Here is a 57,671-nt window from a genome sequence, read left to right as displayed (position 1 = left end):
CTTCGCGCTGCGCGGGGACCGGTACAAGCTGATCCAGTATCACGGCGTCTGGGACACCGAGGAGCTTTACGACATTCAGGCCGATCCGCAGGAAACCCGGAACCTGATCGCGTCAAAGGATCTGCAGCCAGTCGTAACGGCGATGCGCCGCGACTTGTTCGGGCAACTGAATGCACGCGGCGGCGGTCATCACGTGAACTTTACCGAACGCCTTGGCGAAGGATCTACCTTCCGCCGTCGCGATGGATCCACCGCAGCCCAGTTTCCCCAGCGCTGGCTGCGCAACGGTAAAGAAGCCGATCTAACCGACGCAACCAAGACAGAAGGCGGCCGGCGAACGCAATGACAATATTGTCATAGCGGTTCGACCACGGTATGGGCCTCCCCAGCATACGGCGAACAGCCGGTGGATAAGGGGGATGTCATCATGAGTGGTTCGACACTGAAACGCCGTTTGCGGGCTGCAATGGGGACAGGCGCGGCGGTATCGGCGCTGATCGCCGGTCCGGCGTTCGCACAGGAGGCAACAGTCGCCGCGCAGCAGCAGCCGGCCGCCGAAGCCGAAATCGTCGTCACCGGTATCCGGGCCAGCCTGGCCAGCGCCATCAACGAAAAGCGCGCGTCGGACACGATCGTCGACGTCATCAATGCGCAGGACGTCGGCAAGCTTCCCGACCAGAACCTGGCCGAAGTGCTGGAGAATGTCAGCGGCGTGCAGATCGACCGTTCGCAGGGTGTCGGCAGCAACGTGTCGATCCGCGGGTCGAACCAGAACCTCGTTTTGATCAACGGGCGCGCGACAACCCCGTCGGGCGATGCGCGCGGCGGCATCAGCTTCGACGACCTGCCCGCCGAACTGATCGCCTCGGTCAGCGTGACCAAGGTCGCGACCGCCGATCAGATCGAAGGGTCGGTCGGCGGCATCGTCGACCTGCGCACCTATCGCGGGCTTGGCTTGCGCAAGCCGATCGCCTCGATCCGCGCGGACATGGAATATGCGGAGAATGCCGACGCGTTCAATCCGCGCGTGTCCGCTGTGTTTGGGCGTACGTTCGAAACCGGCATCGGTGACATCGGGGTCGTCGTCTCAGGGGCATATGGCGAACAGTCGGTTCGCGAGGATGTGCTCAACGTACGCTATGCCGCGCGCACCGGCGTCGACCTCGACGGGGATGGCACCGCCGACCCCTATCTGCGGCCCAATTATGCACAGCAATTCTTCTCGACCCGGGATCGCCGCAACGCATCGGCCAGCGGCTCAGTCGAATGGCAGGCGGCCAGCAACTTGAAGCTGTTCCTCGACGGTACCTATGTCGACCAGCGAATCGTCGGCAACGAGGCCGGCGTGTTCATCCAGCAGACCGCCGATGTCGCCGAGCTGGCATTCCCCGGCGACCGCGTGATCGAAAGCCGCGACGCGAGCGGCTTCAGCTATGACCAGCTGGTCAGCGGCAAGATCGGCGGCACCCAGTTTCGGCCACAGAACAACAGCCCGTTGCGCGACACCCGGTCCTATCTTGCCGCCGGCGGCGCCGAATGGGAATTCGGCGCCCTGACGATCAGGGCCGAGGCAAGCGGCGCCGGATCCGACACGACCGACGCCAATTTCCAGCTGGTCAGCCAGTACAACAATCCGGCGAGCGCCAATTTCGGCAACGCCAACGGCCGGATCAGCCCGCCCTTCCTGTTCGATATCACCGGCAAAGCCCTGTTCTTCGCTCCGGATACGTCGAGCCCGTTGTTCGCGAACATCGGCAACCCCGCCTATTACCAGACGTTCATCGGTCGCGACAACGCCAGCTATTTTCGCAACGTCGAGAATGCCCAGCGTCTGGACCTGGAATGGAAGGCCGATCTCGGCCCGATCCGATCGATCCAGGCCGGCGCGCGGTTCAACCAGACCGATTCCCGCCGCCGTCGCACGACCCAGGCGTCGCGCCAGTTCCCCGGCATCACCGCCGCCAGCCGGCCGGACTTGTATGCGACAGCCCCGACCGACTTCTTCGACTTTACCGGCGACCAGTATCTGGGTGGCTTCGTCGTGCCGTCGGGCCTGCTGACCCGGAACCCCGGCGACGTCCGCCAGGCGCTGGGGCTGGCGGCCGTGCCGCCCGAGGATCTGAGCGCGCGTTTCCGCGTGAAGGAAGAGAGCTACGCGGGCTATCTGCGCGTGAATCTCGACACGCAGATCGGCTCCATCGGCCTGCGCGGCAACGCCGGCGTGCGCGTCGTACGCACCAGCCAGACGGCATCGGGCGTCACGCTGGCGAACGGCGTCGCAGGCGACCTCGATGTTCGGCAGAATTATACCTACTGGCTCCCCAACGCGATCCTGACCGCCGAGCCGGTTCAGTCGGTGCTGGTGCGGGCGTCCTATGGCCGCTCGCTGCGGCGGCCGGACTTCGGCCAGTTGTCGCCGACCGTGCAGTTCCCGCTGCTCGACGTCTATGTCAGCGCCGGCAACCCCAATCTGCGACCGCAGACGGTCGATCAATATGACGCCGCGGTCGAGTGGTACTTCGATCGGAACAGCCTGTTGTCGGTCGGCGGCTTCTACAAGAAGTACCAGAACCTGGTGACGACGGTCGCGGTCGCACCCACGCTGATCAATCCGGCGCGCGGGCCGTTCGATCCGAACAACTGCGCAACGGGGATTTTCAACCCGGTGTCGATCGACCAATCCGGTGCGGTCGGCGAATGCGTCGGCATCAACCAGCCGGTAAATGCGGGCGGCGCGACGCTCAAGGGGCTGGAGGTCAATTTCCAGCACAGCTTCACCTATCTGCCCGAAGGACTCGACGGCCTGGGAATCATCGCCAACTACACCTATCAGGACGGCAAGCGCGAGACGACGTTCACCGTGCCGGGGTTCGCGACAGGCGGGGTCGCCCAGCAGTTCGAACTGCCGCTGCGCGACCTTTCGAAAAACAATTACAACCTGACGCTGTTCTACGAGAAATACGGCATCAATGCGCGCGTCCGCTACACCTTTCGCGACCCGTTCCTGCGCGTCGAGGCGGTCGATCTGACCAACAACCTGCCCCTGTACCAGGACGAACGCAGCCAGTTGAACGCAACTGTATCGGTCGACATCAACCCGCAATTCGCAATCACCTTCTCGGGCGTCAACCTCACCAATCAGCCCAATCGCGAGCGGGCGATATTCATCGATGGGCCGATCGGGCAGGAACGGATTGCCGATCGCCGCTACGCAATCGGCGTGCGTGGCAAGTTCTGACGCGCGAGCAACCTTGAAGGCGAAACGCGATGACCGACATTGCCGACCCGGATCCGATGATGACCGTGCCGTCGGGCGTGTTCTGGATGGGCGCGGAGGATCACTACCCGGAAGAAGGTCCGGTGCGCCCGGTGGAAGTCGACGCGTTCCGCATCGACCGGCATCCGGTGACCAACCGACAATTCGCGCGGTTCGTTGCCGCCACCGGCTATGTAACGGTTGCCGAGCGTCCGCTCGATCCGGCGGACTATCCCGGCGTCGGCGCAGATCGGCTCGTGCCCGGGGCGCTGGTATTCCGTGCTCCCCGCGGTGGGGCATCCGCTCGGAACGTAGGTGACTGGTGGGTCTATGTACCGGATGCACAGTGGCGCCGGCCCGAGGCAGCGACCACGGTATTTGCCGGCCGCCTTGATCATCCCGTCACCTGCGTCACCCATGAGGATGCGGCCGCGTATGCCGCCTGGGCTGGCAAACGGCTGCCGACCGAGGCGGAATGGGAATGCGCGGCACGCGGCGGTATCGAGAAAGCCACGTACGCCTGGGGCAATGAGATGATGCCAGGCGGCAAGCGCATGGCCAATATCTGGATGGGCGAGTTCCCGCACGGCGATCGCCGTCCCAAGGGACATCGCACCACCCGCGTCGGCAGCTTCCCGTGCAACGGCTATGGTCTGGTCGACATGATCGGCAACGTCTGGGAATGGACCAGCGACTGGTATCGAACGGATTGCCACACGCGTCCCGCCTCCTCGTGCTGCCTGGCGCCGGACGATAGCTACGACCCCGAACAGCCGCACATCCGTATTCCAAGACGCGTTCTGAAAGGCGGCTCGTTCCTGTGCGCGCCGAATTACTGTGCGCGATATCGGCCGGCAGCGCGGCAGGCGCAAATGGTCGACACCGCATCGGTCCATATCGGGTTCAGGTGCGCGGTCGATGCTGACTCCTAGGAACGCATGACGCACGTCTGTTGAAAAACTTCATCTTCCGAAAGGACCCAAAAGACGACACTCAAGCCGCATTCTTCGTCTCCCAGCTACTGCCGTTCGTTCATCGGCTGAAGCAGGACCCACGTTGCTTCACAGCTGGTTTGTGAAGGACCGCCGTTGAGGTGTTCAAGCATGGTGCTGGTGTGATCGGTCGTCCTTCGCCGCGCCCATCGGCCGGCTACCTCATTGAAACCGCGCGGCGCGTGCGCCGGCAACGTCGATGCTGGCCTCATAGCCGTGCTTCTCAAGCAGGTGCAGCAGGTTAGCGCCGTTAAGCAGTGCCAGCGGCTTGTCGCTGGCAAAGCGGTAGGCGTCGGGGCCATAATCGGAGGTGGTGACCAAGATGCCGCGCGACGCGCCCTCGTTCATCACCGTGCCGTAGAGGTCGCGGACCGCGGCGACGCCAACCGTGCGGGTGTAGCGCTTGGCCTGGATGACGATCTTGCCGCCGCTGATCGGGTCGGGGTCGAAGGCGATGGCGTCGACGCCGCCGTCGCTGGAGGACTGGGTGACCTTCACCTCGCCGCCGCGGCTCAGAAACTCCTTCTCGAACAGCTCGCGGACGAGGTGCTCGAAGTCATCCCACGATATGGAGGCGAGATTGGTCCCCTGGTTGAGGGTGGAGCCGACCTCGCGGGCTTCGATGAACCGGCGGTCCTCGCGGTCCATCTCAATGACAGGTGGGACGGGCGCGAGCGCGGAGAGGCTGGCGGCAGAGACCCCCTTGAGCGCCTTGAAGCACGCCTTGGGATCGACGCGAGCGAGGTCGATGCGGCAGAAGTCGTCGCGCTTGGCGAGGACCGACAGGATGCATGATCGCCGCTGGAGCCCGGTGGCCGGATCCGCAAACTCGACCATGCCGTTGAAAAGAACCGCATCGACATTGCCGTCGACGTCGGCCTCGAACAGCTCGTGGATGGTTCTGAGGCATATCTGGTGACAGGCGCTGTCGAAGTTGGCCTTGCGGTCGCGCTCGGCGATCTTCGTCTCGACCAGCTCGCCGGTGGCCTTTACGAATTTAACCGACTTCGTCTGCGGCAGCCGGTCTGGGGCGGGAAGGTTGTAGGCCAGCAGCAGCAGGCGGTCGTCCGGCCGATATTGAACCTCGTAGGACTTCTCGAATAGGATACCGTAGTCCGAGTTCTCCAACACCAGCGATGCGTGTTCGATGACAGCATCGGGATCGCGGTCGGCGACCGCATCGCGCAGCGCGTCGACCTTGGAGTGGCAAGCGGCCTGCGCGGACAGGTGCTCGGCCTTGGCGCCGTGGTGCTCGGCCCAGAAAGCGGCCTCCCGCGCTTCCCAGTTCGTCATCGCGACCGCGTGCAGCGCCTCGCGCTCCGTTTCCGACCGCCGCCACTCCTCGCCGGCGCGGGCGTTGCGCGCCTTGGCCTGCTCCTCGAGATGGCGGCGCTTGCCGAGCAACCGATCAAGCAGGCCGATGTGCAACGCCTCGTAGGCGGGTTCCGGGCGGGGTACTGTGGTAGGCTGCGGTTCCGGGAAGCGGGACGGCATCGGGTATTCGCTGCGGTCCTTCAGCGTCTCCCAGTCAATGGCGTCATCGATGGTCAGCGTGTGAGCGAGGATGCGGCTTATGCGTTCCTGGTCGCGGATGGCATCGGCGGTCATGTCGTCGGCCGCGCCCTTGCTGGTCTGGAAAAGCCTTTTCGTCTCGAACGCGACCAGCTTTTCATCCCAGTCGGCTAACAGGGCGTCAACTTTGCTCTGAAGAATGAACAGCTCCGGCGCACCAAGCTCGCGGTGCAGGTTCATCGTCTTGTGCCGAATGTCGATATAGTAGCGCAGGATCCGGTCGCCGCGCGCGCTAAACTTGGCGCTGAGATTGCCGATTTCGAGCTTATCTAGGTTCGGCGAATGCAATGTGATGTCGGTCATTTCGGCAGTTCCCCTCGGCGTCTCCGCGCTGTCCTTGAGAGTCGAGCACGACGCGCGGTCGGCGGCAAGTCGGCTCGCAATTAATGAGCGGAAAGGCCGTTCATTTCGGTCGGCCCCGACGCTACGCTGCCCCTAAGCTACCTCGGTGCTTGCCGTGCTGCTTACCGTGAGTCAGCCTCACAGCAGACTGACGATGTGTTGCCTGATGATCGATCGGCCAGCCGTATCTGCAGTTGGTCGAGCAGGTGGTGGTCGGCAGCACGCCACCGGCCCATCACCTTTCCCGAGAGCATCGACGAGGCGGTCTGGCCTTTTGGCAGCTACTCACCTAGCCCCCTCCCGCAGTGAGACCCAGAACCGGACGTTCGCGCCCCTTCCCTCGCTTCCTAACTTCGGACGCTGGTTCATCTTTGCGAATGACCAATTTTTGAAGCCCGGCTATCGGCTCGCGAATGTCGTGATGAAGAAGAAAGCCGTCATTCCACTCCCTTGGTGATACTGGCGGTAAGCGAGCGTTTATTCAGCACTCTTTGCGGGGTACCAACTCATTCGAAACGGTTCTTTAATCGTTCGACGGTGATGGTGATCGCCGCCGCGCGCGATGAAGAGAGACGAATGCTGAAGAGCCTATTTAGAGAGCGAATGCGCTCTCACGCCGTTCGCGGCTTAAGCATTCTGGGTTCCGCTCCCGAACCCATATTTGATCGTTTCGTCGCTGCTGCAGCCAACGCATTCGATGCGCCGATCGCGCTCCTGTCCCTGATCCATGACGATCAACAGTGGTTTAAGGCAGGGCACGGCCTCGTCATTGATTGCATTCCGCGCGACAGTGGGTTTTGCAGCTTTGCGCTCGATCGGCCCGAAATACTTGAGACCGCCGACCCTCAAGCCGACCCGCGGTTCGCTAACCTGCCAGTTGTCGCCGGTGAACCTTACATCCGCTACTATATCGGAGCGCCTCTTCGCCGAGTAAGCGGAATTGATGTAGGGGCGTTATGTATCCTCGACACCAAGCGTCGATCGCCCGCATCGGCAGACCAGAAAGCCTATCTGATCGGACTGGCCCGGCAGGCGTCGACGGCGCTTGAGGCGCGATTGGACTTGCTCACGCGGGGTGCTGCAGCATGATGCGGGTAGCGCTCTGCATAACGCAGGAGCATGATCTGCGCCTGGTCGGACTGGCCTTGCTGATCTGCCTGATCGGCTCCGCCGCTACCGTTCAGCTCTTCCATCGCGTGAGGGCGGCCGCGGGCTACAGCCGCTTCGGGTGGGTCGTGCTCACTGCGGTCAGCGCAGGGACCATGGTATGGGCAACGCATTTCGTCGCTATGATGGCCTTTCGAGCGACTGCGCCAGTGGTTCTGGATCCCATCCTCACCCTGTTTTCGCTTCTCGCAGTGACCTTCCTCGCGGTGCCCGGCTTGGCTCTCGCTGTGCAACGTCGTTCCTGGAGCGGCGCGGCTGGTGGAGGCATCATCGGTACTGGCATCGCCGTGATGCACTATGTCGGCATGGCGGCGTACCGTGTGGACGGTATCGTTACATGGGACTGGCGCTATGTCCTTGCGTCAGTCGTGCTCTCGTGTGGACTAAGCGCTAGCGCATTTCATACTCTAAAGGGTCACAGCCGACTGCGTAACTCCAAGGCGATAGGGCTGCTCGCGCTCGCGGTTGCAGCTCTGCATTTTACTGGCATGGCCGCCATGCAGGTCACCGTGTTGCAATTTGGTGAAGGACTGTCGGATCTGACGATGGTCGCGCTCGCCATTACCACAGCGGTAGCGACTTGTATAATCGTCGGCTGCGCAGCGATCAGCGCCCTGATCGACGGTCACACCCAGACCGAATCCTATACCCGGCTGCGCCGGATGGCGATGCACGATGGTCTGACCGATCTGCCGAACCGCATCAGTTTTATCGAGGAGCTTGAGCAGCGTTTTCTGATCAAGGGCGGTTATTCCTGCATGGCCGTGGTCATGATGGACCTATCGCGCTTCAAGGTCGTGAATGATACCTACGGCCATCAGGCGGGCGACCAGTTGCTTGTTGCGCTTGCCGCGCGCCTCACCGCGTTCCTGCAGCCGGGCGAATGTGTCGCACGCCTTGGCGGCGATGAGTTTGCGGCGGTCATTTCATACCAAGGTGCAGGCGACCTGCATGACTTTCTGGGTCGGTTACGCGCTGCATGCGACGCACCCTTCGTTTTCGACCGGTTTACTGCAGCGATTTTAGCCAACATCGGCGTCGCGCTCGCCGCGCATGACGGGTTCGACGCCGACGTGCTTCTCGCCAAGGCGGACCTTGCCATGTACCGCGCCAAATCCGCGCATTCCGGCGAACCCTGCTTCTACGATAGTCAGATGGATGACGCGATCCGAGAGCGTCGCGAATTGATCGCTGACCTCAGGATTGCGCTCGATACAGAGGCATTCGAGCTTCACTATCAGGTCCAGGCGGCGCTCCCTTCGGGGGAAATCTCGGGTTACGAGGCATTGGTCCGGTGGAGGCACCCGACCAGGGGGATGGTTCCGCCATCAGAGTTTATCCCGCTGGCGGAAAAGAGTGGGGACATCGTCCCGCTCAGCATCTGGATTTTACGCCAGGCATGCTTTGAGGCCGCCCTGTGGCCCAACAGGCATCCCGTCGCCGTCAATCTTTCGCCGATACACCTTGCCGATCCGCGACTTGTGGACACGGTCCGGTCGGCACTGGAGGACAGCGGCCTGCCGCCCGAGCGGCTGTCGCTTGAGCTGACCGAAAGCGCCATCATCCACGACCGCCGGTTCGCGCTGAGCCAACTCAACGCTCTCAAGGCCATGGGCATCGCCATTGCCCTAGACGACTTTGGCGTAGGGTATTCATCCCTTGACGTTCTTCGGTCTTTCCCCTTCGACCGCATCAAGCTGGACGCGTCTTTCGTGGCTGAGATCGAACGTGACGATCAAGCAGTAGCAATCCTACGCTCGGTTGCGGGGCTAGGCCTGACGTTGAACATCCCGGTACTGGCCGAGGGTGTCGAACAGCTCGCACAGCTGTCGATTGTCGCAAGGGAAGGATGCTCGGCAATCCAGGGCTACCTAATAGGTAAACCCTCGCGTACTTTAGCCGAGCCTGATCGCGTCCGTCGTACGATGTTGCTGAAGCCCTGTGTCGTCGACGACGGAGCTGCATTCGCGTGAGTTTGGCCTTGCGGTCGGCAATGGCTGAGCGTGGAAGATCAGCCCGAATGTGAGACCATTTCTGCGACGCCCCAGTTTGTAACTCCAGCGTCTATGATTGAGTAGCCCTGCCCCACAGCAGGAGGCCGTAAGACCCAGATCCGGACATTCGCGCACCCTTTCCCGCTTCCTAACTTCAGACATTCGTTCACCCCCGCGCTGACTGCGCTTGCCCAGAATAGTCCGTTGTGGATGTTGTGAAGGGGAAGGAAAGCGGACCTTCCGCTTTGGGGCGCCACACCGCAGGAAACCGCCTACTGAACGGGTATCTTAGATGCATTAGTCTTTTGCATCGCCGCAGCCCCCGGTTTCCTGCCGTGCTTAGGCTGAAGCGAAATCCGTGAATTTTGCATCACAAACACAAACTCGGCCGCTTCTCGAAGCGATCATCGGAGAAGCGGCCTATCGAGATCACTCAGCGGGTACTGATCGCTTGAAGTAGTGAAATGGCACCCAGCTAGACACGTATATCCATCCTGCCTTTTTCATCTCCGCCGTTATCGACGCTGTGCCAATTTTACGTCGATATTCCCACAGGTGGGTAGTTGGCCGAAATACCAGTGTGAGAGCGCCAGTACGGACCAGTTCATTCCCCTTCCCGCCTTCCTCGCGCAGGATGCTCATCTCGTTGAACGCGGTAGCCCCAAGACGGACAATTTCCTCACCTTCTCCGCTCGCCAGTTCGTCCCCCATTTCGGCAGACTTGAACCGCTGCTGTGCCGCCTGTTTGGAGATGCCAAGGGCGTTTCCGATATCTGTCCAGCTCAACCCGGTTCGCCGTGCTGCGTCGATCCAGCGATGAAGGCTGATCCTTCCCTCATCTGCAACCAGGTGCGCTACCGTAATAGCTTCCGCAAACCCCTCTGCGGTTTCACCGGTAAAAGGAGGCTGACGGCCCGCTGCCCAGTCCAATACGATAGCGGCGGTTTGCTCCCTAACGGCCTGCTGCTCACTGATTTGCACGATCTTCTCCGACAATTATTTGTTGACGATGGGTCAATCGTTCATTGACCAACTGGAGTCAACATATCGTTGACGATCATATCAGAGGGACGATGCACAACTTTTGATTTTTCCATCAAGAATGACCGGGATGGAAAAGATCACCCTGAACGAATGGCTGCTTTCGGGCTGGCGAGCCGACGAGCTAAACGGCCGAGAATGGGCGACGGCACCCTGCCCTACAGCTTCCGGCCAGACCCATAGTCGGACGCTGAGAGGCTCCTCTCTGCTCCCCAACTCCGGTCACTCGTTCATTCTCAAACCCGGAGTGATTGTGTCGAGCCCCCGTACCCAGTTACAGCAACGCCGTTATCTGCTACCCGCGGATCGATGCGTAGGCTCTTGCCCCTCCTTGCCTGTCTAATGCTTGTCCTGACCGCATGGATCGGGGTGGCGCATGCGGCTGAGGTTGGCGGCTGCATCGAGACGAGCCAGTATGAAGCCGCGTCGCACGTCTATGGCGACGGCGATCAGGTCGCTGGCGACGCCGACAAAGGGTATCCGCATCATCATGGCAGCTGCCACGCGCATCACATGAGCGCGCCGGATGCCGACACGCTGGCCGGCATGGCTGGCCCGGCCGGTTCCACGCTGGCGTCCGTTTCCGACGCCGCACTCGTCGGCCGCGATGCCGACGCCGCCTTGAGACCACCCCAGGCCTGACGCGTCGATCGGGTGCGCCGTGCGCGCCCGCGTCCCCGTCGTCAGGAGCATCCAAATGCATCGCATCATCGCGGCCGTCATGGCCGCAGGGGCCTGCGCATCGTCGCTGCAGGCCCAGACCAGTCCGCCCGCCTCCGCGGAACGGGTCCTCACGCTCGCGGCGGCGCTCGCCCGCGCAGGCGCCTCCTCGCCTTTCGAGGATGCAGCGTCCGCCGGCGTCCGCGCCGCCGAGGCACAGCGTCGCGTCGCCGCGCTCCGTCCGAACCCGTCGGTCATCGCCGAGACCGAGAACGTCGCCGGAACCGGCATCTATCAGGGGTTGCGCTCGTCCGAGACGACCGTCGGCCTCGCGCTGCCGCTCGAACGCGGGGGCAAGCGCAGCGCCAGGATCGGGGTCGCCGATGCGCTGATCGGCCGCGCCGGTCTACAGGCCGATATCGCGCGCGCCGACCTGAGGCTGCGCGTCACGCAGGCATATGTCGTCGCCATCGCCACGCAGCGCCGCCTCGGAATCGCCCGCGATCAGCGCGGCATCGCCGCAGAGGTCCTGCGCGTCGCCAGCGTGCGGGTGCAGGCCGGTCGGGCGTCGCCGCTCGAGGAACAGCGCGCCGAGGTCGCGCGCGTCGCCGCCGATGGCGCGGTCGAGCGCGCGGAGCGTTCCGCCGCAATTGCCGTGGCGAACCTCGCCCGGCTTCTTCGCATGGGTGTCGGACCGCTCGACGAGGCCTGGTTCCAGCGCGTCGATCCGATCCGCCCGTCGCCTGCTCCCGACGCCGCGCGCACGCTGACCGCCGCCGCGGCGCGCGCCGATCTGGATGCCGCGACGGCCCAGGTCCGCCTCGCACGGAGCCAGCGCGTGCCGGACCTCACGTTTAGCGCCAGCGCACGCAGGCTCGAGCAGACCAACGACGTCGCGGCGGTCTTCGGCGTCTCGATCCCGCTCACCCTCTTCAACCGCGGCCGTGCCGCCGTCGCCGTGGCGGATGCCCAGCGCGACCAGTCGGCGGCGCTGCGCCGCATAGCCCTGCTCGACACCGAACAGGGCATCGCCGAAGCGCAGGTCGATGCAGCGAACGCCGCCACGACCGCGCGCAACGCGGCCGGCCCTGCCCTCGCCGCTGCGCAGGAGGCCGCGCGGATCGCGCGCATCGGCTACCGCGAAGGCAAGTTCGGCCAGCTCGATCTGCTCGACGCCGAACGAACGCTTGTCGAAACCCGAACCGCAGCGATCGATGCGCTGGCCGCCTATCACGACGCTCAGGCCCGTCTCGAGCGGCTCACTGCCGCCGCGCCCCTGCCCAAGGACACCGACCGATGACCATCGCCATCATGCGGGCGATCGCGCCCTTCGCCATCGCTCTGGCCGTCGCCGGCTGCGAACGCTCGCCCGAGCAGGACAGCAATGCCAGCGCCGGAGCGGGTGCCGAAAACGACAGGCGCACGGGCGATCCCGCGGTCGCCACTCTGTCGGTTCAGCAGATCGCCGATGCCGGCATCGAGGTGACCAGCCCGACGGTGGGTGGCGTGGCCGGCGCCATCGAACTTCCAGCGACGATCGAGGGCGATCCGCAGGGTGTGCAGGTCGTCGCCGCGACGATCGGCGGCAGGCTGGTCTCGCTCACGCGCAATCTCGGCCAGTCGATCGGGCGCGGCCAGACGCTGGCGATCATCGAGAGCCGCGAGGCGGCATCGCTCAACGCCGAGGTCGAGGCCGCGGTGGCGCGGTCGGCGCTCGCCCGGTCGAACCTGCGGCGCGAACAGCGCCTGTTCGCCGAGCGCGTATCGCCCGAACAGGATCTCGTCGCGGCCCGCACCGCCGCGACGGAGGCCGGTATCGCGCTGCGTCTCGCGCGGCAGCAGCTGTCCGCCACCGGCGGCGGCGGCGGTGCGCTCAACCGCATCGCGGTACGCTCGCCCATCGCCGGTCAGGTGATTGCCCGGTCCGCCACGCTCGGCCAGCAGATCGCGGCCGATTCCGAGCTGTTCCGCGTCGCCAACCTCGCCAAGGTATCGGTGACGATGTCGCTCGTCCCCGCCGATGCCGGACGCGTGAAGCCTGGCGCGCGCGTCGAGGTGACATCCGCCGGCCGTCGTCAGGACGGACGCGTCACCCTCGTCTCGCCGATCCTCGACGAGACCACACGGCTGGTCCCCGTGATCGCGACGATCGACAATGCCGCCGGGACGTGGCGCGTCGGCGAGAATGTCGGCGTCTCGGTCCTGCTTCCGGCCAGCGGCGACCGCAGCGTCGCGGTGCCCTCCGCCGCGGTGCAGATGATCGGCGACAAGCCGCACATCTTCGTCCGCACCGCCTCGGGGTTCAAGGCGACGCCGGTGACGCTCGGCCGCACCAATGGCGGCGCCGTCACCGTGACTGCGGGCCTGACGGGCGAGGAACGCATCGCCTCCACCAATGCGTTCACGCTTAAGGCCGAACTCGGCAAAAGCGCCGCGAAGGACGAGGACTAGGCCATGCCCACCTCGTCATTGCTCGCCCGCATCGTGACCTTCGCCGTCGAGAAGCGCTGGCTCGTCCTCCTCCTGACGCTCGCCGCGGCGCTTGCCGGGGTCTTCGCGATCCAGCGGCTGCCGATCGACGCCGTCCCCGACATCACCAACAACCAGGTGCAGATCAACGTGCGTGCCCCTGCACTCTCGCCCGACCAGATCGAGAAGCAGGTCGCCTTCACGGTCGAGACCGCGCTCGCGGGCATCCCCGGGCTCGAATACAGCCGCTCGCTCAGCCGCAACGGGTTTGCGCAGGTGACCGCCGTCTTCGACGAGAAGACCGACATCTATTTCGCACGGTCGCAGGTGGCGGAACGGCTGCGGACCGCCAAGGCCGACCTGCCCGACGGCGTGACACCCGAGATGGGGCCGATCGCCACCGGGCTCGGCGACATCTTCATGTGGACCGTCGAGTACCGCGAACTCGACCAGGTCAATCACCGCAACGGCGAGCCCGGCCTGCAGAAGGACGGCAGCTACATCACGCCCGAGGGCGACCATCTCGTCAGCGAACCCGACAAGGCGACCTATCTGCGCACCGTGCAGGACTGGATCGTCACGCCGCAGCTGAAGAGCAGCGCGGGTCTCGCCGGCGTCGACAGCCTCGGCGGCTATACCAAACAGTATCTCGTCGTCCCGGACATGCAGCGGATGGCAGCGATGAAGATCACGCTGCAGGACCTTGCCACCGCGCTCGAGCGCAACAACACGAGCGCCGGGGCCGGCATCGTCGACCGCAACGGCGAAGGCCTCGCCGTCCGCGCCGACGGTCGCGTCCGCAACGCCGATGAACTCGCCCGCACCGTCGTCGCGACGCGCGAAAGCGTGCCGATTCTTCTCAGCCAGATCGCCACCGTCCGTACCGGCCAGGCACTGCGCATGGGATCGGCATCCGAAAACGGCCACGAGGTCGTCGTCGGCACCGCGGTCATGCGGATCGGCGAGAACAGCCGCACCGTCTCGACCGGCGTCAGCAAGCGGCTGGACGAGATCGGCCGCGTGCTGCCCGTCGATGTCGTGGTGAAGCCGGTGCTCGACCGCACCGAGCTGGTCAATTCGACGATCGCGACCGTCGGGCGCAACCTCGCCGAAGGAGCCGTGCTGGTCATCATCGTGCTCTTCGTGCTGCTCGGCAATTTCCGCGCCGCGCTGATCGCCGCGCTGGTGATCCCGGTCACGATGCTGCTCACCAGCATCGGCATGCTGCAGGCCGGGGTGTCGGCGAACCTGATGAGTCTGGGCGCGCTCGACTTCGGGCTGATCGTCGACGGCGCCGTCATCATCGTCGAGAACGCGCTTCGTCGCCTTGGCGAGGCGCAGCACGGCCGGGATGAACCGCTGTCGCTGCGCAACCGCCTGGATCTGATCGCAGCATCAGCGCGCGAGATGATCCGACCGTCGGTCTATGGCCAAGCCATTATCATCCTCGTCTACGCCCCTCTGCTGACCTTCACCGGCGTTGAGGGCAAGATGTTCGAACCGATGGCGCTGACCGTCATTATTGCGCTCGTCTTCGCCTTCATCCTGTCGATGACGTTCGTCCCCGCGGCGATCGCGATAGGACTGAGCAGGCCGGTCGACGAGCAGGAGAGCCGCATTATCGGCTGGCTGCGTCGCCGCTACGAACCCGGGCTGGGCAAGGCGATGCGCCGCCCAAGCTTGACGCTCGGGATCGCGGTCGGCGCGCTCGCGATTGCCGGGGTCGCCTTCACCACGCTCGGCTAGGAGTTCCTGCCGCAACTCGACGAGGGCAACATCCTCGTCCAGGCGGTCCGCATTCCCGGCACCTCGGTCGACCAGAGCCAGGCGATGCAGTTCCAGGTCGAGAAGATGCTCGCGCGCCAGCCCGAAGTCCGTTTCGCCTTTTCGCGCACCGGCACGTCCGAGATCGCAAGCGATCCGATGCCGCCCAACGCCACCGACACGTTCGTCATCCTCAAGCCGAGGGCGCGGTGGCCCGACCCTGCCCTCGCCAAGGCAGAGCTGGTCGAACGGATCGAAAAGCGTCTCTCGACGCTGCCCGGGAATGCGTACGAGATCACGCAACCGATCCAGATGCGCTTCAACGAACTGATCGCCGGCGTGCGCGGCGACATCGCGGTCAAGGTGTTCGGCGACGACTTTGGTGGCATGAATGCCGCGGCTGAGCGCATCGCCGGGATCCTGCGCGTGACGCGTGGCGCAGTCGACGTTCGCGTCGAGCAGACGAAGGGCTTGCCGATGCTCGACATCCGGCCGAACCGCATGGCGATGTCGCGGATCGGCGTCACCGCCGGGGACGTGCAGGATACGGTGGCGGCGGCGATCGGCGGGCGTGAGGCTGGCCTGATCTTCGAGGGCGACCGTCGCTTCTCCGTTGTGATCCGCCTGTCCGAAGCGTCGCGCTCCGACCTGACGCAAGTCGCGCAGGTGCCGGTGCCGACGTCGGGCGGCGGGTTCGTCCCGCTGTCGACGGTTGCCGACATCGCGGTCGTCGATGGGCCCAACCAGATCAGCCGCGAGAACGGCAAGCGACGCGTGGTCGTCCAGGCGAACGTCCGCGACCGCGACGTCGCCAGCGTCGTAGCCGACGCCCGTGCGGCCATCGACGCTGAGGTCAGGATGCCGCCCGGTATCTATGTCGAATGGGGCGGGCAGTTCGAGAACCTCGCCTCCGCACGCGATCGGCTGCTCCTTGTCGTGCCCGTCTGCTTCGCGGTCATCATGCTGCTGCTGTACGGCGCGCTCGGGTCGGTGCGCGACGCGGTGATCGTCTTCACCGGCGTACCGCTCGCGCTGATTGGCGGGGTGCTCGCGCTCGTGGTGCGCGGCATGCCGTTCTCGGTCTCGGCCGCGGTCGGCTTGATCGCGCTGTCGGGGATCGCCGTGCTCAACGGTCTGGTCATGGTGTCGTCGATCCACGACCTGATGGCGCGCGGCATCGACAGGGTCCGCGCCGCGCACGACGGCGCGCTCGCCCGCCTCCGCCCTGTCGCCATGACGGCGCTCGTCGCCAGCCTCGGCTTCGTGCCGATGGCGCTCGGCCACGGGGCCGGGGCTGAAGTGCAGAAGCCGCTCGCGACCGTCGTCATCGGCGGGCTTATCTCGGCGACGCTGCTGACGCTCTTCGTCCTACCAACGCTCTACGCACGGTTCGGCGAATGGCGGGAGTTGGCGGATATGACATCCAGGGACGAACTTGATCGGGGGAATGCTTGATGAGCAAAAATCGCGACGACCCATTTCCGGACTTTCAGAGCCCCCCGGTTCGTTCCCAACTCCGGCCATTCATTCAGGTGGGATACCATGGATATCCGCATCAGGTCATTCGCCGGAACCGCTCTGGCCAACGATGACATGTCAGTAGCGGCCCCTTTGCTCGACCCGTCGCCGCTGCAAGGCCAGACGAAGCGGCAGGTCCCACCAGCGGTAAGCGGCAAAGGCGAAGGCTATCGTGAAACCATAGAGGGCCGCCGCAACCGCCACCGTGGCCCATGTCGTCGTGCCACCGGCAGCGATCCAATTCATGTACAGGTACACAAAGGGATAATGCGTGATGTACAGCGGGTAGGATAGCTGCCCTGCCGCACGGCATAGGCGGCTCACCATCCGACCGCCGCCCGAATGCCGCCCCAACACGATGATCGCTGGAAACAACAGAAGGACGCAGAATGCCTGATACAGGCCGTTCAACTTGAGGCCACCGTAGCTGGGCAGCACGGGGGCGGCGAAGACGACGCAGAGGATCAGGCTGAGCGGCACGAAGCCGATGCGCCATCGCGGCAGCCGGTCATGCAGGCGGAAGATCAGCAGACCGGTGATGAACGGATAGGCAAGCCGCACAGGCGCGCCCCAGAAATTGGCAAGCCCCCAACCGGTGTCGTAAGACCCCAGCGACAGCGCCATCGCCGCGGACACCAGTCCAGCGATAAGCGCTGTTATCGCCAGCGCTTGCGTTCCGAGCCGCCGGAGCACCAGCGCATAGGCCAGATTGCCGATATATTCCTGTAACAGCGTCCAGGCGGGGGCATTCAGCGGATGGCTGTCCCCCAAGCGGTTGGCCAGCGGCGCGGATGGCAAAGCGAACAACGCCATGACGAACGCGAACACGATGAGTATTCCCGGCGCATTCTGCCGATTGCCCGCGAACGGGTCCGCCACATAGCTGAGCAGCCCCAGCACCGCGCCCAGCACGACGAGGGGGTGCAGCCGGATCAGCCGGCGGATTAGGAACTGGCGTTTCGACATCGTTCCCCAACGATCGTCATAGGCATAGCCGACGACGAAGCCCGACAGCGCGAAGAAGAAATCGACAGCCAGATACGCATGCGGCAGTAGCAGTTGTGGCGCGTTGAATAGCACCGTTATGCCCTGGATATGGAACGCCACCACCAGCAGCGCTGCGGTGCCGCGCAGCCCGTCGAGAACCTCGAAATGAGCCTTGCCGTCCCGGATCGGCACCACGGCATCCAGTGGACCCTGCGCAATCATCGTCGTGCCGCTCGTGCGGGGTTACCCACCACCGTCTCTCCGACTGCGACATCACGGGTGACCACGCTGCCGGCGCCGACAATCGCATCGTCACCAATCGTCACGCCGGGCAAGATCAATGCGCCACCGCCGATCCAAACGTTCGCGCCGATCCAGATTCGCCGTCCGAACTCCAGCAGCCGCGCTCGCAGAGCGGGGTCGCGGGGATGGTCGGCGGTCAGGATCTGCACGCCCGGCCCGATCTGCGTACCGGCACCGATATCGACGCGCACGACGTCGAGCACGACGCAGCCGAAGTTGAGGAACGCTCCTGCGCCGAGATGGATGTTATAACCGTAGTCGCAGTAAAATGGCGCTCGGACGGTTACCCTTTCTCCGACGTCCCCCATTGCCTCGCGTAGCAACCGATCGCGAGCGGCCGCTGAGGCGTCAGCCATGCCGTTGTACCGAGCCATCCACGCCGCAGTGCGCGCCGCGTCGGCGGCCAGTTCGGGATCGTCGGCGGTGTAAAGCTCGCCCGCCAGCATCCTAGTCTTCTCGCTCATCACATTCAGCTCAGATCATGCAGGTCTTTGGCGAGCGGCGGGGTAATCCGCAGATCGGAAAACCGTACGCCCAGCCCCTCGCGCTCGGGCGTGCAGGCCATGGGGCCGACGCGATATGAAGACATCACGGGAAACGGTGCCAATCGAACAAGAGGCCACGTTATGCCATCCGCCGACACCTGCAACCGCAACACACCGTTGGCGACCGTGGCACGCATCCAGAAATCGCGTGGATCGTGTGCGTAAGGGCTGGTCGCCCAGTCCGAGCGATCATCGGTCAGGACGCTGCTCAACATCGCGCGGCCATCGGACAGTTCGATTCCGGCCTTGATCCAGCGACGCTCGTCGACCCGGATCATGATACCTGCCTGATCATAAAGCTGTCGATACTCCCCCCGAATGCGCAGCTGCGCCGTGAACGCGGCAGGAGTGGCGAAACCAAGGAAATGACCGGAATCCAGTGTGAAGCCATAATGCGTCTCGCGCCAGAAATCGGTGGCCCGATCGGTGACCAGTGTCACTTCTCCCCTCGCATCCACGTTCCAGCGACGGGGCGCATTCAACCAGACACCATCGCTTCGCCCCAACACGGTATGTGCCACGGTCCCGCTGCCGCGTGCGATCGACGGCACCGCGAGCGCCGTTGCACCACCAATGATCGTGCGCCGCGATACTATTGCTTCCTGCATGCCCCCCGTCCTCCCTATATGCTACGACAGCGGAGCGACGCCCGCTGACGAACAATTTGTACAAATGTACATGCGCTTTGCAAAGGGGGTGCCGTGAGCGGCGGGACGAAGCGGAAAGATCCTGAACGCCGACAGCGGATCGTCGAAGCGACGCTGGATGTCGTCGCCGAATACGGCGTGACCGGCACCACGCATCGCCGCATCGCGGCGGCTGCAGCCGTGCCGCTCGGGTCCGTCACCTATTATTTCGCGACACTGGACGACCTTATCGCAGCGGCATTTCTGCAACTGGCCGAGCAATCGTCGGAGGAATTTGCGAAGCGGATGGCAATGGCAGGCGATCGGGACAGCGCCAAGGCGGCCATCGTCGCCATCATCGCGGGATCGATATGGGCGACACCGCGCACCTTGCTGCTCAGCTACGAACTCTATGCCTTTGCCGCACGCCATCCGCCCGTCGCCGCGGTGATGCAGCGATGGATGAGCAATAGTCGCGTGGCGCTCGAGCGCTTCTTTGATCCGTTGACGGCAAGGGCGCTGGACGCGCTGGTCGAGGGCATCGGCATCCACAATTCAATCGACACCGAGCCGCTTGAGGAAGATGCCATTCGGACGATTGTGGATCGCATTACCGGCATAAATAACAACTTTAGACAAAACTGACGGTTTGGACAAAGCGACCCACAAGCGGACACTCATGAGCCGTTTTCGCTTTCCCTACTTCTGCCATTCGTTCAGCTTCCAGCCTGCAAGACGGGGCGCCGATTCTCGATCTCAAGAGGCTTTGTACGCGCAAGCCATGCCGCCCAATAGCCATGCCTTAGTGAGACGAACTCGATCTCTCAGCGGAACGGAAGCCGATCAAAACGATTTAGTCCCGGCACGGAGTTCGGCTGGTCGGCACGCTCCACGGAGGCGTGATGAAGCAGCGGGACGATTGGCATCTGACGGAAGCGCTCGATTACGAGCACGGGCGAGCGGACCCTTTTGCCGCGGCTGTTCGGGCTACCCGAATGCCTATGGTCATCACGGACCCCGCGCAGACCGATAACCCGATCGTCTTCTGCAACGAAGCCTTTCAAACGCTGTCGGGCTATGATCGAAGTGAAATCATCGGCCGTAACTGCCGCTTCCTGCAAGGTCCCGACACCGACCGGGAGCAGGTGGCTAAAGTGCGTCGGGCAATCGACGCCCAGACCGACATTGCCGTGGACCTCCTAAACTATCGAAAAGATGGATCTGCGTTCTGGAACGCGTTGTATCTGAGCCCTGTACGCAATGACGCCGGTAAGGTTGTATTCTTCTTCGCCTCCCAGCTTGATGTTACTGACCGCGTCAAAGCGCAGACTATCATTTCAAAGCAGAAGTTATTGGTCGAACAGGAAGTCGAGGCGCGGACGTCAGACCTCGAGGCCGCGTTAGATGCGAAAACTCTGCTGCTTCACGAAGTCGACCATCGCGTAAAGAACAATCTTACGATGATCGGTTCACTTCTGCGTTTGCAGGCGCGTAGCATATCAGACCCGGCCGTTTCATCAAAACTTGAAACTATGCTTGAACGGGTTGATGCGCTGGCGACAGTGCATCGCCGCCTTTATCAGTCGGACGACGTCACCCGCTTCGACGTCGGGGCGTTTACCGAAAATCTAATCAGCGACGTCGTTGGTGCCAGCCGACGCGACGACATCAAGCTGGTTTCTAATATTTCGCAAATAGAGGTGCCGTCTAGTAAGGCGGCATCGCTTGGGTTGATCCTCAACGAGATAACGACCAACGCCATCAAGCATGCATTTGCCAACGGGCGAGCCGGTACGATTTCCGTCCGCACCGCCCTAGAAGGCAATAATGCCCTGATCGAAATCACCGATGATGGCCATGGGCTAGCCAGCAATGACGTTCAGCCGGACGGCATTGGCAAGATGCTTATCTCCCGCCTCGCCAAGCAAGTCAGGGCCGACGTCATGTGGTCCGACGCCGCCCCCGGGGTTCATGTATCTCTCTCATTCCCGGTGGACGGTTAATGAGTGTACGTGCCCAACCGCCGTTGAACGTGCTGATCGTCGAGGACGAAGCTCTTTTGGCCATGGATATCGAAGCGATGATCGAAGACGCCGGTCACCGTGTCGTCGGCGAGGCCGTGTCTCTCTATGAAGTTGAAGACTTGGCAGGCGATCTCCACCCGGACCTGGCTTTTGTCGACCTACAGCTTGCGAAAGGCACCAGCGGTCTGGATGTCTGTGCACTAATCCGGAAGCGATGGGCGGACGCGATAGTCGTCTTCGTCACTGCAAACCCACTTAAGATCCCAGCCGACTTTGCCGGTGGCCATGGCGTCATACCCAAGCCCTTCTCCCGGAATGGTCTGATGTCCGCAATGCGCTACATTGAAGAGGGTGTCTGCGATCCGCCGCCCGTATCCCCGCAGCCGGCGAGCTTCATTGCAGCACCCGCGTTCGCCGCAGAGTGGTCCCAGACTAGCCGCTGATTTCCGGTGATAACCGACAATCGCATGGCCTCACGAGTTGGGACGACAGATGACAGAAGTTCTACATAAATTCGATTACGTTGATCCATCAACGTCTTACCGCTAGGACGTTCCTGCTTTGGACCGTCAGCCCCTCCCGCCTTCGCCTATTCGACCGCACGATACCTCAGGTGTCGTACGCGAGGCTATCGATGCATTTGCGTCCCGCCTAAACGAGCATGACCCCTTCGTTGCGGCGTTCGATCACTGCATTACGCCGATGGTCGTCAGCGATCCAACGCTACCGGATAACCCGCTGGTTTACGTCAATCGTGCGTTCGAGGCTCTGACGGGGTTCTCGGCGGTCGAGGTTGTTGGCCGGAACTGCCGTTTCATGCAGGGACCGTTGACCGATCAGGCCGACGTCCGACGTATGAAGGATGCGGTCGCTAGCCGCGAGCCGATCGATATCGACCTTCTGAATCACCGTCGTGACGGCACGCCGTTCTGGAACCGCCTCATGGTCGCGCCCGTGCATGACGCGACCGGCAGCCTACGCTACTTCGTTGCATCCCAGCTCGATGTCACGCTCGAGCGGCACGGGCTGTTACAGTTGGAACGCGACCGCGACACGCTAAGTGCCGAGCTGGCGAAGCGTGAAGTCGCTTTGGCCGAACGAGAAGCGCGCTTGGCGCTTGCGCTCGATGCTGGCGGACTGGGCACTTGGACCATCGACCTGCCAGAATGGCGGCTCAGCTACTCGCCAAGTTGCCTGACGAACTTTGGAAGGCCGACCGGAGAGATATTATCGGTGGAAGGCTTGTTGGCTTGCGTGCACCCAGAGGATCGCGAACTCGTCAGATCTTCGCTGAACAGCGCTATCGAGCATGGCACGCGTTATAACGTCGAATACCGCATATTGACGCCTGAAGGTGAGCAACGTTGGATCCATTCCCAAGGCGCGCTGCAGCGCCGTGCGGATGGCACGCCGTTGGCGGTTTCGGGCTTTTCGAGCAATGTTTCAGCTCGCAAATTCGCCGAGGAGCAACGTTCGGTTCTGGCCCATGAACTGACACACCGCGTGAAGAACACACTTGCGACGGTCAGTGCCGTAGTCAGTCAGACGCTACGCGATGCTGGGTCCCTTGCTGAGGCTCGGGATGCGGTGTCGGGCCGCATCGCTAGCCTCGCGTCTGCGCACGAACTGCTGCTCAAGGACGAGATCGAAGGCGCGGCAATCGGTGAGATTGTCGAGCGGGTGCTGGCGCCGTTCATGGACAGCAACGGTCGACGGTTTTCCGCTATCGGCCCGACGATACGGCTGACCCCGGAAGTGACACTTGCGTTGTCTATGGCACTGCACGAGCTGGCGACCAATGCGATCAAATATGGAGCGCTCTCGGTACCGGAGGGTGAGGTGAGCATACGCTGGGACCTGAACGGCAATGCAACCGAACGCCGACTTACCTTCTCCTGGGCGGAGCAGGATGGACCTATCGTTGCTATGCCAACACGTGTTGGATTTGGTACGAGAATGATTGAGCGCGTCCTATCACGCCACATCCGCGGCAAGGCGGAAATCCAATATTTGCCGGAAGGTGTTCGCTTCGCAATCGAAGCGCCGATCTGAGCTCTCGACCTTGTCTGACATTTATTAACGCCGTGGCGGGCCCGTTGCGTGACCACATTGGTTAAGAGCTCAGCTTATCGGGATCCGTCATATGTGCCATGTGCTCGTCATCGAGGATGATTTCCTCATCGCCGACCACATCATCCAGCTGATCGCGAGGGCTGGCGGCATATCCTTTGATCAGGCTGCCTCGCAAGATGAGGCAATCGATGCTGTGAGATTGAGGCCTCCCTCCATCATCATGTCCGACGTCAATCTCTCAGCCGGTACCGGCCCTGCCGCGGTGGAAGCCATCATCTTGGAGCATGGGCCGACGCCCGTGATCTTCGTGACCGGCACGCGCGAAGCATGCCATGTAAGTCGGCCATCGATGATCGTTCTCGACAAACCGATCAACGAACAGGCTCTTATCGCGGCGTTCCAAAGTCTGGCGCCCGCCTGAGTCAGCAATCGCCGACGGTCAGTGAAGCAGTCGCCCCATCGGCCTTACCGGTAAGACCGGGTACTTCATCAAGTTGTCTCAGGTCACTGAACCCGCCACGTTCCTCACGATAGCGGACGATCTCGAACCCGTGCCCCGCTAGCGCCGAGATGGTGTCCAACTCCGCCGCACTCGCCGCGTTGACGTTGATCGGCATCTCGTTCCTCATAGCTCTTCCTCTTTCGTACCCTTGGTGACGGAATGTTGGAAAGGGCTTTGCTATCGATGAGCGCCTTAGCCAGCTAGGCGGAAGGTTTGATCCATGTCCGCCTTCGGCGGATAACTGCTTGTTTGATAAAGAAGATCAACCATCGTGGAGGGGCTTTCCAGTATCCGTGCGTTTCACCCATTCGATCAGGAGAGGGTTCGGCATGGATCAGAAGAGTGCGCCGTTGGCCGATGCGTTGGCGGCGATCGAGAAGAGGCCGGTCATCGGATTTGGAGCGCCGGGCCACAACCAGGGTGCAGTCATTCCTGGCGGGATGAAGGCACTGCTCGGCAAGCGCGTTTTCCACGCCGACGTGCTGACGCCGAAGGGGCTCGACGACCGTACCGAAGGCAAGCTGGCCCTTCAACGTGCGCACGAGATCGCGGCGGAGGCCTGGAATGCCGACTTCTGCCGGTTTGTAACCGGCGGATCCACCCAGAGTCTTCACACGGTTATGGCCTCGGTCGCCGGACCAGGTGACACCATTCTGGTCGCGGCGAATGCCCACAAGGCTGAGCGTGCCTACGCGCTCGCGACGGGGCTCAATGCCGCCATCGTGCCGGTCCAGATCGACGGGGAATGGGACATTGAGCATGGTGTTGGGCCGCAGGCGCTGAACGCCGCCTTGGCGGCCAATCCAACCGCCAAGGCGTTCATCGTCGTCAGCCCAACCTATTACGGCGTGACGAGCGATATCGCGGCACTCGCCACTGTCTGTCACGATCACGGTATTCCCATGATCGTCGATGCCGCTTGGGGTGGTGCGTTCGCATTTTGTGAAGGACTGCCTGACGATCCGCTGACCGAGGGGGCGGATGCCGCCGTCTACAGCGCCCATAAGACGATGGGGGCTCTCGCGCAGGGATCGGTGATCGTCGCCAAGGGCGACCTGATCGATCGCCAGCGATTGTGGATGGCCTATGAGCTGTTCGAGACCACCAGCCCATCGGTACCGATCCTAGCAACGCTTGACGCGACCCGGCGAGATCACGCGTTGAACGGGGAGCAGATGTGGAACGGCGTCATTGCGCTGGCGGAGAAGGTCCGCAGAAAGATTGCCGGTATTGCCCCGTTGCGAGTGTTAGGTTGCGATCATCTGCCGCCCGATGCCGATCTGGACGTCACCAAGGTGCTGATCGACGTCTCGGTGCTGGGCGTATCGGGGTATGCTATCGATGACTGGCTCTACAAGCATCACCGGATCAGTATGGGGCTATCCGACGCCCGGCATATCCTGGCCGTTCTGTCGCTGGGCACAACCAGGTCCGATCTCCGCAAGCTCGTCCGCGGCTTGCAGGATCTCGTGAATCAGCTCGGTTCCGATCCCTCCATCCTGTCGGCAATTTCGCCTATGCCCGGGATCGGTACCCTGTCCGTCGACATGGCGATGCCCGGGCCTGCGGCACTCTACGGCCCAGCCGAAATGGTGGCCTACGAGGCGGCTGAGGGAAGGATCGCAGCAGAGATGATCGCGCCCGCACCGCCGGGCGTCCCTCGACTGGTGCCGGGCCAGCGCATCTCTGCCGCGCACGTCGCATGGCTTGTCGCGAACCGTGATGCGGGGGTTTTCGTGATGGATCCGGTCGATCCCACGGAAGCGACCGTCAGGGTGGTTCAAAGCTGACGCCGCAACCGGATCGACACGCCAAATCTTACAGCAACTGCAATTAGATGGATACGCAATGCAGACCGATACCGACGAACATTGGATGCAAATGGCGATAGACGTCGCACGCTCCAAAGGGTCCGATCCCTCAACCTCCCCGCTTGGATGCGTCATCGTGCTAGACGGGAAGGTGATTGCAGCCGAACGTAATCAGACCAAGGAGTTGCCTGACGCAACGGCCCATGCCGAGATGATGGCTATCCGTCGGGCTTGTGAGCAAACCGGAGAACTGGAGCTGCGCGGGGCGACGTTATACTCGACACTCCAGCCCTGCGGCATGTGCACGATGGCATCGATCTGGTCGAAAGTCGGCCGCGTCGTTTACGGTGCTGGTCGCAACGATGTGCATCCGATGTATTTCGAGGCAAAGCACGTCGACATTCTCGGCTTCATCGGGGACGCCTATCGGGACGATATCGAGATCGAGGGTGGCTGCCTGCGCGACGCGTGCGCTGAACTCTATTACGGTCCCGATGCTGACTTAAACAAAGAGGAACAGGCCAACCTATAAGCACCCAGCATGTCATAGGCGACGACTGTTTGCGGCTGTGAGCGCGAGGGTAACGCAAAGCCTCCTCGAGCAGCCCTGACGACCCAGAATCGGCCATACACGTGCTCCTTCTCTCCTCCCAACATCGGACACCTGTTCACGTTCAACACGGCTAGTTTCAAAAGCTGGCTTCCACCTCAGAAAGTCGCGTTTTGGAATAAGCGGCTCAGCTGCCGTGACCGCTAGATATTGCGAACAGGCCGCCCACGCCGAGGGCATAAAGGGTAAGCACCGCGAAGGAATCGATGCCCATGCGCCAAATTCGACGTTTGGGTCGGAAAATCAGGCCTGCGGCGTAAACGCAGGTCAGCAACACTCCAAGGCCCGCAAGATAGATGTCGCTTGCCTGAGCATAAGGCAGCACTGCCTTGCCTGAGACGACGACGGCTAGGAGGAAGAGCACTGGCAGAAAGGCGTTTCCACCAAAGATGTCGCTGACGGCCAGCTGATAGTCCTTCATGCGTACCGAGGTGATACCGGTCGAAAGCTCGGGCAGCGACGTGGCGGCCGCAAGCACCGTTGCCCCGAAGATGACCCCGCTGAGGCCGATGTGTTCCGCTATGGCATCGCCGCTTCGCTCTAAGAGTACACCGGCTGCCAATGTTGCAAGCGCCGCAGCGCCGAAGACCAATGCGACGTGAATCGTACTCTCGCCGCGCTGTCCAGAGGCGTCATCCTTCTTCGCCTGCGAGTGGCCCTTGGGTTCTTTTTGCGCGTCGGGAGCCGTGCCGCTCGTATCTTGCCAAGGCAGCCCCTTACTGGCTTTGCTGGAAAGCCACACGCCAATGATCCACAAGACGCCGATCAACACCGCCCCGGGAGTCAGGCGAGCCGCAATCAGCGTGCCCGGCAACTGCGTCGCCATGATCGACACGATCAAGACCACCACGACCAGCACCGCCTCCACGACCAGCGTGAGGCTGGCGGCGCGGTAGGTCAGAGGCACCTGCTCCTTCATGGCGATGTCCATCGCCACGAGCACAACCGTCTGGATGGCGATGCCGCCTAGTATATTGCCGACCGCCACCCCCAGATTGCCTGCCAGCGCCGCACTGACGGTGATCGCGACCTCGGGCAGGTTGGTGGCTATTGCGAGTACGATGATACCGCCGAGCGCCTTGCCTAGGTGAAGGCGCGAGGACAGAATGTCCGTCGTATCAGCTAGCTTCACGCCCGCTACCCAGATTACGCCTGCGCAGGCGGCAAAGATGGCGAGCAAAACCGGCAGGCCGAGTCCGTTGAACATGCGGAACATTCAGTTTGTGGGTGAGCGATAGGCGGTCCATCTTAGCGATCCAGGCGACCGCGCGTTCCACAATCAGCCAAGCTTCAGTATCGTGATACCAAAGCCGCGCAATCCAGTTCGCCGGGGCTGCAGAGGACAACGGCTAGTCGATACGATGCTCATGAAGGCATCCGGTACCAGTGATTACTTACGCAGCGTCGCGCAGGAAAGTCCGCCGGCTTAATTCACTGACGAAGTGTCCGTTCGTCTCCTATCGACCGCGCTTCATGACAAGCCGATGAACTTTGCTCCGGCGTGGACACAAAACGATACAATCCATGTTATGCGATTTGGGTCGGCATCGGGTCGCCCCCTTGTGCTGGGGATCCCGCATGGATCAGACTGCCTTCCTACTTGGGTTCACAATCATGTCGCTGGGTTCGCTGGCGATCTATGCGACGGGGAAGAAAAGTCACCCGTCCGGCCACCATACGCTGCTGCATGCCAGCGTGCCGTTCATTGCAGCTACGGCGTATCTGGCAATGGCCTTCGGCATCGGTACGCTGTTCAAGCTCGACGGCTCGGTCACCTATCTCGCAAGATACCTCGATTGGTCGGTGACAACGCCGATCCTGCTATCGAGCCTCGTTCTTCTGGCCTTCCATGAGCATGGTAGAACCGGCGAGGTTGGCGGCCACCTCACCGCCATCATCGTCCTTGACGTGCTAATGATAGCTACGGGACTGGTGTCGTCGCTAACCGGCCCATCGTTCGCAAAATGGGTCTGGTATGCGTGGTCATGCGCCGCCTTTCTCGGCGTTCTGTACCTCTTGTGGGGGCCGCTACGCATGCTGGCGAAAAGCCGGGGCATGGCCTTGGGCACGGCATACAATAAGAACGTCGCCTTCCTGACGGTTATCTGGTTCCTCTATCCAATCGTCTTCCTGATCGGTCCTGAAGGAACGAAGATCATCATGGATCCGACATCAGTCTGGGCAATTCTGATCATGGATGTCGTCGCCAAGGTTGTTTACGCCTTCTATGCGGCAAGCAATCTGGACAAGGCGCTGGAGCAGCATAGCACCGAACGCGGTCATCAGTCATGATCGCCCGCGCTCCAGCCTGGGGCTGGAGCCTGCTTCTAGGGGCGGCAGCCGCCGCCTCCATTAGCGCGTTGACCGTACAATTAGCTTTTGCGGTTGTGGCGATAGGTTTCATCGGCATGGCACATGGCGCCAGCGACTTGGCAATCGTCGAGCCGCGGCAACGCCCTTTGTTCGTCGCCTTATACGTCTTTGTTGGTGCAGTTTGCCTCTGTTGGTGGGTCATTGATCCAGCGGTCGCACTTCCGGCTTTTCTCGTCGCGTCGGCAGTTCATTTCGGCGTGGAAGATGCACCAGCGGATCGGCCGTTGGAGAGGGTGGCGAGAGGAACGAGCCTTGTCGCCACCCCCGCCACTCTCCATGCCACGAACCTGACCGATATTCTTCGTCTTGGGGGCACCTCGACAAACGTGCTGCCCGCAATGGTGTCGACAATGGCGTTGATCGGCGCAATAGCCGCAGCGTATTTGGTCGTAAAAGCATGTCAGCGCAAAGACCTGCGCCTCCTGGTCGGGACGGTGGCCCTTGTCGTTCTGCCGCCACTCGTGGGGTTTTCGGTGGGCTTTCTCGTTCTGCATGCCGCACCCCAAACGTTCGAACGTCGTACGCAGATCGGTTGTGCAACGATGGGCAGCTACCTCCGAGCAACTGCTCCGATACTGGTCGCCGCGATACTGCTCGCTACCATAACAGGCGTTCTCTTGTTACACTCTGACCCTTCCGGCGTTCGCCCCCTATTCGCGGGCATTGCGGCTCTCGCTGTACCGCATCTAATCGTGACGCCATTATTCGGGCATATGCAGTGGCGCCCGTTTCAACGAGCAGTCCGCTCCGACGCTTAGACCGACTGCCGGGTGGCTTCCTTCAACGAATGGCCTGTTGGCGTTACGACCCACAAGCGGTCGTTCAGTGCCCGAAAGCGGCATCCCAGAATCGGCCGTTCATTCACGTAACCGGCCGAGGCCATGGTGTGATCCTCAGGCTATAGTCACGCCGCTGCACGCCAGCGGAATCTACTCACATCAGCATGCAACGGCGATCTGTTATCCGATCATGGGCTCGTAATGATTCATCGCGGCGAGATCGGTGAGTAGATCGGGACCTGTAGGCTCCCATCCCAGCCGCTCCTGCGTCAAGACGCTCGACGCGGTCATGTCGAGAGCGGCGAAGGGAGCCATCCAGCCGAAGAAGCGCTCGGTGTCTTCGGTTGCGATCGAACGTACCGGCAATCCGGTTCCCTCGCCGATGGCCTCTGCAATCGTGCGTGCATCGACGCCCTCCTCGACCGACGCATGGTATCGCGCGCCCGGCTCGCCGCGCTCGAGAGCCAGCACGTATAGCTTGGCGACATCGCTGATATGCGCGGCAGCCCAGCGCGTCTTCCCTTCGCCGAGATACGCCACCGCCCCGGCACGGCGGGCCTCGGCGATCAGCGGCGTGATCAGACCGGCCTTGGTAGTATTGTGCACCTGCGGCAGGCGAATGGTGCGGACATCGATGCGGCGGGCGATCAGCGCTGCGGCGGCCAGCTCCGTCACAATGCGCGGATTGGCGTGGAGCGGGTTGAGCACATCCTCGGTAGCAGGACCGCCGTTGCGCGGCGTTCCAATACCGATGCCCGAGGTTATCAGGATCGGCTTGTTGGTTCCCGCCAGCGCATCGCCCATCGCGGCGATGTTGCGTTCATCCTTTCGAGTATTCTCGACGAAGTTGGCAAAGTCGTGATCGAATGCGCAGTGAATGACCGCGTCAGCCGCAGCGACACCACTCGCAAGGGTCTCCGGTCGTTCCAGGTCGCCCCGATGAACATCGGCGCCAGCCGCTTCGAGCTGCTGCGCGCCCGCGTCGGAGCGAGTGAGCCCGAGCACATTGTGACCGCGGCGGAGTAGTTCGGGAATGACATGGGAGCCGATAAAGCCGGTCGCACCGGTCAAGAACACGCGCATGGAAATCTCCTCGTTGACGAGGGATGTATCGCCTTGCGCCCGACCCTGTTAAAGTAGTGAGCTTATCGTGGTATAAGCTGCAACAGGATACATCTTGTCTACTGAAGCACCAAATTCGCTGGGCACGTACCTGCGCGACCGCCGCACTCGCTTGGACCCGGCGACATTCGGGCTCAGCGGCAGTCGCCGCCGGACGCCCGGTTTGCGCCGTGAAGAGGTTGCGAGCCGCGCGAATATCAGTCCCACCTGGTACACCTGGCTCGAGCAGGGCCGTGGCGGCGCGCCATCTGCGGATGTCCTCGATCGCATCGCGAAGGGGCTGATGCTGACCGAGCCGGAGCGCGAGCACATCTACATACTCGGACTGGGTCGTCTGCCAGAGGCCCGATATCAGCCGGTCGACGGCATCACCCCTCGCCTGCAACGGGTACTAGATGGGATGGTGCTCAGCCCAGCGATCATCAAGACCGCAATGTGGGACGTTGTCGGCTGGAACCGTGCCGCTGCGGTCTTACTGACCGACTATTCCAAGCTGCCGCGCGAGGGACGCAACATTCTGCGCCTGATGTTCGGCAGCGATCATGTACGCGCCCGCAATGCCGATTTCGACAGCATCGCCTGCTTCGTCGTCGGCGCCTTCCGCGCCGACGTGGCGCGCGCCGGCGCTAGCACCAGCGCCGAGGTGATAAAGCTCGTCATGGAGTTGTCTCGGCTCAGCCCTGAGTTCGAAGCGCTGTGGCAGGATAACGACGTGGTCGCTCACGGCGAAGGAGTAAAGCGTATCCACCATCCCGACGCGGGGCTGCTGGCGATGGAGTTTTCGTCGTTCGCCGTCGAAGGAAGGCGGGAACTGGGGATGATTATCTACAACCCCGCCACGCCTGACGATGCCGAGCGGCTGCAAATGCTTCTGGATGAGTGCAGGAGCTGATCTCGGGTGAAGACGCCGAGGTACATTTACCCAATCTCGGTCATTCACAGCCAGGTTCTGGCTCACCAGCTTCGGACATTCATTAAGCTTTAGAAAAGTGGGGCGAGTAACATTGGCAACGGCAGATGCGGTTCAGTTTGGATTGCGGTCGAACACGGGATTTTCCCGCGACCAGAAATATCAGAAACGCCATTTCAATGTCACGGCCGCTGCCGGGGTCGTAGCAATGAGGCTCTTTTGCTGAATGACGTGAATGGTCGTCTCGGCGTTCAGCGGCCCTTTGAATTCGGCATTCAGTTGCTTGGCGGCAAATCCGCTTACGTCACCCAGCCAGATGTCCATTCCCTTTGGAGCGCACACGATGATCTCGTCTGACTGCCCTCGATCCAAGCACGTCGGTTTTCTGGGGCGCACCTTGGCAAGGTCGAAATCCACGACCTTTGGAACGACCGTCATAGGTCCGGTCTGCGATGCGACCGCTGCGACGATTAGGACGATTCCCATCCGTGTCTCCCTGTTCCGGCCTGGCTATTGTCGTAGTTAGTGGCAGCTCGCTCGCGACGATGCTGCATCCAGTGCGGTCCGTATCGCCTGACGGGGGTCCACCACCCGGGCAAGCTCAGGCGCTTCGACCCGGACATGTTCGTGGCCGCTCTGCCATTGCTGACGCCACCAAGCATTCCCAGTGCTTGCATCGATCGTCGGCAACCAGATCCGAGCACGTCGCAGCAAAGCGCTCGGAGCGATCAGCTCCCTGTCTGCGGCGATGGCGTGAGATAGATCCTTTGCCAGTTCGACGTTCTTGGCGTGGCCCATGTCTCCAGTAATCTGCTCGAGCTCCTGGATCAGGTCACGCCTCGCCCTGTCCCATTCGTCTGCAGAGAGGCCCGCCGTACCTAGTCGGCATGTGGTACGTTTGAGGTCGACCAGTGCAGGCTGCCATGCGTCGCCCGTAAAGTTGTCCCACAGCATGATAAGCCGGTGGCCTTGCTCGCCATTCTCGATGAACATTCCGACCTTTCCGGACGGACTGCCTGGCTGAGCTCTTGCCAGTCGATTGTTGACCGCGCGGATCGCCAGCCTGTCCATGAGCTCTGCGTCCATCTGCGATCTTTTGGAGCCGGGTGACGAAAGTGTCGGCATTGCCACGGTGATCAGCGCTGTCCTGCGCCCCTGCGGCAGAGCTGAGAAACTGATCAGCGCGATGCGATCGTAACGCAAGCGCGGAACAGGGACATGGCCGACCGGCGACCCGATGCTTTTTCCAACTCCCGAAACGCTGGGTGATAAGAGCCTTCGCGGTGGTCGGATCGACGTTTCCGACGATCACGACCATCATGTTCTCGGGTCGGTATAGGCGGTGGTATAGAGCGCGGATCGTTTCTACGCTCGCTGTCGGTACGTCGTCGGAATTTTGCCCGTCGATGACGTCCGTCGGAGAGCCTGGTGCTATGCCCGCGATATAGTCGGCGTAGATCACGTTGCCGGGCTTCCTGCCGGCCATCTCGCGCATCACGTCCGCACGCTGATCGTCGACTGCATCGGATCTGAACGTGAGGTCGGTCGCGACCTCGCGGAATAGACGCAGCAGTGTGTCGAGGTCTGCCGTGCGCGTCGTTCTGGTCGACACGAAGTAATTGGTCTCTCGCCAGCTTGTGGTACCGGCGGAAGGGGCGGCGAAAGTTAGCGGCAAACCGATCTTCACAAGATGATGCAAATCGTTCGGCGCGTTTATCGTCGGACTGACGAATACGAGATGCTCGATAAGGTGTGTCAACCCGCGCTCGCCCGGCCGTTGCTCCTCGATGAAGCCACCTTCGTTTCGCATGAGCAGACTTATGCCAGGCTCGTCTGACTGCCTTGCGAGGATCGCATAGCGCACACCGTTCGGAAGACGCCCATTAACTACAGGCCTCCAATAGACTTTCTGTGCCGGGTTCGATTTTTCAGCAATTATCGCGGTACGGTGAACGTCGCCCGCATGTATGGCGGACCCGCTGGAGAATAAGGCGACGACGCCTATTCGGAGAAGCCAGCTCGCGAATACTCTGAAGCGCAACTTCCAGCCTCCTATCGACGTCCAGCCTGCCTTCCTTCGCCGGTCCGGAACGAAACTTGGCAGATCATGCGAGGTCTTTAAGGCGATAAGGTGGCAGATCGCGTGAGGCTTCCGGTCAGGACCTTGCGTCAGCGGAGACCCAGTTGCGGTCATTTCCGGCCGCTCCCTCGCTCCTCGACTCCGGTCGTTCATTCACCTCGCCGGGAAGCCCATTCTACAATCTGCGTGTCGCGTGATGGATAGCTGACGCGGACGTAGCAGCAGGTTAGATCGCCGGCACGGCAACGACACTCCCGTTGCACCAAGCCCTCACTATTATATATTATCGATCCAATTAGTTTGCGGGGTAACTATGCCGGCAGCTCATTGTGTATCAACGCTCGATGGAGTCATCCTGCAGGCAGATCAGGGCTTTCTCGATTTATTGCAGCGCCGTGAAAGCGACTTGATTGGGATCTCATATAGGCAGATCACCGACCCCCGGGATTTGCAGCGAAGCGGCAATATGCTAGCGGTACTAGAAGCGGCTGCCGCCCCAGTCCGATTGCAGAAGCGATATCTGCGCCCTGACGGTACTTCAATCGCAGCGAACCTTCTGGTCACTCGCTTCTCTGACCCTGACCGCCTGATTAGTACTCTGTTCTGGCACGAGGGCGGCCGTGATCTGCCGCCAGCTAGGCTATGGGAGGCGGCGCTTCGTATACGCCATGTCCACGATGCACGAGTCAAGCTCTTCGGCGCTGACCTCAGCACCGACCCAATTGGATCGCTCCTCATCGGCATTTATTTGGCCGAAGCAGAAGGCCGCGCGGTAGGCTTGAACCAGATCGCGACCTATGCGGACGTAGCAATCTCAACTGCTACCAGGTGGGTGGCCGTACTGCGCCAGCGCAATATCATTGACGCCCAAGCGGACGCTACATTCAATCTTCAACTAACTCGAGCGGGATTGGATCGGGTCGAGGCTATGCTTACAACCGTCTACGAAGCGCCCGATGCATCCATCATGCTGATGTGAGACTAGGAGACCATCGGGCAGAGGTGACCCAGTTGCGGTCATTCGCGTCCAATCTCCGGCTTCTCACCTTCAGACACTCATTCATCTCGGCGCTGACCGTTTTTTTTGCGACCGATGACCCGTCATCAACGTCGTAATCTCAGAAAAATCGGATTGGCAGCTTTCAGTGACGACAGAGCCAGTAGCACCCTGAAACTGCGACAGGGTTGGTTATCGTGATTGGGTGGTAGCGGGGACTTACTCGCCCCATCCACGCACGTCTTGGCCGCCGAAGATCATCCTCCGGATGGCGGGCGATGCCAGCGCGGCGCTGAAGCTCGGGGCGGGGACGCTCACCTCATTCAGGCGCTCCATTTTGCGATCGTCCAGCGTGAGCGACGCAGCAGCCAGATTGCTCTTCAGTTGCTCGACCGAGCGGGCACCGATCAGCGTCGATGACACCCCCGACTTCGCCATCGTCCATGCGAGCGCAACTTGTGCGGGGCTGCAGTCCATCTCGGAGGCGATCGCCTTCACCACGTCGAGCACGTCCCAGTTGCGATCGACGAACTTGCTGTCGCCGAAGGGGTTGGCGCCGCTCAGTCGACCGGTCTCGGCCGTGTCGTCGCGCCGATATTTGCCTGACAGGAAACCGCCCGCGAGCGGACTCCATGGCTGTACGCCCATGCCGGCGTCGCGCGCGGCGGGAATGTGCTCGGCCTCCACATCGCGCGCCACCAGCGAATATTCGACCTGCATCGCGACTGGGCCGGGGACGCCGCGCTCCGATGCGACTGTCGCCGCCTTAGTAGCCAGCCATGCTGGCATGTCGGAGAAGGCGTAGTAACGAATCTTGCCGGAGCGAACGAGCGCGCCGAGCGTCTCGACCAACTCCTCGGCGGGCGTCACCCCGTCCCAAATGTGCATCCAGTAGAGATCGACATAGTCGGTACCGAGCCGCTGGAGGGAGGCGTCGAGCGCGCGGTGGATGTTCTTGGCTCCCGCCCCGCCCGCATTGGGGTTGCCGCCGCCGGACTGCGAAGCGGTCAGCGGGCTGGCAGATCCATTGAAACCGAACTTGGTTGCCAGCACCACCTCGTCGCGTGAACCCGTCTCTTTTATGAAGCGACCAACTAGATCCTCGCTGCCACCGCCAGAATAAATGTCGGCGGTGTCGATGAAGTTGCCGCCCGCCTCGCGATAGGCGTCGAAGATTTTGCGCGCGCTGGCATCGTCAGCGTTCCACTGGCCAAGGCCAAAGGTCATAGTGCCCAACGCAAGCGGGCTGACGACGAGGCCCGAACGGCCAAGAGTGCGATAGTGACTAAGGCTCATGGACTGTCTCCTTGCTTCATCCGGAAAATAAGGAGCGCGCGCGACCACGATTAGTCATTGTTAGGTGCAAGGGCTTGTGAGCATGATGCATCAATGCGGCGCGGCGAGCTTGACGATTTGGCGACATTCGCGACCGTGGCGCGGTTGCGCAGCTTCACGCGCGCAGCTGCAGAACTCGGCCTGTCTCCGTCGGCCCTAAGTCATGCAATGAAGGCACTGGAGCTGCGGCTTGGCGTTCGCCTCCTAGCCAGGACCACGCGCTCGGTCGCGCCGACTTTGGCGGGCGAGCAACTGCTGCGGTCGCTTGGGCCAGCTCTGAGCGAAGTTGCGCGCGGCCTGTCGCGCTTGGCTGACTGGCGGGACACGCCGACGGGAGCGGTGCGGCTGACGACGTTCGGTTGGGCCGCGCGCACGATTCTAGCGCCGCGCCTGCCTGCATTCCTGATCGATCATCCTGACATCTCAGTCGAGGTGATTGTCGATGACCGATTGATCGACCTTGTCGCTGGCGGGTTTGACGCAGGAATCCGGCTCGCGGGCGCGATCGACAGCGACATGGTGACGGTGCCGGTGGGCCCCGACCTGCGCACGGTCGTGGTCGGCACACCGGGCTACTTCTCCCGCCGCAAACTCCCGATAAGTCCGGCCGATCTCGAAGACCACATCTGTGTAAATTACCGACAGCTGGGCGGCGGCGGCTTGCTGCCTTGGGAGTTCGAGGAGGGCGGACGCGACATCAGGATGCGCGTTGCGGGGCAACTGATCGTCAACGACGAAGTGTTGTCATCGGCAGCGGTGCGGGCGGGTGCAGGCCTCGGCTACATGATGGAGCACGACGTGGCCGCCGAAATTGCGGACGGGCGTCTGATCCAGGTTCTCGGTGCTTGGTGCTCGCCCTATCCCGGGTGCAGGCTCTATTATCCGGACCGGCGGGTCAGTCCTGCGATGCGCGCGCTGATCGATGCGATCCGCTGGCAATCCAGTTGAGCGTTAGAGGAATGGGTTTACGCACGAGCTCCATGAGAACACCTGACCAACAAACGGTCATTCAGGTCCCCATAGGCTAACCCAAACTCCGGCCGTTCGTTCATTTAGCGATACGCCATTTTTTCGGAGCCTCGTACGAGAGCTTCGGGCGGGTGGAACGTAGATAGTTGGTCTTGACGACGCGATCGTGATCAGCCGTCACTCGAACTCAAGGTCTTTGATACGCACGGCATATGGTGGACAGTAAAGTCCATGTGCTTCGGTAGATTTCGCGATCACCGATCCTGCATTAATGACGCACCCCTCTCGCACGGTGACGCCCGGATAAATGGTGACGTTGGCGCCTACCCAGCAACCGCGCTCGATCAGGACAGGCCGAAGTCGATCCCCGTCCACGCCCCGTCGCCAGACCGAGCGTGTGATGTGGTGGGTCAGCGAGATGATCGTGCACCGGTAGCTGATCCGCACCGCTTCGCCGATCTCGACGCCACCGCCGGCGTCGATCAGTCCCTCGGGGCCGACGAACGCGCCTTTGCGCAGTGTCAGGCGGTGCGGATCGACGACTGTGCAACTGGGATCGATGAAGGCCCCTTCCTCCATCGTGATAAGGCTCAGCATGTCTTTGATTAGCACGGCGTCTTTTTTCTCGTTTTGGCGATCAGGCGTCCGTCGTCGAGGCATCGTCCAACGTCAACGCCCGAGCGGCTCAATACCGAACCTTCGCGCCAGCATAGAAGTACCGGCCGACTGGCGAGATCGGCACGTTGGTTTCGAAACCGATATCGGGCTTCTGGTCGGCGAGGTTGTTGACCCCGCCATAGAACGAGAATCTCTCGTCGACCGCGACCTCGGTCTGCACGTCGTGCTGCCACAGCTCCTTGTACCGGAGATAGCGCGGATCGACGAGGCTTGGGTTCGCATCAGTATCAACCTTGGCGAACCGGCGGACGCCGTCCTGCCAGCGCAGGTTGTAGCTCAGCGTCAGCGCCCCCGCGGTCCAGCTCGGCGAGAAGGTGAGGGTATATTTCGGACGGAACGGCTGATCGACATTGTCCTCGGTTATGGCGCCCGGCGTGGCGACCTGTTCGAGCTTGTCGAGATAGCCGCCGACCAGCCGGATATCGAACGCGCCTGCTCGCGCCGTCCGGAAGCGATAGGCAATGTTGAGTTCGGCACCGGCAGTGCGGAACGCCGCGACGTTCTGCGGCTGGACGACATAGCCGTTGATGAACCCGGTGCCGCGCTCGCGGCTGATCACTTTGCAATAGGCGTTGTCGAGCGTCGGCTGATCGACGCACAGCGACGCGATCGTGTTCGCATCGGGCGTATTGATCGCGTCGCGCAGACGGATGTCGTACCAGTCGAGCCCGATCGACAACCCGGAGATCGGCCGCACCACAACGCCCGCTGTCCAGGTGCGGGCGACTTCGGCGCGCAGGTCCGGATTGCCCTGCTGCGTGCCAGGAATAAAGATCGTCGCGTTCGGGTTGTTCTGCGCGGTGAAGGTGGCGGGATTGCCTCCGGCGCCGGTGATTAGCGCCTGGCAGTTCGCGGTGCGGAACTGCGTCCCGAGCGTGCGGTTGCCGATGTAGCAGGGATCGGAGAAGAAGTTGCTGCTGCCGGTCTGCGGACGGAATATCTCACCGATGTTGGGCGCGCGGACCGAGCGGCCGTAGGAGCCGCGGAAGCTGATCTCGCGGATCGGCGCGTAGATGCCGTTGAACTGGTACGCACGGGTCGAGCCGACCGTCGAATAATCCAAATAGCGTCCCGCGGCACCGACCGAGAGCAGGTTGGCGAACGGTACGTCCTTCAGGATCGGCGCGTTCAATTCGCCGAACGCTTCCCAGACATCGAAATGGCCGCTCGACGGGGTCGGCAGGATGTACTCGTCATACTGGTAGAACAGATTGTCGGTGATCGCCTGCGCCGGACGGAAGCTGCTTGATTCGCGACGATATTCGCCACCGACCGCGAACGCGACCGGGCCGCCGGGCAGCGCCGAGAACTGCCCGAAGTCACCGTTCAGCGAGGCGTTGGCGACATGCTGCGTGAGCCGTGCATCACTCGCCGGGTTGCTCAGGAAATATCCGAACGAGGCCGGATCCACAGTGTTGCCGCCGAACGTGTTGACGGGAATGCAGCCGGCCGCGCGGGCCTCGGCCGAACGGCAGACGATCGTTCCGCCCGGCCCGCGCACCGCATCGAGCGCGTGCAGGAAGCGAACGTTGAGGCGGTCGTTGAGCTTGGTCGCGCGGACGTCGGTCTGGCCATAGGTATAGGACACGTCGTAGCTGGCATGCTCCGAGATCCGGCCGGTGACGTCGACGACGCCGCGATAGGTGCGCCGGCGGTCTTCCTCGCCACGCCGCGGGATGTCGAAGTTGTTGCGGTTGACGTCGACCGAGCCGAGCCCGGCTGCGGTCGCCGCTGCGAGGATGCTTGCCGGGATGTACGGATTGTCGAGCGCGACTGTCGCGGGATAATTGCCGCCATAACCACCAAAGCTGGTCACGGTCGACTGGACGAACTTGCCCTCCAGGCTGACCTTGAACGCGTCCGACGCGTCGTAATGCGTCAGCGCGTTGACCGCGTGGCGGCGGGTACGCGGGAAGATATCGCCGATATAGCCCGCGACGGGCGTATCGTCACCGCCGATCGAATACCCGTCGTTCTGCAGGAACCGGCCGGGCGTGTAGAGCGCGCCGTCGCCGCGGAAAACCTGGTCGCCGATATACACGATGCCCTGGTTCGAACTGTACGGGTAGCGCAGGTCGCCGACCGGTCCGACCTTGTAGCTGCCAGGGCGCGTCGGGTCGTAACTGTCGAGGTTGACGAAATACTGGCGGTCGCCCTGTGCGAGATACCGACGATCGTCGTTCGCGAGCGGCTGGTCGGCGTTATACTCGTAGGCGAGCGTTAGATTGCCACGGCCGTCGGCGAAGTTGCGGCCCGCGATCAGCGAGGCGAAGCGGTTGGCGGCGTCGCCACGCTCGGAGATGCCAAACTGGCTGCGGGCCGCGACGCCATCGAAATCGCGCTTCAGCACGAAGTTGACGACGCCGGAGACGCCGTCTGCGCCGTACACAGCCGACGCCGCGCCTGTGAGCACATCGACGCGCTCGATCAAATCAGTGGGGATCGCGTTGATGTCCACAGCAGCGGTGTCGGGCTGGCCGGCGACATGGCGGCGGCCGTTGACGAGCACCAGCGTCCGGTTGGGGCCAAGCCCGCGCAAATCGAGCAGGTTGAGCCCGACCTGCCCGAAGCTGCCGTCGGCCTGCGCGTTGCCCGCCGTCCGCGTGCTGTCGCGCGAATTAGTGAGCGCCGGCACGCGCTGGAGAAAGGTCGTGACGTTGGTGTTGCCCGACTGCTGGAGGTCGGCCGCGCTGAACGAGACGATCGGGTTGGGCGCCGCGTAATCGGGGCGGGCGATGCGCGAACCGGTCACGACGATCTCACCTGCTGCGTCGGGGGCCGGGTCCGCGGGCGCATCGGTGGCCAGTGAAGCGACCTGTGCCTGTACCGACGTTGCGGCAAGCAGCGCGACGCCAGACAGCAGATGACGGCGGCAAAGGATACGCATGACTTCTCTCCCTGTTCGCCGGCATTGCCCCCCCACCGGCGTTCGTTGCGTCCGGCTTAAGCGCATCGTCGGCAGGGGAGCAAGCCGATCGCCCGCGCAAACTCGGCCAAGGCCTTAACCTGGCGGAATTTTTCCGGCTGTTACCGTGTCGCGATGGGGGTAGCGCCGGACGCTGCGATGCGCCACGATCCGGTGATGGGGGAGCAGGCGCAGGACTGGACGCGGAGAGCCGCATTGGGACTCCTGCCGACGCTAGGTTTGGCGGCCTGTACCGGCACGCGCGGCCCCGAACCGCTGAAATTCTGGGCGATGAGCTATGAAGGCGATTATTCGCCGATGCTGATGCCTGCCTTTACTGCAACAACGGGGATACCGGTAGACGTGCAATCCCTCCCGGCGACCGCAGCGCACGAGAAGCTGCTTACCGCGCAGGCGGGCGGCGCGATGCCCGACGTGCTGATGCTGTATAATGGCTGGGTCCAAGAGTTCGCCACGATCGGTGCAATCGCCCCCGTCCCATCCGCCGCGCTAGTCGCCGACATGTTCCCTGGCGTGCTCGACGCCACGAGAGTCGGCGGTCGGGACTTCGCGGCGCCGTGGTCGGTCGCGCCTCAGGTCCAGTTCTACCGTCGGGATATTCTCGCCAAGGCAGGCTACAACGAGCCGGCAAAGGACTGGGACGGCTGGCTCCACATGGGCCGCGCGATCAAGCGACAACGGCCCGACGACTTCGTGTTCATGCTGCTGCTCAACTGGCCGGACACGCTCATCACGATGCTCGGCCAGACCGGCGCGACGATGCTGCGCGAACACAATACGCGTGGCAACTTCCAGACGCCGGAGGCACAGGCTGCGTTCGCCTATTATGCGCGGATCTTCGCCGAACGGCTAGCGCCCAAGGCACTCTCGACCGAGATCCAGGATCCGGTTGCGGCCTTCGCACAGGGGTATTTCGCGATCTGGCCGACCGGGCCGACGACGTTGCTCGACCTGCATCGGCGTGCCGCGGAGATCCCCGCCGCGCGTTGGGGAACCGCACGGCTCGCCGGTCCGCGCGGTGTCGGCGCGGTGTCAGGGTTGAGCACCAGCCTCTGCGTCTCCGCCGCGACGCCGCGTCCGGCGGAAGCTTGGGCACTGGTCCGCCACCTCAGTTCCCCGACCAGCGAACTCCGCTACCAGACCATGATCGGCAATCTCCCGGCTCGCCTGAGCGCCTGGTCGTCGCCACAACTCCGCGCGCCGATACTCGCGCCGTTTAAGGAACAGATGCGCTTCCCAGCCACCATGCCGAAGGTGATCGAGTGGGAGCGGATCAAACTCGAGATCCAGTTCGCCGCCGAACGCGTCGTGCGGGGCGTTCAGACCATAGCTGAGGCGCTCGCCGGTCTCGACACGCGCATCGACCAGTTGCTGGCCAAGCGCCGCGCGTTAGTTGAAGCGGGCACGCTCGCATGACGCGCCAGGAGCGCGCCGCCTGGATATTCTCTGCGCCGGTCCTCGCGATTATCGCGCTGGTCTTCGTTGTGCCGACTGCGCTAGCGATGGCGTTGTCAGTCACCGATTATTCGATCTACGCGCTCGCCGACTGGTCGAACCTGCGCTTCGTCGGGCTTGGCAATTTCTTCGACCTATTCTCGACCCCGCTATTCTGGCGCTCGATCGGCAACACCGCCCTGTTCGCGGTACTCGGCGTGCCGATGGCGATCGGTGCGTCGCTCGCCGTCGCTCTGCTGCTCAACGACGCGACGGTGCGGTGGAAGCCGCTGTGGCGCGTGCTGCTATTCGCGCCCTACGTCACCAGTATCGTTGCGACCGCGGTGGTGTGGCGGTTCCTGTTCAACGAACGCTCGGGGCTGATTAACCGCGCACTTGCGGCGGTCGGAGCAGCCCCGGTCGACTGGCTGGGCAACCCCCACACCTCGATCCCGGCGATCCTGATCTTCGTCACCTGGAAGATCTTCGGCTACAACATGATCGTCTTCACCGCCGCGCTGTCCGCGGTGCCGCAGGACCTGATGGAGGCCGCACGGCTCGACGGCGCGGGCCGCTGGAGCCGCTTCCGCCACGTCACCCTCCCCGCGATCGGCCCGACGTTGCTGCTCGCCGCTGTGATGAGCGTCGCGGGCTTCCTCCAGATCTTCGCCGAGCCCTATGTCATGACACTCGGCGGCCCTGCCCAGAGCACCACGACGATCCTGTATTTCATGTTCGATGAGGGCTTCAAATGGTGGAACCTGGGCCAGGCCAGCGCGGTCGCTTTCGTGCTCTTCCTGATGATCCTGGCGCTGACGACGGTCCAGACGCGGATTGGGAGGCGCTACGAATGGCTTTGAAACTTCGCGCGATCCTCGCCAATGCGACAGCTGTTACCCTGACCGCGCTGACGATCGCGCCATTGCTTTACATGGTGATCGTATCGTTCATGCCGCGCGGGGAATCGAGCAAACTCCCGACGCCGCTCTGGCCATCGCATTGGTCGCTGGAGAACTACCACGAGCTGCTCGTCCGGCGGCTGATCGACGGCGCGTGGTTTGATTACCGGATCGTCCCCGCTCTGTTCAACAGCGTCGCCATCGCAGCGATTTCGACGCTGCTCGGCCTGCTGCTCACGGTGCCGGCCGGCTACGCCTTCGCCAAACTGCGCTTCCGCGGGCGCGAGCGGCTGCTCAAGATCCTGATCGCGTCGCTGGTCGTACCCGGCCAGGTCGCGATGCTGCCGCTCTTCCTGATCTTCAAGCAGCTCGAGCTCGTCAACAGCTATGCCGGCGTCATCCTGCCATCGCTCGCTGGCATCTTCGCGATCCTGTTCGTACGGCAGGCGACGCTCGCGATCCCCGATGAAATAATCGACGCGGCCCGGATCGACGGCGCGAGCGAGACGCGGATTTTCGTGACGATCGTCCGGCCCCTCCTCACCCCGATCGTCGTCACGCTGGCGTTGTTCATGTTCCTCGGCTCGTGGAATGACTTCCTCTGGCCGCTGATCGTGCTGGCCGACCAGCATCTCTACACGCTGCCGGTCGCGGTCGCCGCGATCGCGCGCGAGCATTCGGCGGACGGCGAACTGATGATGGCGGCGGCGGTCGTCACGACGATGCCAGTCCTACTGCTGTTCCTCGCAATGCAGCGTTATTATCTGACTGGGCTGCTCGGCGGCAGTGTGAAGGGATAGGCGCGGCCATCGGCGCCGAACACATGCGCGTCGTTGGTCGCGACGCCGACGCGCAAGGTCTCGCCGAGCGTCACCGACCGATCGCCCGGTAACTGAGCGACGATCGTATCTGCCGCGCCGCGTGCACCGAGATGCGCGAACGACAGCGGCCCGAGCCGCTCGAACAGCTCGACTGCGCCAACGAACGGTCCCCCGTTGTCGACATACAGATGTTCGGGGCGAACGCCGAGCGTGACCGGCGAACCGACTGCAGCCGCCGGGACGATCGCGCCGGTCCTCACCCTCTCGCCGCCTGCCAGGCTTACCGTGGTGCCGTCGGCGTCGACCGACGCGATCGTTGCGGCGAGCAGGTTCATGCCCGGCGACCCGATCGCCGCGGCGACCGCCAGGCTCGCCGGTCGCCGATACACGTCTATCGGCGGCCCGACCTGCTCAACGCGCCCCTCGCTCATCACGACGATACGATTGGCGAGCGTCATCGCCTCGAGCTGGTCGTGCGTGACGTAGATCATCGTCGCACCGAGCTGTTGATGCAGTCGCGCGAACTCGTGCCGCATCCGCGCACGCAGGTTGGCATCGAGGTTCGACAACGGCTCGTCGAGCAACAATACCTTCGGTCGACGCACGACTGCGCGCGCGATCGATACCCGCTGACGCTGCCCACCCGACAAGGCCCGCGGCCGCCGGTCGAGCAGATCCGACAGATCGAGCATCGCCGCGACCTCCGCGACGCGCTCGGTAATCTCGCGCTTGGCGACTTTTGCGACCTTCAACGGAAACGCGATGTTCTCCGCGACTGTGAGATGCGGGTACAGCGCGTAGGACTGGAACACCATCGCCAGCCCGCGATCCGACGGCGCCGCATCGGTCACGTCGCGTCCATCGATCGCCACCCTTCCGGTGCTTGGCACCTCAAGCCCAGCGATCATCCGCAACAGTGTCGACTTGCCGCAACCCGACGGCCCGACGAGGACGATGAACTCGCCTTCCTCGATCGTCAGGTCGGTCGGCAAGAGCACTGTGGTGTCGCCGAAGCTCTTAGAAAGTCCGCTGATTTTGACGCTCGCCACCGCATGTCCTCTACTTATCACACGTTGGGTAGCGGCTGACACGACAGCGGGCAAAGCCATCGTACCTTGCAACCAAGCCGCTACGCGCTGACGAGGACCCACTTCCGGCCGCACAAAGACTGCGCGGCGCCGCCCAGAACCGACAGCTCGATCAGCATCATCGACGGCTGATCAACCACATTTCTAAACCGGCGGTTTACTGCGCATGCGTATACTCGATCAACCGATCTGGGCCGATGGAGATGATCGATGGCTCACTCGTCAATGGACCCCGCCTTTCACGAACTTCGGCCTTGGAACGAAGGCCGGCTGATTGATGCGAAGCGGGCGCTGAAACAGCAACAGGTCTGGGCCATTCGCTTTTGGCTCGACTAGCAGAGGAGACTGCGCGACCGAGCGCTGTTCGACTTCGCCATCGACAGCAAGCTGCGCGGCTGTGACGTGGTCAGGGTGCGGATTGGCGATGTAGTTTCCGGGGGGCGCGTCCGTGACCGCGCCGTCGTTGTTCGGCAGAAAACCAAACGACCGATTCAGTTCGAGATCATGGACACGGCGCGAAAGACGATGCGGGCATGGTTGGAGCGACGTGGGGGGACACTAAACGACTTCGTTTTCCCGAGCCGCAACGACGACATGGACCACATGAGCATGCGGCAATATGCCCGCCTTGTGCGCGAATGGATGGTCGGCATCGGCCTTCCGGCGCAGGATTATGGGACGCACTCGCTACGGCGCACGAAAGCATCGATCATCTACAAGGCGGCTGGCAACCTCCGCGCCGTTCAGATCCTTCTCGGCCATGCCAAGATGGACAGCACGGCGCTACTTGGGCGTTGACGTGGAGGACGCTTTGGAATTGGCCGAACGCACCGAGGTCTGAGAGACCCATAAGTCGCCGTTCGGGTGCCCTTCCCCGCCTTCCAACTTCCGCCGTTCATTCATCGGGTTCCACGGCAGCGCTTGCCTTCCGTTTAAGCGGTCGTTCGAAATGACTGCCTAGAAATCGATGGCTTCCGAAAGTCATCCCGAACGATGCAAGATTGGCCGCCTTGCCTACACCCGCGCCCGGTACGACAATACGCAGCCTTATATCGGTGTCCGCGCCTACCCTCCATCCGATGACGAACGACAGCTTCGAATTGATCGCGGCGGCCAGGCGAGCGGCTGAGAAGGCGTGGCGGGATGGTTACGCGTACACGAAGGCCGGCATCATGCTCAACGATCTGCTGCCTGAGGACGAGCGGCCGCGCACGCTGTTCGAAGAGGATACGGCCAAGCGAGACCGGCTGATGGGCGCACTCGACGCAATCAATGGCAAATTCGTGACGTGGACTGCGGTGACGGCGTCGCAGGGCTTCAACCGCGAGTGGAAGATGCGGTCGGAGATGCGATCGCCGGCGTGGACGACGGACATTGTTGAAGCGCCAATTGTCTCTGCGCGATAGAGGATCAGATGGAGACTGCCGCGTGGCGTCGCTCGGCATTGCGGCTTCTGAAAGCTCAAACCTTCGGGGATGCGGACACGAGCTTGAACATCGCTTCCCCAATATATGCCCTTAGCGCGCGCCGCGTTAAGCTGATCGTCTTGCCCTCACCGAGACATGACGCAATTGCCGGCTTCAATTGCTCAGTGGCACTAGTATCTTGCAAGCTCCATGGACGTGAAATTAGCAGAACGTGAGCAGCAACCGGTGACGATCGAGCGACGCAATCGCCGAGCGCACGTTCCGGGCGGTAACTGGCCGGCAGTGCTGCAACAGGACCATTAAATTCATCAGCTAACTTGAGGGGGGGAAGGTCTTTTATAAGGCCCAGATCTGGCGCCTTCCGGAATTGAAGGCGGTATAGTGCAGGATACAGGGCACCCCGAAAAACGTCCGGCTGGATTATCATCATCGTAACAGAGCCCGGTCTGCTAGCGTCAACCGAAAGGCATTTAGAATTTGACGCCTTTGACGCCAAATCAACGTATTCTGCCGTATTGGGTATTGATCTGACAAATTGGCTAGCTACCGATCTTTTGTTTTTGTCCCGTATAATACAATCTGCATACCTCGCCACGAATATGTCAGCTTTGTCATGCCGTAAGTCGGTTCCCGACTGCGCGGCAACGGAAGAAGCTGAGAAGGTGATCGCGCATGCCGCTGAAAATCTAGCTACGCTCAACCGATTCATGACAATCCCCACCATCTATTATCTCATTCTGTGATCGGTCTATTTGACCCTACTAATAATGGCATCAACTTCGCACGTTGGAAACACCGGCTACCTCACTGTCATGCAGTCTGCCGGGTCCGGCCAATCACACCTCCGGGTGTATTGGCGCCACCAGTTCGTTCGTGTCACAGGCGGCCAGCACGCAGTGGCTTATGGTCAACTTTTCGCCCGAAACCAGCAATTGCGAACACAGCCTACTATCTATTTCGTATCGCCTCTGGCTGGCGCATTGGTGACATAAGCTGTGAGTCTGAAGAGCATCAGACCCCGCTCGTTCGTCACGTCGACGACAAAATCTCGACCGTCCCATAAGACAGCTGGTTCGCCGTGCATGATCTCACCGGCGCAAATTAGAGCATGCTTCCTCGCTGCCGCGTGATCAGCCAACTCGGTCCCCTCACTATCAGGCTCATGCCGGTTGTCAGCCGTATTGAAGAAGTATCGTGCCATCGTGATGTTCCTCTGGGCTCGCAAACGGGCACAGGACGTAAAGTCGCTACCTTTCACATGAGATGTGCTGCCGTGGATCAGCATGCAGCTTATCGTGCATCGTCCCGCTCCGCGTCCGGCGGTGCATTAATCAACGATCCCATTCTCACGTAGATATGGTCCGTGGCATTTGGGGTTGAATTGCAGGGCATTGCGACACTATGCTCGCGACGCGGTCCGCGAATTGCTTGAGCGTCGGTACCATGTCCGCCCGCGCCAGCTTGCGCGGATGGGGATCGATCGCGCACAGCGTTCCAAAAACCGTGCCGTCCGAAAGGATGATCGGCAGCGACACATAGCTCTTGAAGCCATAGAGCGCGGGCGCCGGGTTGCTGTTCCAACGCGGATCGGCGGAGACGTCGTCGATCACTACCGCATTGCCGGACTTGCGGATGTCGTTGCAGATCGTCGTTGAGATGCGCAACTCATCTCCCGGCGACATACCGAAGTCGATCTGGTCGAGTACCTGGCACGCAATCCAACGCGCCTCCGTTACGCGCGCGACCGCGACAAATCCCATTCTCGTAAGTGCCGCCACTTCCTCGAGAATGCGACGTATTTCGTCATCGTCGCCAAAGCGCGCAGCATCCGCAGCCAGTTCGTCGATCATATGTGATCCCCCAACCCAGTCGTATTCACATATGATAGGCCTGCCGAGTCCTACTTAGTCGCAAGCGTACGTAGCCGTTCTAACCACGGCGAATTTTCATGTTTTGAGCTAGAGAATAGAAGATAGACCACAGTTCTAACATGCAATCATTCGCAAGAATTACTCAGATCCGCGGCACCCCCGGCGGCCTGATCGGTCACGCGATCGGCGTGAACCCGCGAATCGTATAAATCAAGATTAAGAGAGGGGCGGGATGTCGATCGATAAGGGAACACTATGATCGACTGATCCCTTATCAACTTACGCCAATACAAGGCGTAGGAGAAGATTATGAAGCGGCTTATTCTCACGGCAGCGCTGATCGCTACCCCCACACTGGTAGCGGCACAAAGCGTGCCATCCCCTGCTACCTATGTCATGAAAGCTGGCGCGTCGGACCAATATGAGATCCAATCGAGCAATCTCGTGATGGCCACTACGAAGAACGCCGAGCTTAAGCAGTTCGCCACGATGATGGTAAGCGACCACAACAAGAGCACTGTTGATGTGAAGGCCGCAGCTACGAAGTCCGGCCTGACGCCAAAGCCCCCGATGCTCGACGCGATGGGCCGCAAGAATATTGCTGCGCTCAAGGCGTCCAAGGGACCAGCCCGTGATGCACTTTATATCAAGCAGCAGAAGACTGCTCACCAGCAGGCACTCGCCCTTCACCAGGGTTTTGCCACTTCCGGTTTGGCTCCCGCGCTAAAGCAGGTCGCGTCGACCATCGCGCCAGCCGTTCAGCATCACATTGAGAAGCTGGCGTCAATGTAAAGACAAACCTCGACCCGTTTCGGCGGGTCGAGATCATTGGTGATGCCTGACTGCAAAATTGCGCGACGGAGCGCTGAGTGCTGAGCGCTGAGCGCTCCGTCGCTAGTCCCTAAGATACTGTCGGATAGCTATTCCTCAGGCCCGCTTCGCGACGTGTCGAGGTCAATGTCCTCACCCGGATTACCGCCACCTGCGCTGGCCCCACTGCCGTGAACTTCACCCGTTTTGTTGTCGATATATGCTCGCTTACCAGCCTCGCGAGGAATATCCCTGCCGTCATCCCTTTCGACCGACTCGACACCAGGCGCACGGTCCCGGTTCTGTAGGTGACGCTCCGCGGCATGGTCCATGCTATCGTACTCGTCGCCCGAGTAGCCATCACCTTTACCGAAACCGTCGTCGGCGGGGTTTGCGTCCTTGGATTTTACCCGGACATTTTCGTTAGGCTTCGGCGTGCTCTCGTCAGTCATGGCAACCTCTCAGTGTTGTTGGTGACCAACGCACAACCGGCAGAAAGCTCCGCGAATGTGATGAAGGCTTTGTTAGTTGACCGATACCGCGGTCGGCATAGCATCGCCTTGCCCATCAAGGGCTTGGAGATTTGCCACATGCGCACCCTGCTCGTCGCTGCCGCGTCTTTGTCGTTAATTGCCGGTGGGGCGCCTGCATTCGCCGCACCGTGCAAAGACGCCAAGGGACGCTTCACGAAATGCCCGCCCAAAGCACCGGCCAAGCCGGCCCGTTGCAAGAGCGCGAATGGCAAGTTTGCAAAATGCGGCACGGCTGGTGCCAAGCCTGTCTGAGGTGAGACGAGCGCGGGTGATCACACCCGCGCTCGCAAGGTCAGTTTTTCGCCGGTACTGTGACAACCATTGTCCGCGTGGTGGCGACATCAACGATCGGCAGTTCTCAGGATTGAGAATGTCGGCGGCGAACGACTGAAATTAGTGTGCGTTGCAGCCCGGAAGGGTGATGTCCGCCTAACGGCGGATCTTGGCACAAGCCGATGTTCCCGCACCTCCCAACGAACGGCGTATGTTGGTCGGGAGCCGACGCCAGCAGCCCGGCGGGGCTGACCCATATTGACGACCCAGAACTGGTCATTCGCGCGCCCTTCCCCGCTCCCCAAATTCAGACATTCGTTCATCTCCGTACGGACGATTTTTGACGCATGATCGTCAGCCATTAATGTCGTGAAGGGGAAGGAAAGCGGTCCGGCGGCTATTGGGAAGGCAGATAGTGTTAGCGGACGTCGCACGATGCGGCTGTGTTTTCCGAAAAGAATTTATTTTGAGGATCGAAGCTGGCAGGGGCCGTGTCGCGAAAGGGGGCCCTTTCGCAACGTGTGAATCCGTTTGTCAGTTTTTCGCTGGTGTGGGGCGGGGCGTGAAACAGGTGCTGAATGACCAAAACGGATTTGTAGGATCGAACTTGCAACTTGGATGACTTTCTACGGCAAGCCTCGCCATCTCCACAGCAAAGGCCATACCAGGCTGGTCTTTACCTCCACATTGCGCCCAGCTTCCGCTGCCCTGTACCGCATTTTCAGACGCGCCAAAGCGGACGATCCAGCCGTGACATATTGGCGGAGGTGGTGGTGACGGCAGATCGGATTTTGGCGGGTCCCAGGGTACATACGGCCTCGGTGTCAGGATCTTTCTTTCCAAGCTCGTTAGATGCCTCCACGCCGCGGCGGGCAGCTTTACCGGTTCGCTTTCGCCGGCCCGCCCCACAACCCGGACGCTCACTGTCCCATCCGATAGATGCTCTACTTCAACACCAGGAATCGGAAGCATCATGTATGGGTCCTCAAACAGTGACCGGCGAACGATCCTTTTCGCTTTAATCATGTCAGCCAACGGCTTGAAGCCCGCTTCAGTAAAAAGGCGCTGCTCGAATTTCGCTTGGTTGGCTTGCCCGCGTTCAAAATCTGCTCGTTGCTGGCCAGATCCTTTTGGGGGATAGCTATGCTCTTCCCTTACCGCGGGGGATGCAAAGGTGAGAAGAACAGCCAAAAGTTTCATGTCGAGATGATATCGAGATGCGCTGTCCTAGCAAGCGGCATCATGATTACCGTTGTAAAGGGGGCCCCTGTTGCAACGCGACCCGTACCAGTCTCGATTTTCAAATAGGTTCAGGTTTCGGGAGTGTCCGGGATTGGTGGATTGCGGCCCGACTGCTTTTAGGCGAGGTTCGATCAAGGCAGACGTTGACGGGCTACAATTGCCGCCGTGAGTTTGCCTCGACGATGTAGCCGGGAGACAGCAGATGATTGCTTTAGTGGTCGGCCTCATGATGACAGCCGCCTCTCCAAGCTCGGCACAGCTAACAGTCGTCTGCGAGATTGGAAGCATCGCCCTGCGCGATCTGCCAAGCATCAACCACAACAAAGGATTTGATTCCTACTACGTCGCTCCTGACCAAAGTCGCCCCGATCTTCTGACGATTTGCCCTAGGCTTAAAGATGAAATCCCCCAAGGGTATCCCATTGCAGACGACGATGCGCGATCGCGAGCAGCGGTGCACGCGCCTATTCCCGGCCAACACATCCGAGAAGCCTTCATCTACTCTGTCGGAGTTCCACGGATTAGTAGCGACGTTAAAAGCGCCGTCGTTCATTTCGCCTATTCGTGCACTGGCCTCTGCGGTGGAGAATTAGAGGCTCGCTATATTCTCACATCAAAGGGATGGCAGCGCGAGGGTGAGATCCGCATGCTCTCCGTCTCTTAAGCGTATCAGCAGCTGAACAATCGGTAGATTGCGGGCAAGCCGACGCGCAACCGGGATGACCGATTATGAGCGGAAGCGAAAAGGCGGGGATTGGTGGACAGCAGGCCGGTGGCTTTTCAGACGCCCTCTAGCAAAAGCCGCCGTCGCGAGCGGCACGGTTGTGTTCTACCTTGTGACGTTCACCGTGATTGTATCCGATACTAGTTGGGCATAGCGGACTGGCTTGGACGGGAAGTTGAAGAGGAATACCCGGGCTCTCACTTTGTATCGGCCTGCTCCTGGGAAGATCGTTTTTGCGCTTTCGTGAGTGAGGACGCGGTAAGGCGATGTTACTGATATGGCGATCAGCTCCTCTATCTTAAGAGGAGGCGGGGGCGGTGAGCCTGCCATTGGCTTAGCAGGCACGACCGGTTGCCCATCTTCCGAGATGACTTCAAACGCAATGCCCCGTGTGGGTTGCAGAAACGGCGATACGGCAAAGGTATTGTCCTTTGCGATAAGGTCGACTTCGATGGCCGCATCCCCGCGCATGGACAAGGTAGCCGCATGCAAGCGGACCTCGATAGGGGGCTTTGCCCCTGCCCATGCTGCCTGAGCGGGAGGATTCCAGGTTGCCGCAGCCTGAAGGCTTATAAGCCAGAGCAGTGGCATACCGATATTCCTCTATCCGTCAGCACTATCATAGCGCCTATGAACGGATGACCGGTCTTGGGTATGCTGCACGACCCGTCAAGCGGCAACAACTGGGCCCTTCCCGCCGGACCGGTTTTGAGGTCTGCTTATCCGCCAAGGAATGTCGCGACGTGGTGGAGCGCGGACGGTCCGCGTCCTGCAGTAGTGTAGCAGATCCAGAAGCCGCTACTTCAAAGAGGTTCCGATTGTTACTAAGATCGCAGCATGAGCGAAAATCCACTCTTTCCCCACCTACGAAAGGCTTGGCGGTTTGGTTGTCTTACGGTCGGGCTTCTTGCGTCTGGCATCGGCTGTATTGTACTGCTGGGCAGTCTGTTGGGTACGTGCGATCCCTCAATCGGTTGTGCTGAAACTCATATTCTGGCAAGTCTGGGGTGGGTGCTATTGATCGCTTCATTATTCGCCGCACCAATATGGCTGGTCTGCGGAATTTTGAGAAGGCTGGTTCACCCTTCGGCTGGCGCATTTACGACCAACCTCCTTTTGACGTTCGTGGTGGTTCTTGCCGTAGTGCTCTGCTTCAGCCCTGCCGTCGACCTTCTATTCAGGATCGATAGGTGAGACCCTGATGATCCGCAGCAGATGTGAGCGAGTCCGCCCTTGACCCGCATCGGTCGGCGCATTTCTAACCTATAGCCATGTAAGCTACCATCAAGGCTGCGGCTTGCGCGTCTGTGTTTTGGCGTAAGCAGAATGGCCGAAATTGGGCGTTATCCACGTTCGCGCCGCCTCCGGACCGAATGGCCCATTGTGGCGGACGGCGCACCTTCAAGTGCCATTCGGCCATTCTACCAAAGTACGTGATCTGTAATCACGCCGCACCTGACAAGAAGTCCCAGCGTCGCGCCGATCAAAAGAAGCGTCAGGTACATAGCAATGGCTCGTGTTCGGCTTCGACGATCCGTATGGTAGCTCATGCTTGAACACCTCGTAGCTAGCGCTGCCACCAAGTTGAGCGGTCCAGCCAGCAACCGAGGTTACGCGCAACTAAAGTGGGCCGTGTAAGGAGTAAAGCTAACGTCGAGTAGGTTGAAGTCAATGTATAGATATCGGGGCAGGTGAGGCTGACTGCTTTATCGGAGTTCCATAAGCCATACCGCAATGGTCATCTCGATCGACGCCTATTCTGCTCCCTCACAATGTAATCCGTCATGGCATATCGCTGCGACGCCGCCGAGACTTGCTCCTCGGTCGCATATAGAGCCTTTAGCAAAAGACGATCTGAATCTGTGAGGTTATTGGGCTTATCACGAATGGTAGCGTCAAACAGCGACATGATTGATCCAATGTCGCTGCTGACACTGTGCACAGGATTGGCAAGCACGACCATTGAGACGTAGGAGCTCAGCTGCTCCCACGTGACATCGCCGCACCGGGGCAAATCGATGATCACAAGTATTTGCTTTTTATCCTCTCGCGAAGGTTGGGAAAGCCGCGATGCCGCATCCAAGCGCTTTTCAGTAGCTCTGCCCATAGTCCATCGGACCGGACGAGGATCCGTCAGTTCGGCCCGGTTCCGCGAGCGAGCGAGACCGTACTTGGCCACGTTCCGAAACATATTTGGCTGACGACGCAGAAAGCGTCTTACCAGTGCATCCGCCTGATCTGAGATTATAATTTCGACATTCGACGGACATGATTTGCCTTCTATCGGCACACCGACCGTTCGCGCATTAGCTGCAACCGTTTCAGCGATATATTGCGCCTTGTCCGGCAGGACGCCGCGGACAGTAACGCAAATCGACGTATTCCAGCGTGGAATTTGCGCATCGCTATCACCGGTCATCCGCTTGACCATGCCCGCCACTCGGGGCCTCCTAGTCGCGTTTACGATGATCTCTCTATCTGCAGATCCCGGCGCCGGCGTAGGTTCGATAGCCGTGACTGACGGCCGCTGCGTCAATGGTTCTGGCGTGCCTTGGAACATCAGTAGGGCAACTGGCAGGAGCATCAGCACTCTAATACCATCCCAACCACGGCGCTTATAACCCGCGTGCCACGATAGGACGCACCTGCTTACCTATCAAGTTTGAAGCGTTCTGAGCGGTGTTTGTAGCATCGATCGTCCCGCATCCGCGAACGTAAGTTGCTCCCTGTCTCGCGCTAGGCTGTCTCACGATGAAGGATTAAACGAGCGCCGGTGCGGTTCGAAGCTGTCAGCAGCAGCCAAATTTATACGTTCTCCTGAGATCAGGCCCCGTCACCTTTTCAAAACTGCCTTTGGAGAATGACAATCGGGAGCCATCTTGGTGAATGAATGGCTGTTTTGAGAAACGAAGCTTACCCGCCACGGCGTCTGATTTTGGGCGCTTTCGGTCATTGGGCGCGATCGGCGTCGGAACGGCTGAATGTGGTGGTTAGCCGACATTCGCGATGAAGGACGCTTTAGGTTAGGCGAACATAAAGGCGGTTGAAGGGCCCACCCTAACACGCGCAAGTTTGCTCGTGGCGCGTGATACATTACGCCCCCAATCGCGCGAAATGGCGTTTCCATATTGAAGCGCAAAATAGCGGTAGCATTACCCTCATCGTTATCTGGCGAAAGAGATATCTCGAATGGACCGCTGCGATCTTCTTCTTGGCTAAGGAAAGTTCGCATCGCATCACCGCGCCCGAAAAGCACGACTGACTGAGATTTAACTTCCGCCATGCTCGCTACGCATTGGGGGATCGGGGGTGGCGTGGCTAACATTCGATAATCGTAACAAAGTGTCCAGCGTCTGGGAATGGGCGGAACTGCCAAGCATCGGAGGGCAGGCAAACCCACATACGGCCGTTCGTGATCGATCGCACCGCGCCCAAAAGCGGACGGACGTTAATCCGACGATACGCACCAGTTCAAATTTGTTTTCGAACTACGAATCAGCACCTGAATCGAGTGTAGCGTTTCTGGCGGGGGCTAGGCCGATATGTGAGACGACTCGACTATCCGTCCCGATCCTGCTTCGCTAAATGGCCACATCGGAGAGGGTGACCGCGTGAAACTCGTTATCCCGCTTCTGGGACTCGCGGCAGCTTCGCTCGCTGCCGCTCCCACTTTGCATGTTCCCTCCCAACTGCCGTACAAATGGAACAACGTCGTGATTGGTGGCGGCGGGTTCTCGCCCGCCATCGTGTTCAGCGTCGCCGAAAGGGACTTTGCATATTTGCGCACCGATGTGGGTGGCGCCTATCGCTGGGATGCCCTTACGCAGCGCTGGATTGCGCTCCAGGACGGCCAAGCGCAGAACAGCTACATGGGCGTCGAAAGCATCGCGCCGGACCCGGTAGACCCAGACATCATTTACCTCGCCGCGGGCATGTACTTCGACCAACCTGCGGCGATCATGCGGAGCGCCGATCGCGGCGCTTCCTGGCAAATAACGCCGGTTCCCTTCAGCATGGGCGGCAACGAGGACGGTCGCGGTCTGGGCGAACGCCTAGCGATTGATCCGGATCGGCGGACGCACCTGTTCTTCGGATCGCGGCACGACGGTCTTTGGGACAGTGAGGACAGCGGCCGGACGTGGCACAAGGTCGAGAGCTTCCCGTGGAAGGGGCTTGGCCGTCCCGCCGCGAACCACACCCATGGCGGCGTCTCCTTCGTCGTCTTCGGCCCGCCGGGCGAAACTGCCCTTGGCCGGTCGCGCGCCATGTATGCCGGCGTCGCAGATGCAACGGTGCAACACCTGTACCGCTCGACCGACGCCGGTCGAAGCTGGAGCGCCGTCACCGGAGGTTCGGCCTCGACCATGCTGCCCGTCAAGGCGGCAGTAGACCAACAGGGCATGCTCTACATCGATTACTGCTCCGACATCGGTCCGAACGGGATCGCACTAGGTGAGGTTTGGAAGCTCGACCCGAGGTCGGGCGGATGGACGAACATCACGCCTGAGCGCGGTGACGAGGCCGAGGGCGGCTACATGGGGCTCAGCCTCGATCGGCTCCATCCCGGCCGGCTGGCGGTGTCGACGGTCGATCGCTGGAACCATCGCGATACCGTTTGGCTGTCGTCCGACAGCGGCGCGCACTGGTCGAGCCTGCGGGAGCGGAGTTCACGCGATCTCTCGCCGGCCCCCTGGCTCCGGCTCGACAAGGGTGGGTTTGGCGGCTGGATCGCGGGTCTGGCGTTCGATCCGTTCGACGGTGCCACGCTTGCCTATGCCACGGGGCTGACGGTGTTCCGGACCAGGCAAGCGGACAAGGCCGATATGGTTTGGCGGCCCTGGGTCACCGGGATCGAAGAGGCGGTGCCGCTCAGCCTCGTCAGTCCGCCCGAGGGGCCCCATTTGATCTCCGGCATCGGCGACACGCACGGCTTCGTCCACGATCGGCTCGACCGCGCGCCGGAGCGGGCCTTCGCCGATCCCGACCTGCCGCAGACTAACAATGTCGATTATGCCGGCGTGGTGCCCAAGATCATCGTTCGGAGCGCATCAGGCTATTCTCCCGATCCTGAGGGGGCGTCGCTCGGCTGGTCGGAGGATGGAGGCCGCAGCTGGCATAAGATGCTGGCGTCGCCAATCGCGATCGGGCCCGCCGCGCCACGGCGGATCGACGCCGATGGCCAGGCACCGATCACTGTTTCAGCGGATGGGAGCACCTTCCTGGTGTCTGGGCTAGTGACGCTCGCCACGGCCGATAGGGGGCGGATCTGGTGGCGACCCAAGGGTTTACCGGAACGCACCTATGCGGTCGCCGACAAGGTCGACCCCCTTGCCTGGTACGCGATCGACTATACTGGTGCGCGTATATTCGTCAGTCGTGATGGGGCGAAGACGTTCACGCAGGCACCCGCGCAGGGACTCCCGGCCAGCATTGCCAGCTCGCGCCCGGCGGCACGGGAGTTTCAACCAATGGCGGCGGCAACGCCGGGAACGGCCAACGAGCTCTGGCTGATCCTAGGCGGCCGCTTCTTCCACACTAGCGACGGAGCCCGAACGTTCGTGGCGTCCACGCCAGCCAATCCGCTGTTGCGTGACATGTATTTCGTGAGCTTCGGTCTCGGCAAGGCGGCGCCCGGCGGGCACGTGCCGACTCTCTATGCCTTCGGGGTCACGAAGACGTTTGGCGGGCTGTGGCGCTCGACCGACGCGGGCGCGCGCTGGTTTCGGATTAACGACGACGCGCATCAATGGGGTCTTAGATACCGAGTCATCACGGGCGATCCTCGCCTCTTCGGCCGCGTCTACTTGGCGACCGATGGCCGAGGCATCTTCTACGGAGATCCTTTGCCGCAACCCGTGCGTGCCGGAGCGCATTGACCCAATTCCGGTCGTTCTCGACGCATCTGTCGCTTCCCAACTTCCGACATTCGTTAATGGGCACCGACACTCCGTTTGGACTTTTGCGATCGTCGCGTCGACCAATTGCCGGATCGTCTTCGTCAGGATACACCGTCCCCGCTGACCTGCTCCGCTGGAGACGGTCGGCATGATCGCGTCGGTGCCCCGAAAGGGGCTTAATAGGGAACGCGGTGAGGGTGGTTTGCCACCTGAAGCCGAGGCTGTCC

General features: G+C 61.6%; 47 protein-coding genes and 3 pseudogenes (1 of these 50 running past the window's edge). 30 read left to right on the top strand and 20 right to left on the bottom strand.

Annotated features, from left to right (window positions below):
- The 3 genes from IFT54_RS18435 to IFT54_RS18425 all read left to right on the top strand — a co-directional run.
- Positions 1 to 346, top strand: the 3' end of a protein-coding gene (locus tag IFT54_RS18435) for a sulfatase family protein (RefSeq protein WP_197984749.1). It extends 1,280 nt beyond the left edge of the window; 346 of the gene's 1,626 nt are visible here — the last part of the coding sequence; its start codon lies beyond the left edge, outside the window; the stop codon is at positions 344 to 346.
- Positions 347 to 427: 81 nt separating this feature from the next.
- Positions 428 to 3,238, top strand: a complete 2,811-nt coding sequence (locus tag IFT54_RS18430) for a TonB-dependent receptor (protein WP_192071697.1) — start codon at positions 428 to 430, stop codon at positions 3,236 to 3,238.
- A gap of 29 nt (positions 3,239 to 3,267) precedes the next feature.
- Positions 3,268 to 4,188 (top strand): formylglycine-generating enzyme family protein, encoded by a 921-nt coding sequence (locus tag IFT54_RS18425; protein ID WP_236701869.1) that lies wholly within the window; start codon positions 3,268 to 3,270, stop codon positions 4,186 to 4,188.
- Between the two features lie 222 nt (positions 4,189 to 4,410).
- Here the strand turns inward: IFT54_RS18425 and IFT54_RS18420 are convergent, their stop codons facing one another.
- Positions 4,411 to 6,123: a restriction endonuclease gene (locus IFT54_RS18420; protein WP_192071696.1), complete on the bottom strand. Its 1,713-nt coding sequence runs from the start codon at positions 6,121 to 6,123 to the stop codon at positions 4,411 to 4,413.
- Positions 6,124 to 6,615: 492 nt separating this feature from the next.
- On the opposite strand from IFT54_RS18420, the gene IFT54_RS18415 reads away from it, so the two are divergent.
- Positions 6,616 to 7,251, top strand: a complete 636-nt coding sequence (locus IFT54_RS18415; protein WP_342354867.1) for a GAF domain-containing protein — start codon at positions 6,616 to 6,618, stop codon at positions 7,249 to 7,251.
- Positions 7,248 to 9,302 carry a putative bifunctional diguanylate cyclase/phosphodiesterase gene (locus tag IFT54_RS18410; RefSeq protein WP_192071695.1) on the top strand — a complete coding sequence of 685 codons (2,055 nt, stop codon included), beginning with the start codon at positions 7,248 to 7,250 and terminating at the stop codon, positions 9,300 to 9,302. Before IFT54_RS18415 ends, IFT54_RS18410 begins: the two co-directional genes overlap by 4 nt.
- Before the next feature lie 450 nt (positions 9,303 to 9,752).
- On the opposite strand, the gene IFT54_RS18405 is transcribed toward IFT54_RS18410, so the two are convergent.
- Positions 9,753 to 10,319 carry a hypothetical protein gene (locus IFT54_RS18405; RefSeq protein ID WP_192071694.1) on the bottom strand — a complete coding sequence of 189 codons (567 nt, stop codon included), beginning with the start codon at positions 10,317 to 10,319 and terminating at the stop codon, positions 9,753 to 9,755.
- Between the two features lie 387 nt (positions 10,320 to 10,706).
- On the opposite strand from IFT54_RS18405, the gene IFT54_RS18400 reads away from it, so the two are divergent.
- The 4 genes and pseudogenes from IFT54_RS18400 to IFT54_RS18385 all read left to right on the top strand — a co-directional run bounded on the left by IFT54_RS18400 (position 10,707) and on the right by IFT54_RS18385 (position 16,712).
- Entirely contained in the window at positions 10,707 to 11,006 is a 300-nt protein-coding gene (locus tag IFT54_RS18400) for a hypothetical protein (RefSeq protein ID WP_192071693.1), read from the top strand.
- A 55-nt stretch (positions 11,007 to 11,061) separates the two neighbouring features.
- Positions 11,062 to 12,324 (top strand): TolC family protein, encoded by a 1,263-nt coding sequence (locus tag IFT54_RS18395; protein WP_192071692.1) that lies wholly within the window; start codon positions 11,062 to 11,064, stop codon positions 12,322 to 12,324.
- Positions 12,321 to 13,475 (top strand): efflux RND transporter periplasmic adaptor subunit, encoded by a 1,155-nt coding sequence (locus IFT54_RS18390; RefSeq protein WP_192071691.1) that lies wholly within the window; start codon positions 12,321 to 12,323, stop codon positions 13,473 to 13,475. The genes IFT54_RS18395 and IFT54_RS18390 overlap by 4 nt, the downstream gene beginning before the upstream one ends.
- An 18-nt stretch (positions 13,476 to 13,493) precedes the next feature.
- Positions 13,494 to 16,712: pseudogene (locus IFT54_RS18385) on the top strand (efflux RND transporter permease subunit).
- Between the two features lie 141 nt (positions 16,713 to 16,853).
- On the opposite strand, the gene IFT54_RS18380 reads toward IFT54_RS18385, so the two are convergent.
- From IFT54_RS18380 to IFT54_RS18370, 3 genes are read right to left on the bottom strand one after another with little or no spacing between them, the layout of a single operon-like run.
- Positions 16,854 to 17,984, bottom strand: a complete 1,131-nt coding sequence (locus IFT54_RS18380) for an acyltransferase family protein (protein WP_192071690.1) — start codon at positions 17,982 to 17,984, stop codon at positions 16,854 to 16,856.
- Positions 17,981 to 18,529, bottom strand: a complete 549-nt coding sequence (locus tag IFT54_RS18375; protein WP_192071689.1) for a sugar O-acetyltransferase — start codon at positions 18,527 to 18,529, stop codon at positions 17,981 to 17,983. Before IFT54_RS18375 ends, IFT54_RS18380 begins: the two co-directional genes overlap by 4 nt.
- A gap of 5 nt (positions 18,530 to 18,534) precedes the next feature.
- A complete protein-coding gene (locus IFT54_RS18370) occupies positions 18,535 to 19,218 on the bottom strand; it encodes a DUF1349 domain-containing protein (RefSeq protein ID WP_192071688.1) in 684 nt (227 codons plus the stop codon).
- Positions 19,219 to 19,311: 93 nt separating this feature from the next.
- Between IFT54_RS18370 and IFT54_RS18365 the strand changes: the two genes are divergently transcribed.
- The 5 genes from IFT54_RS18365 to IFT54_RS18345 all read left to right on the top strand — a co-directional run bounded on the left by IFT54_RS18365 (position 19,312) and on the right by IFT54_RS18345 (position 23,754).
- The gene (locus IFT54_RS18365; RefSeq protein WP_192071687.1) at positions 19,312 to 19,881 is read left to right on the top strand and encodes a TetR/AcrR family transcriptional regulator; all 570 of its coding nucleotides are present in this window, start codon (positions 19,312 to 19,314) and stop codon (positions 19,879 to 19,881) included.
- Between the two features lie 257 nt (positions 19,882 to 20,138).
- Complete coding sequence (locus IFT54_RS18360) at positions 20,139 to 21,239, top strand: histidine kinase dimerization/phosphoacceptor domain -containing protein (RefSeq protein WP_192071686.1); 1,101 nt, start codon at positions 20,139 to 20,141, stop codon at positions 21,237 to 21,239.
- Positions 21,240 to 21,268: 29 nt separating this feature from the next.
- Entirely contained in the window at positions 21,269 to 21,703 is a 435-nt protein-coding gene (locus tag IFT54_RS18355; RefSeq protein ID WP_342354866.1) for a response regulator, read from the top strand.
- 259 nt (positions 21,704 to 21,962) lie between these two features.
- Positions 21,963 to 23,312 carry a PAS domain-containing protein gene (locus IFT54_RS18350; RefSeq protein WP_244649231.1) on the top strand — a complete coding sequence of 450 codons (1,350 nt, stop codon included), beginning with the start codon at positions 21,963 to 21,965 and terminating at the stop codon, positions 23,310 to 23,312.
- A gap of 91 nt (positions 23,313 to 23,403) precedes the next feature.
- A complete protein-coding gene (locus IFT54_RS18345) occupies positions 23,404 to 23,754 on the top strand; it encodes a response regulator (RefSeq protein ID WP_192071683.1) in 351 nt (116 codons plus the stop codon).
- A gap of 1 nt (position 23,755) precedes the next feature.
- Here the strand turns inward: IFT54_RS18345 and IFT54_RS18340 are convergent, their stop codons facing one another.
- A complete protein-coding gene (locus IFT54_RS18340; protein ID WP_244649228.1) occupies positions 23,756 to 23,962 on the bottom strand; it encodes a ComEA family DNA-binding protein in 207 nt (68 codons plus the stop codon).
- A gap of 202 nt (positions 23,963 to 24,164) precedes the next feature.
- Here IFT54_RS18340 and IFT54_RS18335 point away from each other — a divergent pair, with 202 nt between their 5' ends.
- Both IFT54_RS18335 and IFT54_RS18330 read left to right on the top strand, forming a co-directional pair.
- Positions 24,165 to 25,625 carry an aminotransferase class I/II-fold pyridoxal phosphate-dependent enzyme gene (locus tag IFT54_RS18335; protein ID WP_192071682.1) on the top strand — a complete coding sequence of 487 codons (1,461 nt, stop codon included), beginning with the start codon at positions 24,165 to 24,167 and terminating at the stop codon, positions 25,623 to 25,625.
- Positions 25,626 to 25,683: 58 nt separating this feature from the next.
- Positions 25,684 to 26,178 (top strand): nucleoside deaminase, encoded by a 495-nt coding sequence (locus IFT54_RS18330; RefSeq protein ID WP_192071681.1) that lies wholly within the window; start codon positions 25,684 to 25,686, stop codon positions 26,176 to 26,178.
- 205 nt (positions 26,179 to 26,383) lie between these two features.
- Here IFT54_RS18330 and IFT54_RS18325 read toward each other — a convergent pair whose 3' ends face one another.
- Entirely contained in the window at positions 26,384 to 27,463 is a 1,080-nt protein-coding gene (locus IFT54_RS18325; protein WP_192071680.1) for a sodium:calcium antiporter, read from the bottom strand.
- Between the two features lie 371 nt (positions 27,464 to 27,834).
- Between IFT54_RS18325 and IFT54_RS18320 the strand changes: the two genes are divergently transcribed.
- Positions 27,835 to 28,548: a bacteriorhodopsin gene (locus tag IFT54_RS18320; protein ID WP_192071679.1), complete on the top strand. Its 714-nt coding sequence runs from the start codon at positions 27,835 to 27,837 to the stop codon at positions 28,546 to 28,548.
- Entirely contained in the window at positions 28,545 to 29,387 is an 843-nt protein-coding gene (locus IFT54_RS18315) for a Brp/Blh family beta-carotene 15,15'-dioxygenase (RefSeq protein WP_192071678.1), read from the top strand. Before IFT54_RS18320 ends, IFT54_RS18315 begins: the two co-directional genes overlap by 4 nt.
- 201 nt (positions 29,388 to 29,588) lie before the next feature.
- Here IFT54_RS18315 and IFT54_RS18310 read toward each other — a convergent pair whose 3' ends face one another.
- Entirely contained in the window at positions 29,589 to 30,491 is a 903-nt protein-coding gene (locus tag IFT54_RS18310; protein WP_192071677.1) for an SDR family oxidoreductase, read from the bottom strand.
- Between the two features lie 94 nt (positions 30,492 to 30,585).
- On the opposite strand from IFT54_RS18310, the gene IFT54_RS18305 reads away from it, so the two are divergent.
- A complete protein-coding gene (locus IFT54_RS18305; RefSeq protein ID WP_192071676.1) occupies positions 30,586 to 31,422 on the top strand; it encodes a helix-turn-helix transcriptional regulator in 837 nt (278 codons plus the stop codon).
- 180 nt (positions 31,423 to 31,602) lie between these two features.
- On the opposite strand, the gene IFT54_RS18300 is transcribed toward IFT54_RS18305, so the two are convergent.
- The 3 genes and pseudogenes from IFT54_RS18300 to IFT54_RS21040 form a co-directional block, all read right to left on the bottom strand.
- Positions 31,603 to 31,926: a hypothetical protein gene (locus tag IFT54_RS18300; RefSeq protein ID WP_192071675.1), complete on the bottom strand. Its 324-nt coding sequence runs from the start codon at positions 31,924 to 31,926 to the stop codon at positions 31,603 to 31,605.
- A gap of 36 nt (positions 31,927 to 31,962) precedes the next feature.
- Positions 31,963 to 32,643: a hypothetical protein gene (locus tag IFT54_RS20610; RefSeq protein WP_244649227.1), complete on the bottom strand. Its 681-nt coding sequence runs from the start codon at positions 32,641 to 32,643 to the stop codon at positions 31,963 to 31,965.
- Positions 32,644 to 32,683: 40 nt separating this feature from the next.
- Positions 32,684 to 33,250: pseudogene (locus IFT54_RS21040) on the bottom strand (M16 family metallopeptidase); the annotation flags it as partial.
- 583 nt (positions 33,251 to 33,833) lie between these two features.
- Between IFT54_RS21040 and IFT54_RS18285 the strand changes: the two are divergent.
- The gene (locus IFT54_RS18285) at positions 33,834 to 34,499 is read left to right on the top strand and encodes a PAS domain-containing protein (RefSeq protein ID WP_192071672.1); all 666 of its coding nucleotides are present in this window, start codon (positions 33,834 to 33,836) and stop codon (positions 34,497 to 34,499) included.
- Positions 34,500 to 34,736: 237 nt separating this feature from the next.
- On the opposite strand, the gene IFT54_RS18280 is transcribed toward IFT54_RS18285, so the two are convergent.
- Entirely contained in the window at positions 34,737 to 35,813 is a 1,077-nt protein-coding gene (locus IFT54_RS18280) for an aldo/keto reductase (RefSeq protein ID WP_056677972.1), read from the bottom strand.
- A gap of 93 nt (positions 35,814 to 35,906) precedes the next feature.
- On the opposite strand from IFT54_RS18280, the gene IFT54_RS18275 reads away from it, so the two are divergent.
- The gene (locus IFT54_RS18275) at positions 35,907 to 36,800 is read left to right on the top strand and encodes a LysR family transcriptional regulator (RefSeq protein WP_192071671.1); all 894 of its coding nucleotides are present in this window, start codon (positions 35,907 to 35,909) and stop codon (positions 36,798 to 36,800) included.
- A 198-nt stretch (positions 36,801 to 36,998) separates the two neighbouring features.
- Here the strand turns inward: IFT54_RS18275 and IFT54_RS18270 are convergent, their stop codons facing one another.
- Positions 36,999 to 37,418 carry an acyltransferase gene (locus tag IFT54_RS18270; protein WP_166747235.1) on the bottom strand — a complete coding sequence of 140 codons (420 nt, stop codon included), beginning with the start codon at positions 37,416 to 37,418 and terminating at the stop codon, positions 36,999 to 37,001.
- Positions 37,419 to 37,506: 88 nt separating this feature from the next.
- Complete coding sequence (locus IFT54_RS18265; protein WP_197984748.1) at positions 37,507 to 40,386, bottom strand: TonB-dependent receptor plug domain-containing protein; 2,880 nt, start codon at positions 40,384 to 40,386, stop codon at positions 37,507 to 37,509.
- Positions 40,387 to 40,563: 177 nt separating this feature from the next.
- On the opposite strand from IFT54_RS18265, the gene IFT54_RS18260 reads away from it, so the two are divergent.
- Genes IFT54_RS18260 through IFT54_RS18250 form a run of 3 tightly spaced genes read left to right on the top strand, consistent with a single transcriptional unit; the run spans position 40,564 to position 43,558 of the window.
- Complete coding sequence (locus IFT54_RS18260) at positions 40,564 to 41,841, top strand: extracellular solute-binding protein (RefSeq protein WP_192071670.1); 1,278 nt, start codon at positions 40,564 to 40,566, stop codon at positions 41,839 to 41,841.
- A complete protein-coding gene (locus IFT54_RS18255; protein ID WP_192071669.1) occupies positions 41,838 to 42,719 on the top strand; it encodes a carbohydrate ABC transporter permease in 882 nt (293 codons plus the stop codon). Before IFT54_RS18260 ends, IFT54_RS18255 begins: the two co-directional genes overlap by 4 nt.
- Positions 42,710 to 43,558 (top strand): carbohydrate ABC transporter permease, encoded by an 849-nt coding sequence (locus tag IFT54_RS18250; protein WP_244649225.1) that lies wholly within the window; start codon positions 42,710 to 42,712, stop codon positions 43,556 to 43,558. The genes IFT54_RS18255 and IFT54_RS18250 overlap by 10 nt, the downstream gene beginning before the upstream one ends.
- Here IFT54_RS18250 and IFT54_RS18245 read toward each other — a convergent pair.
- Positions 43,519 to 44,628 carry an ABC transporter ATP-binding protein gene (locus IFT54_RS18245; RefSeq protein WP_342212696.1) on the bottom strand — a complete coding sequence of 370 codons (1,110 nt, stop codon included), beginning with the start codon at positions 44,626 to 44,628 and terminating at the stop codon, positions 43,519 to 43,521. The genes IFT54_RS18250 and IFT54_RS18245 overlap by 40 nt on opposite strands.
- Before the next feature lie 249 nt (positions 44,629 to 44,877).
- Between IFT54_RS18245 and IFT54_RS18240 the strand changes: the two are divergent.
- Together IFT54_RS18240 and IFT54_RS18235 are read left to right on the top strand one after the other, a co-directional pair.
- Positions 44,878 to 45,508 (top strand): annotated as a pseudogene (locus IFT54_RS18240) (tyrosine-type recombinase/integrase).
- Positions 45,509 to 45,746: 238 nt separating this feature from the next.
- The gene (locus tag IFT54_RS18235) at positions 45,747 to 46,073 is read left to right on the top strand and encodes a DUF4113 domain-containing protein (protein WP_192071667.1); all 327 of its coding nucleotides are present in this window, start codon (positions 45,747 to 45,749) and stop codon (positions 46,071 to 46,073) included.
- A 973-nt stretch (positions 46,074 to 47,046) separates the two neighbouring features.
- On the opposite strand, the gene IFT54_RS21035 is transcribed toward IFT54_RS18235, so the two are convergent.
- Positions 47,047 to 47,295 carry a DUF6894 family protein gene (locus tag IFT54_RS21035; protein WP_446740686.1) on the bottom strand — a complete coding sequence of 83 codons (249 nt, stop codon included), beginning with the start codon at positions 47,293 to 47,295 and terminating at the stop codon, positions 47,047 to 47,049.
- Between the two features lie 145 nt (positions 47,296 to 47,440).
- On the bottom strand, positions 47,441 to 47,944 hold the full coding sequence (locus IFT54_RS18230) for a GAF domain-containing protein (RefSeq protein WP_192071666.1): 504 nt from the start codon (positions 47,942 to 47,944) through the stop codon (positions 47,441 to 47,443).
- Between the two features lie 330 nt (positions 47,945 to 48,274).
- On the opposite strand from IFT54_RS18230, the gene IFT54_RS18225 reads away from it, so the two are divergent.
- Positions 48,275 to 48,757 (top strand): DUF4142 domain-containing protein, encoded by a 483-nt coding sequence (locus IFT54_RS18225; protein ID WP_192071665.1) that lies wholly within the window; start codon positions 48,275 to 48,277, stop codon positions 48,755 to 48,757.
- A 128-nt stretch (positions 48,758 to 48,885) separates the two neighbouring features.
- Here IFT54_RS18225 and IFT54_RS18220 read toward each other — a convergent pair whose 3' ends face one another.
- On the bottom strand, positions 48,886 to 49,227 hold the full coding sequence (locus IFT54_RS18220) for a hypothetical protein (RefSeq protein ID WP_192071664.1): 342 nt from the start codon (positions 49,225 to 49,227) through the stop codon (positions 48,886 to 48,888).
- A gap of 138 nt (positions 49,228 to 49,365) precedes the next feature.
- Between IFT54_RS18220 and IFT54_RS18215 the strand changes: the two genes are divergently transcribed.
- Positions 49,366 to 49,560 (top strand): hypothetical protein, encoded by a 195-nt coding sequence (locus IFT54_RS18215; protein ID WP_082446655.1) that lies wholly within the window; start codon positions 49,366 to 49,368, stop codon positions 49,558 to 49,560.
- Between the two features lie 555 nt (positions 49,561 to 50,115).
- Here the strand turns inward: IFT54_RS18215 and IFT54_RS18210 are convergent.
- The gene (locus IFT54_RS18210) at positions 50,116 to 50,781 is read right to left on the bottom strand and encodes a hypothetical protein (RefSeq protein ID WP_192071663.1); all 666 of its coding nucleotides are present in this window, start codon (positions 50,779 to 50,781) and stop codon (positions 50,116 to 50,118) included.
- 244 nt (positions 50,782 to 51,025) lie between these two features.
- On the opposite strand from IFT54_RS18210, the gene IFT54_RS18205 reads away from it, so the two are divergent.
- Complete coding sequence (locus IFT54_RS18205) at positions 51,026 to 51,487, top strand: hypothetical protein (RefSeq protein ID WP_192071662.1); 462 nt, start codon at positions 51,026 to 51,028, stop codon at positions 51,485 to 51,487.
- Positions 51,488 to 53,285: 1,798 nt separating this feature from the next.
- On the opposite strand, the gene IFT54_RS18200 is transcribed toward IFT54_RS18205, so the two are convergent.
- Positions 53,286 to 53,987, bottom strand: a complete 702-nt coding sequence (locus IFT54_RS18200; protein WP_192071661.1) for a hypothetical protein — start codon at positions 53,985 to 53,987, stop codon at positions 53,286 to 53,288.
- A 1,231-nt stretch (positions 53,988 to 55,218) separates the two neighbouring features.
- Here IFT54_RS18200 and IFT54_RS18195 point away from each other — a divergent pair.
- Positions 55,219 to 57,423 carry a WD40/YVTN/BNR-like repeat-containing protein gene (locus tag IFT54_RS18195; protein ID WP_244649223.1) on the top strand — a complete coding sequence of 735 codons (2,205 nt, stop codon included), beginning with the start codon at positions 55,219 to 55,221 and terminating at the stop codon, positions 57,421 to 57,423.
- The last annotated feature ends 248 nt before the right edge of the window (positions 57,424 to 57,671 follow it).

It is taken from the genome of Sphingomonas sp. CFBP 13714 (assembly GCF_014842205.1).
GTDB lineage: Bacteria > Pseudomonadota > Alphaproteobacteria > Sphingomonadales > Sphingomonadaceae > Sphingomonas > Sphingomonas aerolata.
The sequence above is the reverse complement of the archived record's forward strand: the minus strand, read 5'-3'. Positions and strand labels throughout refer to the sequence as shown.

Coding starts and splice junctions, on each gene's coding strand:
- IFT54_RS18325 (WP_192071680.1), bottom strand. CDS start 27,463: ATGTTCAACGGACTCGGCCTGCCGGTTTTGCTCGCCATCTTTGCCGCC.
- IFT54_RS18370 (WP_192071688.1), bottom strand. CDS start 19,218: ATGCAGGAAGCAATAGTATCGCGGCGCACGATCATTGGTGGTGCAACG.
- IFT54_RS18425 (WP_236701869.1), top strand. CDS start 3,268: ATGACCGACATTGCCGACCCGGATCCGATGATGACCGTGCCGTCGGGC.
- IFT54_RS18410 (WP_192071695.1), top strand. CDS start 7,248: ATGATGCGGGTAGCGCTCTGCATAACGCAGGAGCATGATCTGCGCCTG.
- IFT54_RS18265 (WP_197984748.1), bottom strand. CDS start 40,386: ATGCGTATCCTTTGCCGCCGTCATCTGCTGTCTGGCGTCGCGCTGCTT.
- IFT54_RS18375 (WP_192071689.1), bottom strand. CDS start 18,529: ATGAGCGAGAAGACTAGGATGCTGGCGGGCGAGCTTTACACCGCCGAC.
- IFT54_RS18250 (WP_244649225.1), top strand. CDS start 42,710: ATGGCTTTGAAACTTCGCGCGATCCTCGCCAATGCGACAGCTGTTACC.
- IFT54_RS18315 (WP_192071678.1), top strand. CDS start 28,545: ATGATCGCCCGCGCTCCAGCCTGGGGCTGGAGCCTGCTTCTAGGGGCG.
- IFT54_RS18280 (WP_056677972.1), bottom strand. CDS start 35,813: ATGAGCCTTAGTCACTATCGCACTCTTGGCCGTTCGGGCCTCGTCGTC.
- IFT54_RS18390 (WP_192071691.1), top strand. CDS start 12,321: ATGACCATCGCCATCATGCGGGCGATCGCGCCCTTCGCCATCGCTCTG.
- IFT54_RS18225 (WP_192071665.1), top strand. CDS start 48,275: ATGAAGCGGCTTATTCTCACGGCAGCGCTGATCGCTACCCCCACACTG.
- IFT54_RS18400 (WP_192071693.1), top strand. CDS start 10,707: ATGCTTGTCCTGACCGCATGGATCGGGGTGGCGCATGCGGCTGAGGTT.
- IFT54_RS18255 (WP_192071669.1), top strand. CDS start 41,838: ATGACGCGCCAGGAGCGCGCCGCCTGGATATTCTCTGCGCCGGTCCTC.
- IFT54_RS18340 (WP_244649228.1), bottom strand. CDS start 23,962: ATGAGGAACGAGATGCCGATCAACGTCAACGCGGCGAGTGCGGCGGAG.
- IFT54_RS18230 (WP_192071666.1), bottom strand. CDS start 47,944: ATGATCGACGAACTGGCTGCGGATGCTGCGCGCTTTGGCGACGATGAC.
- IFT54_RS18335 (WP_192071682.1), top strand. CDS start 24,165: ATGGATCAGAAGAGTGCGCCGTTGGCCGATGCGTTGGCGGCGATCGAG.
- IFT54_RS18275 (WP_192071671.1), top strand. CDS start 35,907: ATGCGGCGCGGCGAGCTTGACGATTTGGCGACATTCGCGACCGTGGCG.
- IFT54_RS18285 (WP_192071672.1), top strand. CDS start 33,834: ATGCCGGCAGCTCATTGTGTATCAACGCTCGATGGAGTCATCCTGCAG.
- IFT54_RS18310 (WP_192071677.1), bottom strand. CDS start 30,491: ATGCGCGTGTTCTTGACCGGTGCGACCGGCTTTATCGGCTCCCATGTC.
- IFT54_RS18320 (WP_192071679.1), top strand. CDS start 27,835: ATGGATCAGACTGCCTTCCTACTTGGGTTCACAATCATGTCGCTGGGT.
- IFT54_RS18360 (WP_192071686.1), top strand. CDS start 20,139: ATGAAGCAGCGGGACGATTGGCATCTGACGGAAGCGCTCGATTACGAG.
- IFT54_RS18205 (WP_192071662.1), top strand. CDS start 51,026: ATGATTGCTTTAGTGGTCGGCCTCATGATGACAGCCGCCTCTCCAAGC.
- IFT54_RS18220 (WP_192071664.1), bottom strand. CDS start 49,227: ATGACTGACGAGAGCACGCCGAAGCCTAACGAAAATGTCCGGGTAAAA.
- IFT54_RS18300 (WP_192071675.1), bottom strand. CDS start 31,926: ATGGGAATCGTCCTAATCGTCGCAGCGGTCGCATCGCAGACCGGACCT.
- IFT54_RS18260 (WP_192071670.1), top strand. CDS start 40,564: ATGCGCCACGATCCGGTGATGGGGGAGCAGGCGCAGGACTGGACGCGG.
- IFT54_RS18395 (WP_192071692.1), top strand. CDS start 11,062: ATGCATCGCATCATCGCGGCCGTCATGGCCGCAGGGGCCTGCGCATCG.
- IFT54_RS21035 (WP_446740686.1), bottom strand. CDS start 47,295: ATGGCACGATACTTCTTCAATACGGCTGACAACCGGCATGAGCCTGAT.
- IFT54_RS18330 (WP_192071681.1), top strand. CDS start 25,684: ATGCAGACCGATACCGACGAACATTGGATGCAAATGGCGATAGACGTC.
- IFT54_RS18345 (WP_192071683.1), top strand. CDS start 23,404: ATGTGCCATGTGCTCGTCATCGAGGATGATTTCCTCATCGCCGACCAC.
- IFT54_RS18430 (WP_192071697.1), top strand. CDS start 428: ATGAGTGGTTCGACACTGAAACGCCGTTTGCGGGCTGCAATGGGGACA.
- IFT54_RS18350 (WP_244649231.1), top strand. CDS start 21,963: ATGGTCGTCAGCGATCCAACGCTACCGGATAACCCGCTGGTTTACGTC.
- IFT54_RS18235 (WP_192071667.1), top strand. CDS start 45,747: ATGACGAACGACAGCTTCGAATTGATCGCGGCGGCCAGGCGAGCGGCT.
- IFT54_RS18210 (WP_192071663.1), bottom strand. CDS start 50,781: ATGAAACTTTTGGCTGTTCTTCTCACCTTTGCATCCCCCGCGGTAAGG.
- IFT54_RS18380 (WP_192071690.1), bottom strand. CDS start 17,984: ATGATTGCGCAGGGTCCACTGGATGCCGTGGTGCCGATCCGGGACGGC.
- IFT54_RS18215 (WP_082446655.1), top strand. CDS start 49,366: ATGCGCACCCTGCTCGTCGCTGCCGCGTCTTTGTCGTTAATTGCCGGT.
- IFT54_RS18270 (WP_166747235.1), bottom strand. CDS start 37,418: ATGCTGAGCCTTATCACGATGGAGGAAGGGGCCTTCATCGATCCCAGT.
- IFT54_RS18420 (WP_192071696.1), bottom strand. CDS start 6,123: ATGACCGACATCACATTGCATTCGCCGAACCTAGATAAGCTCGAAATC.